This window comes from Corynebacterium sp. LaCa78, assembly GCF_046717505.1.
In the GTDB taxonomy this organism is placed as follows: domain Bacteria; phylum Actinomycetota; class Actinomycetes; order Mycobacteriales; family Mycobacteriaceae; genus Corynebacterium.
In genome coordinates this window covers 2173314-2230984 of sequence record NZ_CP177112.1, presented here as the reverse complement: position 1 = coordinate 2230984, position 57671 = coordinate 2173314, and the positions used below count along the sequence as shown (strand labels likewise).

General features: G+C 60.0%; 43 protein-coding genes (2 of these 43 cut by a window edge). 26 read left to right on the top strand and 17 right to left on the bottom strand.

What is annotated here, in order from left to right:
• Positions 1-562 carry the 3' portion of a nucleosidase gene (locus ACLI1O_RS10675; RefSeq protein ID WP_411706848.1) on the top strand. The gene continues 29 nt to the left of window position 1, outside the view, so only the last 562 of its 591 coding nucleotides appear in the window; the start codon falls outside the window, past its left edge; the stop codon is at positions 560-562.
• A gap of 67 nt (positions 563-629) precedes the next feature.
• Here the strand turns inward: ACLI1O_RS10675 and ACLI1O_RS10670 are convergent, their stop codons facing one another.
• The 6 genes from ACLI1O_RS10670 to ACLI1O_RS10645 form a co-directional block, all read right to left on the bottom strand.
• Positions 630-2090, bottom strand: a complete 1461-nt coding sequence (locus tag ACLI1O_RS10670) for an AI-2E family transporter (protein ID WP_284771661.1) — start codon at positions 2088-2090, stop codon at positions 630-632.
• A 143-nt stretch (positions 2091-2233) separates the two neighbouring features.
• Positions 2234-5674, bottom strand: coding sequence for a bifunctional proline dehydrogenase/L-glutamate gamma-semialdehyde dehydrogenase (locus ACLI1O_RS10665; RefSeq protein WP_284849533.1), 3441 nt, complete (start codon positions 5672-5674; stop codon positions 2234-2236).
• A 606-nt stretch (positions 5675-6280) separates the two neighbouring features.
• On the bottom strand, positions 6281-6955 hold the full coding sequence (locus ACLI1O_RS10660) for a response regulator transcription factor (RefSeq protein ID WP_284771663.1): 675 nt from the start codon (positions 6953-6955) through the stop codon (positions 6281-6283).
• Positions 6940-7095 (bottom strand): hypothetical protein, encoded by a 156-nt coding sequence (locus ACLI1O_RS10655; protein WP_411706847.1) that lies wholly within the window; start codon positions 7093-7095, stop codon positions 6940-6942. The genes ACLI1O_RS10660 and ACLI1O_RS10655 overlap by 16 nt, the downstream gene beginning before the upstream one ends.
• 91 nt (positions 7096-7186) lie before the next feature.
• Complete coding sequence (locus ACLI1O_RS10650; protein ID WP_284771665.1) at positions 7187-8365, bottom strand: sensor histidine kinase; 1179 nt, start codon at positions 8363-8365, stop codon at positions 7187-7189.
• Between the two features lie 205 nt (positions 8366-8570).
• Entirely contained in the window at positions 8571-8756 is a 186-nt protein-coding gene (locus ACLI1O_RS10645) for a hypothetical protein (protein ID WP_023024121.1), read from the bottom strand.
• A gap of 460 nt (positions 8757-9216) precedes the next feature.
• Here ACLI1O_RS10645 and dnaK point away from each other — a divergent pair, with 460 nt between their 5' ends.
• The 5 genes from dnaK to ACLI1O_RS10620 all read left to right on the top strand — a co-directional run bounded on the left by dnaK (position 9217) and on the right by ACLI1O_RS10620 (position 15517).
• The gene (gene dnaK, locus ACLI1O_RS10640) at positions 9217-11079 is read left to right on the top strand and encodes a molecular chaperone DnaK (RefSeq protein ID WP_284849532.1); all 1863 of its coding nucleotides are present in this window, start codon (positions 9217-9219) and stop codon (positions 11077-11079) included.
• Positions 11079-11801: a nucleotide exchange factor GrpE gene (gene grpE / locus ACLI1O_RS10635; protein WP_284849531.1), complete on the top strand. Its 723-nt coding sequence runs from the start codon at positions 11079-11081 to the stop codon at positions 11799-11801. Before dnaK ends, grpE begins: the two co-directional genes overlap by 1 nt.
• 99 nt (positions 11802-11900) lie before the next feature.
• A complete protein-coding gene (gene dnaJ, locus ACLI1O_RS10630) occupies positions 11901-13106 on the top strand; it encodes a molecular chaperone DnaJ (protein ID WP_411706846.1) in 1206 nt (401 codons plus the stop codon).
• Between the two features lie 20 nt (positions 13107-13126).
• Positions 13127-13663 carry a heat shock protein transcriptional repressor HspR gene (locus ACLI1O_RS10625; protein WP_284771669.1) on the top strand — a complete coding sequence of 179 codons (537 nt, stop codon included), beginning with the start codon at positions 13127-13129 and terminating at the stop codon, positions 13661-13663.
• Between the two features lie 333 nt (positions 13664-13996).
• Positions 13997-15517, top strand: a complete 1521-nt coding sequence (locus ACLI1O_RS10620) for an aldehyde dehydrogenase family protein (RefSeq protein ID WP_284771670.1) — start codon at positions 13997-13999, stop codon at positions 15515-15517.
• A 14-nt stretch (positions 15518-15531) separates the two neighbouring features.
• On the opposite strand, the gene ACLI1O_RS10615 is transcribed toward ACLI1O_RS10620, so the two are convergent.
• Together ACLI1O_RS10615 and ACLI1O_RS10610 are read right to left on the bottom strand one after the other, a co-directional pair.
• Positions 15532-16710, bottom strand: a complete 1179-nt coding sequence (locus ACLI1O_RS10615) for an alpha/beta hydrolase (protein ID WP_284771671.1) — start codon at positions 16708-16710, stop codon at positions 15532-15534.
• Positions 16707-16970, bottom strand: coding sequence for a hypothetical protein (locus ACLI1O_RS10610; RefSeq protein WP_284849529.1), 264 nt, complete (start codon positions 16968-16970; stop codon positions 16707-16709). The genes ACLI1O_RS10615 and ACLI1O_RS10610 overlap by 4 nt, the downstream gene beginning before the upstream one ends.
• A 92-nt stretch (positions 16971-17062) precedes the next feature.
• Here ACLI1O_RS10610 and ACLI1O_RS10605 point away from each other — a divergent pair, with 92 nt between their 5' ends.
• On the top strand, positions 17063-17878 hold the full coding sequence (locus ACLI1O_RS10605) for a carbon-nitrogen hydrolase family protein (RefSeq protein WP_284869404.1): 816 nt from the start codon (positions 17063-17065) through the stop codon (positions 17876-17878).
• Here the strand turns inward: ACLI1O_RS10605 and ACLI1O_RS10600 are convergent.
• Complete coding sequence (locus ACLI1O_RS10600; protein WP_284849527.1) at positions 17875-19107, bottom strand: FAD-binding oxidoreductase; 1233 nt, start codon at positions 19105-19107, stop codon at positions 17875-17877. The genes ACLI1O_RS10605 and ACLI1O_RS10600 overlap by 4 nt on opposite strands.
• A 57-nt stretch (positions 19108-19164) precedes the next feature.
• Positions 19165-20415, bottom strand: coding sequence for an NAD(P)-binding domain-containing protein (locus ACLI1O_RS10595; protein ID WP_284849526.1), 1251 nt, complete (start codon positions 20413-20415; stop codon positions 19165-19167).
• 132 nt (positions 20416-20547) lie between these two features.
• Between ACLI1O_RS10595 and ACLI1O_RS10590 the strand changes: the two genes are divergently transcribed.
• The 8 genes from ACLI1O_RS10590 to fbaA all read left to right on the top strand — a co-directional run bounded on the left by ACLI1O_RS10590 (position 20548) and on the right by fbaA (position 31408).
• Positions 20548-21924 carry a sodium/glutamate symporter gene (locus ACLI1O_RS10590; protein WP_239270000.1) on the top strand — a complete coding sequence of 459 codons (1377 nt, stop codon included), beginning with the start codon at positions 20548-20550 and terminating at the stop codon, positions 21922-21924.
• Between the two features lie 373 nt (positions 21925-22297).
• Positions 22298-24853 carry an ATP-dependent chaperone ClpB gene (clpB, locus tag ACLI1O_RS10585; RefSeq protein WP_023024094.1) on the top strand — a complete coding sequence of 852 codons (2556 nt, stop codon included), beginning with the start codon at positions 22298-22300 and terminating at the stop codon, positions 24851-24853.
• Between the two features lie 44 nt (positions 24854-24897).
• Positions 24898-25755, top strand: a complete 858-nt coding sequence (locus tag ACLI1O_RS10580; protein ID WP_239269999.1) for a sulfurtransferase — start codon at positions 24898-24900, stop codon at positions 25753-25755.
• Between the two features lie 70 nt (positions 25756-25825).
• Entirely contained in the window at positions 25826-27538 is a 1713-nt protein-coding gene (locus ACLI1O_RS10575; RefSeq protein WP_302519122.1) for a hypothetical protein, read from the top strand.
• Between the two features lie 86 nt (positions 27539-27624).
• Entirely contained in the window at positions 27625-28179 is a 555-nt protein-coding gene (gene pyrE, locus ACLI1O_RS10570; protein WP_239269997.1) for an orotate phosphoribosyltransferase, read from the top strand.
• A gap of 4 nt (positions 28180-28183) precedes the next feature.
• Positions 28184-28930, top strand: coding sequence for a TrmH family RNA methyltransferase (locus ACLI1O_RS10565; protein WP_239270013.1), 747 nt, complete (start codon positions 28184-28186; stop codon positions 28928-28930).
• 53 nt (positions 28931-28983) lie between these two features.
• On the top strand, positions 28984-30189 hold the full coding sequence (locus ACLI1O_RS10560; RefSeq protein WP_239269996.1) for a glycoside hydrolase family 76 protein: 1206 nt from the start codon (positions 28984-28986) through the stop codon (positions 30187-30189).
• A 184-nt stretch (positions 30190-30373) separates the two neighbouring features.
• On the top strand, positions 30374-31408 hold the full coding sequence (fbaA, locus tag ACLI1O_RS10555) for a class II fructose-bisphosphate aldolase (protein ID WP_239269995.1): 1035 nt from the start codon (positions 30374-30376) through the stop codon (positions 31406-31408).
• A gap of 348 nt (positions 31409-31756) precedes the next feature.
• Here fbaA and ACLI1O_RS10550 read toward each other — a convergent pair whose 3' ends face one another.
• Positions 31757-32815 carry an HNH endonuclease signature motif containing protein gene (locus tag ACLI1O_RS10550; RefSeq protein ID WP_239269994.1) on the bottom strand — a complete coding sequence of 353 codons (1059 nt, stop codon included), beginning with the start codon at positions 32813-32815 and terminating at the stop codon, positions 31757-31759.
• 178 nt (positions 32816-32993) lie between these two features.
• Between ACLI1O_RS10550 and ACLI1O_RS10545 the strand changes: the two genes are divergently transcribed.
• Positions 32994-34208, top strand: coding sequence for an FUSC family protein (locus ACLI1O_RS10545; RefSeq protein ID WP_239270012.1), 1215 nt, complete (start codon positions 32994-32996; stop codon positions 34206-34208).
• Positions 34209-34300: 92 nt separating this feature from the next.
• On the opposite strand, the gene ACLI1O_RS10540 is transcribed toward ACLI1O_RS10545, so the two are convergent.
• Entirely contained in the window at positions 34301-35116 is an 816-nt protein-coding gene (locus ACLI1O_RS10540) for a hypothetical protein (RefSeq protein WP_239269993.1), read from the bottom strand.
• An 88-nt stretch (positions 35117-35204) separates the two neighbouring features.
• Here ACLI1O_RS10540 and ACLI1O_RS10535 point away from each other — a divergent pair, with 88 nt between their 5' ends.
• The gene (locus tag ACLI1O_RS10535) at positions 35205-36497 is read left to right on the top strand and encodes an adenylosuccinate synthase (RefSeq protein WP_239269992.1); all 1293 of its coding nucleotides are present in this window, start codon (positions 35205-35207) and stop codon (positions 36495-36497) included.
• Between the two features lie 136 nt (positions 36498-36633).
• Here the strand turns inward: ACLI1O_RS10535 and ACLI1O_RS10530 are convergent, their stop codons facing one another.
• The gene (locus ACLI1O_RS10530; RefSeq protein WP_239269991.1) at positions 36634-37080 is read right to left on the bottom strand and encodes a hypothetical protein; all 447 of its coding nucleotides are present in this window, start codon (positions 37078-37080) and stop codon (positions 36634-36636) included.
• 1736 nt (positions 37081-38816) lie between these two features.
• Between ACLI1O_RS10530 and ACLI1O_RS10525 the strand changes: the two genes are divergently transcribed.
• From ACLI1O_RS10525 to purT, 3 genes are all read left to right on the top strand, one after another.
• Positions 38817-42677 carry a VaFE repeat-containing surface-anchored protein gene (locus ACLI1O_RS10525; protein ID WP_411706845.1) on the top strand — a complete coding sequence of 1287 codons (3861 nt, stop codon included), beginning with the start codon at positions 38817-38819 and terminating at the stop codon, positions 42675-42677.
• Positions 42678-42813: 136 nt separating this feature from the next.
• Positions 42814-43551, top strand: coding sequence for a class F sortase (locus ACLI1O_RS10520; protein WP_239268538.1), 738 nt, complete (start codon positions 42814-42816; stop codon positions 43549-43551).
• A gap of 165 nt (positions 43552-43716) precedes the next feature.
• A complete protein-coding gene (gene purT, locus ACLI1O_RS10515; protein WP_239268536.1) occupies positions 43717-45069 on the top strand; it encodes a formate-dependent phosphoribosylglycinamide formyltransferase in 1353 nt (450 codons plus the stop codon).
• Positions 45070-45146: 77 nt separating this feature from the next.
• Here the strand turns inward: purT and ACLI1O_RS10510 are convergent, their stop codons facing one another.
• Positions 45147-46508: an FAD-dependent oxidoreductase gene (locus ACLI1O_RS10510; protein WP_239268534.1), complete on the bottom strand. Its 1362-nt coding sequence runs from the start codon at positions 46506-46508 to the stop codon at positions 45147-45149.
• 235 nt (positions 46509-46743) lie between these two features.
• Between ACLI1O_RS10510 and pta the strand changes: the two genes are divergently transcribed.
• Positions 46744-48111, top strand: a complete 1368-nt coding sequence (gene pta / locus ACLI1O_RS10505; RefSeq protein ID WP_284849522.1) for a phosphate acetyltransferase — start codon at positions 46744-46746, stop codon at positions 48109-48111.
• Positions 48112-49335 carry an acetate kinase gene (locus ACLI1O_RS10500; RefSeq protein WP_284849521.1) on the top strand — a complete coding sequence of 408 codons (1224 nt, stop codon included), beginning with the start codon at positions 48112-48114 and terminating at the stop codon, positions 49333-49335. It abuts the gene before it with no gap.
• A 16-nt stretch (positions 49336-49351) separates the two neighbouring features.
• Here the strand turns inward: ACLI1O_RS10500 and ACLI1O_RS10495 are convergent, their stop codons facing one another.
• The 3 genes from ACLI1O_RS10495 to ACLI1O_RS10485 are packed head-to-tail and all read right to left on the bottom strand — an operon-like array spanning position 49352 to position 54731.
• Positions 49352-52270, bottom strand: a complete 2919-nt coding sequence (locus tag ACLI1O_RS10495) for a serine/threonine protein kinase (protein ID WP_239268528.1) — start codon at positions 52268-52270, stop codon at positions 49352-49354.
• The gene (locus tag ACLI1O_RS10490; protein WP_239268526.1) at positions 52267-53286 is read right to left on the bottom strand and encodes a glutamate ABC transporter substrate-binding protein; all 1020 of its coding nucleotides are present in this window, start codon (positions 53284-53286) and stop codon (positions 52267-52269) included. The genes ACLI1O_RS10495 and ACLI1O_RS10490 overlap by 4 nt, the downstream gene beginning before the upstream one ends.
• On the bottom strand, positions 53286-54731 hold the full coding sequence (locus ACLI1O_RS10485) for a hypothetical protein (RefSeq protein WP_239268523.1): 1446 nt from the start codon (positions 54729-54731) through the stop codon (positions 53286-53288). The genes ACLI1O_RS10490 and ACLI1O_RS10485 overlap by 1 nt, the downstream gene beginning before the upstream one ends.
• Positions 54732-54801: 70 nt before the next feature.
• On the opposite strand from ACLI1O_RS10485, the gene ACLI1O_RS10480 reads away from it, so the two are divergent.
• The 4 genes from ACLI1O_RS10480 to ACLI1O_RS10465 form a co-directional block, all read left to right on the top strand.
• Positions 54802-55296, top strand: coding sequence for an NUDIX domain-containing protein (locus ACLI1O_RS10480; protein ID WP_023024031.1), 495 nt, complete (start codon positions 54802-54804; stop codon positions 55294-55296).
• A 30-nt stretch (positions 55297-55326) separates the two neighbouring features.
• Positions 55327-56337 (top strand): ABC transporter ATP-binding protein, encoded by a 1011-nt coding sequence (locus tag ACLI1O_RS10475; RefSeq protein ID WP_239268520.1) that lies wholly within the window; start codon positions 55327-55329, stop codon positions 56335-56337.
• A gap of 6 nt (positions 56338-56343) precedes the next feature.
• On the top strand, positions 56344-57120 hold the full coding sequence (locus tag ACLI1O_RS10470; RefSeq protein WP_239268518.1) for an ABC transporter permease: 777 nt from the start codon (positions 56344-56346) through the stop codon (positions 57118-57120).
• Positions 57121-57434: 314 nt separating this feature from the next.
• Positions 57435-57671, top strand: the start of a protein-coding gene (locus ACLI1O_RS10465) for a CAP domain-containing protein (RefSeq protein WP_239268516.1). 291 nt of this gene lie beyond the right edge of the window; only the first 237 of its 528 coding nucleotides appear in the window; its start codon is at positions 57435-57437; the stop codon falls past the right edge of the window.

Here is a 57671-nt window from a genome sequence, read left to right as displayed (position 1 = left end):
CCTCGCCGCTGTGGACGCCGAAGCTGCGCACATTCCAGACGGTGAAGCGCTGCTCATTACAGGTATCGGCACGGTTCCAGCCGCGATTTCCCTGACCGAGGTACTGGCAGAGGCCCGCGCTAACGATGCATTGCCCGAGCGCGTGGTCAATATCGGTACAGCAGGCGCGCTTGTCGATGGCATGGATGGCGTCTTCGAGATCAATAAAGTAACCAAACACGATTTCAAGCTAGAAGTGCTTACCGATATCAGCCGTTACCTCCTGCCAGAATTCATTGAGCTGGAGACCTCCGGCGAGCTTCCGGCACGCGGGCTGGCCACCGGTGACATGTTTGTCTCTACTACCGCAATGCGCAATGAGCTGGTGAAAAAATCCCAGCTGTGCGATATGGAGGGCTATTCTATTGCCGCTACCTGCCAGCGCTTTGGTGTGCCTTGCACGCTATTGAAGCAGGTCTCTGATTCCGCTAATGAGGAATCGATGGGCACCTGGGCTGGCGTCTTGGACCGCAGCGCCCGCCAGTTGGCCGCCGCCGCAGCCGATTTAGGCTTCTTGCGCTAAAAGGTACCACCATTGCCTTCCTCGCCGTTTCGCACGGCGGAGGAAGGGCGGGGGAAGGGCGGATTCTTTAAGTCAGCGGGCTCATGGCTGCGAAAAGCTGTTTTACCTTTTTGCGAGGAGACTCTTCGAGGGGGCTCTCGCTGTCGCCTTCTTCGCCGGTGCGCTTGGTCTCAGGGTCTGTATTGTCCGCGTCCTCAGCTTCGTCGTCTTTGGACGTGGACTTGGAACCGGTGACGATGTCAATGTCATCGGGGGAGACCTCACCGGCGCGCAGGGCGGCCATCTCTGCGTGGTAGCGCAGGACAACGGTAATGGTGGCGGCGACTGGCACGGCGAGGAAAGCACCGACGATGCCGGCCAGGGTGGAGCCCACGGTGATGGAGAGCAAGACGATGGCCGCGTGCAGGCCCATGGCCTTGGATTGCAGGATGGGCTGGAGGACGTTGCTTTCTACCTGCTGGACAATGATGATGAGCGCCAGTGCGAGCAGCGCATTGGTCAGGCCGTTGGATACCAAGGCGATAATGACGGCTAAGGCGCCAGCGGTGACGGCACCGATGATGGGGATAAAGCCCGCGAAGAAGGTGATGACGGCGATGGCCAGTGCCAGTGGGACCTGGAGAACCCAGAGGCCGAGGCCGATAAAGACGGCATCGACAAGCGCGACTAGGGCTTGGGCCTGAATGAAGCCAGACAGCGTCTTCCACACGCGGGAGGTAAGTTCCGTGATGTGCCAGGCGGCGGAGTTACCGGTGTATTTGCGCAACCAGGGCAGGAACCTATCGCCGTCTTTAATGATGAAGAAGGTGATAAAGAGCATGATGACGGTGGCTACCGCAATGGAGCTGGCCATGGAGAAACCGGAAAGCACGCCGGTGGCGATGGTGGAGGCCTGGCCCTTGGCAAAGGACACGATGTCCTCGAGGACCGATTGCAGTTGGTCCACCTCAATATCCAGCGGGGAATCATTGACCATCTTGGTCAGCTGCATAATGCCGGCTTCGGCCTCATTAATAAGCACCTTGGACTGTGCGGTGACCATGGGCGCCATGGCAGCAAAGATGCCACCGAAAATAACCACCAAGCCCAAAAGCGTCGTGACCGCTGCCAGCGTGCGGGGAAAGCCCTTGGAGCGCAGCCAGGCGCTGACCGGATAAAGCACCGTCGAGACCAAGATGGCGAGGATAACCGGCAGCAGGCCCACCCAAATAAAGCGCAGCAGGAAACCCGCTAGCCCCAATCCTGCGACGATGAGGATAAAGCACACCGAAATCTTGGCCATGCTGCGGAAGTCCTTGGCCAGCACGGCGGACTTATTATCGCGATTGGCGGGATCGGCGGTGGCTACCTCCGCGCCTAACTGGGACTCATCGGGGGAGACTAGCGGCGCGGCATAGGGGTTCTTCGCATCGGCTTTGCGGTTGACGGAGTTTTGCTCGAGCGCCGACGGGTACTGCGCGCGCTGCGCCGCGTCCTGGCCCGGGTGCTGCCCGGCACCGTTAGGGGAGTGGTTATCTGGCGTAGTCATTCATCTACTATGCCACAGGAAACCACCTAGAGATAGCGCAGGAAAAGCAGAGAAAAAGATAGCGCCCCACCCAACTCCCAGCAAGAAAGCGGGAGAAGGTGGGGCGCTTACTCAATCTGCCGCGACGGGCAGCAATCGGCGTATTAGTCGCGCAGGTTGCCCACGTTGCGGATGATGCCGAAGCGGTGCATGGTCACGGAGACTGCCTGCTCGAGGAGGTAAGGCATGAGCTCACGGCGGCCATCGGCAAGCACGGGCTGGTCCAGTACCACGGAGTTGGAGCGCACCGCTGCCTCGTAGACGGAATCCGGTACGGTGCCCAGGGCACGCACGCGGGAGGACTCGTCATTGGCCACGGCGGCAGCGAAGGAACCATCAGAAATGGACTTCACGTCGAAGCCGCGCTCCTGCAGCTGGGCGGCAACCTCTGGGGCGGCGGAGATTTCCGTCTCGGTGCCGGTAATCCCGGAAGCCAGTACCTGGCGGGCAACATCGCGCAGCTTGTAGTCCTCGCCCACGCGGATGCGCAGCTTGGTGAGCAGCGGGCGGTAGCGGAAGCGGTTGGCTTCAGCGACCAGCGCGGTGCGGTCGTGGGTGCGGCCGAATTCCTCGAGCCACGCAATCCGGTCCAGCTCGGCGGCGCGCCAGAGCCATTCCAGATCGTCCTGGCTGAGCTCATCAGAAAGCTCATCGCGCAGGCGCTGCAGAATCTTTACGCTGGCTGGGGCGATATCCACGTCGCGCGGCTTGAGTTCGCCATCGGTCCAGGTGCCCATCTGGGCTACGTAGTTAGGGCCGCCGGCCTTCGCACCCGGTCCCATGACGGACTTCTTCCAGCCACCGAAGGACTGGCGCTGAACAATCGCGCCGGTAATGCCGCGGTTGACGTAGGCGTTGCCCACCTCAACGTTGTCGATCCAGTACTCGATTTCCTTGTCATCCAGGGAGTGGATGCCGCCGGTCAGGCCATAGCCGGTGCTGTTTTGCCAAGCGATGGCCTCTTCCAAGGTATCGGCGTACATGATGCCGAGGATGGGGCCGAAGCACTCATTCTTGTGGTACCAAGAGCCCGGCTGGACATTATCGCGAATACCCGGGGACCACAGGGTGCCTTCCTCGTTGAGTTTCTCTGGCTTCAGCAGCCACTTCTCGCCCGGCTCCAGCTGGGTCAGGCCGCGCAGCAGCTTCTCACTCGGCTTTTCAGCCAGGCCATTCATCGTGGTGGTGATGTCATAGCCCGGGCCAGGCTTCAAGGTCTTGACGGAATCCAGCAGCTGCTCGCGCAGGCGCTTGGACTTGCCCGCAGCGCCGACGAAAATCACCAGCGAGGCGGCCGAACACTTCTGGCCGGAGTGGCCGAAGGCGGAGTTGTACAGGTCCTGGATGGCCAGGTCTGGGTCGGCGGCCGGGGTGATGACCAGCGCGTTCTTACCGGAGGTCTCTGCCATCAGGTTCATCTTGGGCTTCCAGGAGCGGAAGAGCGCGCCGGTATCGGACGCACCGGTCAAAATGATGTTGTCCACGTCATCGTGGGAGAGCAGGGCCTTGCCGGCATCGCCTTCATCAGTAAGCACCAGCTGCACCAGATCCGGGTCCAGGCCTTCTGCTTCGAGTGCGGTGCGGAAGGCCTCAACCACCATCTTGCCGCAGTGGACCACCTGGGGAGCAGGCTTGACGATGACCGCCGAGCCCGCCGCCAAGGAGGCCGCAATGCCGCCGGTAGGAATGGCGATGGGGAAGTTCCACGGTGGGGTCACCACGGTGACGGTGTGCGGGTGGAACTCGGAGTGTGCCTCTTCCAAGAAGCGGGCGGACTGGCCGTAGTAGGTGCAGAAGTCAATGGCTTCCGAGACCTCCGGGTCGGTCTGGGTGACCGTCTTATTTGCCTCGTAGGCTGCCACTGAGATGAAGTCCCCGCGCTTGGCTGCCAGCTGATCCGCGACGGCGTCCAGGGCTGCGGCGCGCTCTGCGGCGGGGCGCTTGCCCCATTCGGTGCCCAATTCCTTGGCGCGGGCGACGTAGCTTTCAACAGCCGATGGGTCGGTGACCTCTTGGACGCCGTGCTCACCGGGGTCATTTGCAAGCGCACGCTTGGCCCAGGTGCGGTTCGGGGTAATTGCCGGGTCCGTATCAGGCTCGTTCCTGAAGCGCCCGGAATCCGGTGCCTGGCGCCCGGAATCCTCGAGGCGGTTCTGGGTGCGGCGCGATCCAGCGAAGGTATCCCAGCGCTTGGCAACTGCCTTGCGGAAGGTCTCTTCCTGGCTTGCCAGTGGCTCCTCGCCCGGGGCGAAGAGGGCGTAAAGGAAGTTCTGCGGCGCGGAGTTTTCCTCCAAGCGGCGCACCAGGTAGGATACGGCGACGTCGAAATCATCCGCGTGCACCACGGGGGTGTAGAGGATCTGGCGGCCCTCGTAGACCTTGCGCACCGCTGCCTGCTGTGCCGGGGACATGCCCTGCAGCATCTCAGAATCCAGCATGTGCAGCACGCCGCGCTTTACGCCCAGCTCGTAGGCCATGGCGGCGGTGTACAGGTTGTGGCTGGCCACGCCGATGCGGATGCAGTCCGCGAATTCCTCCTGCAGGATGTAATCCAGCAGGCGGTAGTAGTTAGCGTCTACGTCCAGCTTGTTGGTGTAGGTAGCCAACGGCCAGTCGTGGACCTCGCTTTCTGCGGTCTCCATAGATAGATTGGCGCCCTTTACAATGCGCACCTTGACCTTGGCGCCGCCCTCTGCCACGCGCTGCTTGGCAAATTCCGCGATGTCCTGGAGGGCATCGAAGGTATCGGGCAGGTAAGCCTGCAACACGATGCCGGATTCCAGGTTCTTGAACTCCGGCTCGCTCAAAAGACTCTTGAAAAGGCGCAGCGTCAGGTGGAGGTCGTGGTATTCCTCCATGTCCATGTTGATAAAGACCTGTGGGTTGCGGCGTGCGGCCTCCTGGTAGAGCGGGCGCAGGCGGTCCTTCAATCGCTCTACGGAACTGCCGATGTCCCAGTTGTTCAGCTGCGCCACCATCGAGGACGCCTTGACGGATACGTAGGTCACGCGCGGGTTTTTGATGAGGTCCAGCGTGCGGCGCGCGCGGGACTGTGCTTCCTCTTCACCAAGGACGGCCTCACCCAGGAGGTTGAGGTTCAATTGTTCGCCGGAAGCGGCGGCCTTTTCCAGGGTGTCATTGAGTGCATCCGATTCCGCGTCCAGCACCAAGTGGCCAACCATCTTGCGCATGTACAGGCGCGCTACCGGCATAACCAGGTTAGGCAGGATCGGGCCGAAGAAACCGCCGGCACCGACGAGCGCGCCATTGATGCTGCCCAAGAAGGAAGGATCGTACTGGGAAGAAATGTCCTTCAGCGCCTTGGCTGCAACCTTGTCATCCTTTGGGCGCATGACGCGGTCAACGAAGTCCATGGTGAACTTCACGCCATTGTCATCGCGCAACAGCTCCGCGAGCTGCTCGGTGGCCTTGTCCTTTTCATCCGCGGTCGAATCGAGCCAGCCTTGTGCGCGCTTAATGGCGGCAGGCAGTACGGCCTCAACATCATCAGATAGTGGCGTGCGGGTGTATGCGGGAGAAGTCATGTGAAATTCAACCTCTTTTTCGAAACGTGTACTTCCAGGTTGGTGGCCAACCCACACCGCGGTGTGGCCTTTGTTCTGTGACTTTTAGCGCCGGGGGCAGAAAGTGGCTGGTAAGTCTATGAAAGTTAGAAAGCATGCGGCGATTAGGTCTCCGCATACCTGGCAATGAGTGGAACACGCGGGTTGCGCGCGCCGCTGCTCGGTGGTTTAAACCAAGCGAATCAGCAAGCCATAGTGCTACCGGTAGTGAGGACCGGGGGCCTGTCGCTATGGCGGCGGACGCGTGCCAAGTTGGTGTTCAACACTCACCTGCTTTCTACACTATGGCGATGTGGAGCTAGGGGGGAGGCAGGAATGAAAGCCCAGTAGTGGTTTCCTATACCGGTCCTAGCAAGGGCATCACCGGCCGAATGACGCCGAATGATGCGCGGGAAATGCTATGTAGTTGTGTGTGAAATCAATTATAGGGTTGTCGATATAGTGATGCTAGTCTCGGTAGCAAAATCGGCAGTGGGGGTATAAAGGTAAAAAAGAAAACCCCAGCATGTGGGGTTTTAAGGGGGGTGGGGCCACGATTAGGGGTGAGAGCCATTCACGCCTATACAGCTATTTGCCGTACCCCGCTTTTAGTGCCTTGACCGCTAGTTCGAGACGAGACTTGGCGTGAAATTCGGTTAACAGGCTAGAAACATATTTCTTTACCGTTCCCGGAGCATAGTGAGTGCTTTTTGCGATCTCTTCGTTGGATTTTCCCTCGCATACTAAATCGAGAATCTGAGCTTGAGCAGGCGAAATATGGTGCTCAGAGGCGGAAACCGCAGACGTAGATTGAGTATCGTTTTCGCTCCAGCCAGGCATTTGTTGGAATAAGCGCGTTAAAGGTTGGGGAGCCACGACCGTGCCGCCGCGGACGGCCTCGCGCACCGTGTCCAAAATATAGGCCGGCTTCGAGCTTTTTAGGATATAGGCTGCCGCCTTATTGGACAGGACTTCCCTTAGGGTGTCGTCATTATCCATTGCGGTCATAGCAATGAATACCGGTGGATTAGGCAGCTCATTAAGCTCGCGCAGCAATGCTGTGCCGTCCATCTCCGGCATATGAATATCCGCGATGACGGCATCGACATCGTGTTGTTCTAGCTGCTGTAATGCGGCTTTCCCATTTTCTGCGACGGCGCTGATTTCCATATCTTCGGCCGCAGCGAAATAGTGGCCGAGTGCCTCGATGACTAGTGGATCATCATCGACTAGGAGCAGCGAAGTTTTTACTTGAAGCACCATGGGGCTGGGCAGCCGAAGACGAGCTCTGCCGAGGACTCGTACTTATTGTTTTGCGGAAGATCGCCGGGGGTGAGGTCTGCGCCAAAGAGAGAGGCGGACAGTATGAGGGGCGCGAGAAAGCTAGCGAGGGCAGCCTGCATTGCACGACTCCTTTATATAAAAACCGGATTTATAAGAAACATACGTAAGTGTAGTAAAGGAATGGTGGCGCTGCCAGCGAAGGTGGCTGAACTAACGTTCTTCATGCGCAGACGGGGGCAGCGCGAGCGTGAGCTCCCAGTATTCATCGACACGACCTGCCTCCAGCCGAGCATCGATAGTTGCCGCAAGGCGCGTCATCGAATTAATTCCTATGCCGGAGGAAGTCTCCGGCGTGGTGCTCGTTGGCTTGGCAATAGGGTTGCGGATAGTAAGAATCGTCCATCCCAAATGTGGTTGGGCCGATACGGTAATTTCCGCCCCAGGTGGCGAGTACTTGACGGCGTTGAGGCAAGCCTCCCTGGTGATGGCTACGACCGAGTCAAGAACAGAAGGAGAAAACTGGGGGCAAAAATCTTCTCCGCTTACCTTAATGATTGGCGTGCGGTTGAGCTTTGATAGCTGTTCTTCTTCCCAGGCCAGTACCTGTGCAAGGCTTGTAGGGCGTGGTGCTTGATTAAAACTGAATTCGTCGTTGATGCCGTCAATATTGGAACGCAAGACTTTGGTTAAAGTGCGTATTTCAGACATCGACGAGCGCATTGCATCGCTTAATTCATCGAGGCGGCGGCTGAGCCCCGGTGTGCTGGCATATTCCAAGCTGAGCGCTTCTAGCTGCATGGTATTGACGGTAAGGCTGGAAATTACTGAGTTATGCAGGGTTTCAGCTAGGTCGGACTGTCGGCGCTTGACATCGTTATTCCACTCCACCATGGCGGTTTTATAGCGCCGTGCGGAATGGGCGAGTGAGCTGCCGATGAAGGTGCTAATGACCAAGAAAATTCCCCAGACCAGTGCCGGTGTTGGATTGAGGACTGGCCGCAACGTACTAGGATCTACCAGTCCTACCAGCCAAAACACTACGCAGAGAAGAATCGACTGCCACTTGGTGCTGCGAAAAGCGAATACGGCAAGGAATACCGGGGCTAAGAAAACGGAACTGGCGTAGGGGATACCCACGGTAAGGATGGCAATAATCCAAATTGCCAGAAACCCCACTGCCATCGTCTTCGGGTATCGATAGGCAGATGTAGTGATGGCCGTCAAAATTAACCCGACGATTGCCGCTGAAAGTTGGTGTTTAGTTGGGGTGAGAAATGCGGCGAAAAGGGTAAGAGCCAAGCAAATGATGGCGATCAGCGCTGCGGTGCGCTGTAGGGTCATCGCCGCCCGAAGGCGGTGGCGAAATGGAAGTGGCGGGGTGAAAGTCACGGTGGAATGCGCCTCTTTGGGGCTCAGGCTGAATAGTTGTGAAAAAGCTTGTGGCGTCTCGCACCTAGCTTAAGGCCTGGAAGCGTGAAACCAGCAAATGAAAACAACTAAACCCCGCACCTTCCGGTGCGAGGTTTAAAACCTGCGTGGAAAAGTGCGGGGGTTTAGTCGGTCTTCATGAAGGAGTGTAAACGCGAAGGTTTACTTAAGCGTTAGCTGCGGTTTCGGTAGCAGCGTCAGCGTTGTCCTTGGAGGACAGGCCCTCGATTACGGAGGACAGGTCCACGGAGTCGGAGTTGGACTCGGAGGACAGCTCAGCAGCGCCCTTGATGGCCTTGAAGATTGCCTCGAAATCGAGGGAGGAGCTGAGGTTTACGAGGGTGTCGAGCATGGACGTTTCCTTTCGAATTGGCGGAGTGAAACTACAAATCAATCTCTCTCTGGGTAGCAACCAGTGGCTGCTGTGGTTTCCAGTATGTGCGAGTTAAATACGCCTGCCAAGCCTCTTTTGGATCCTTTGTGAGGTAACTTTTGGCCACCTTTTTACGGCCCTTTGGGGAGCTTTTGGGTGTGGAAGAGTTTGTTTTAAAAGGTAGTTCACTCCTGTTTGAAGCAGTAGGAGGGAGTGGAGTTTGAGGCTAAGAGCTGGGAAAATGGAACAATTTTTGAGGAGGGTTGAGCCGGCGGGAATAAGATTTGAGTGTGGGAGGTTATAAAGATTGAGTGACACAGGCTCAAGAATTTATGAACGAGTTTGCAACTTCTGTTAGAGTAGCGCTCGGACGCAACGAGAAGTTGAGTCACTCACAATCAACTTTATTAACTGCACTCGATAAAAAGGAGAATGAATCATGGGACGCGCAGTAGGTATTGACCTTGGTACGACGAACTCCGTCGTTTCCGTACTGGAAGGTGGCGAGTCCACCGTTATCGCTAACTCCGAAGGCTCCCGCACCACGCCTTCCGTTGTAGCGTTTGCTAAGAACGGCGAAATCCTGGTTGGTCAGTCCGCCAAGAACCAGGCCGTGACCAACGTGGACCGCACCATCCGCTCCGTCAAGCGCCACATTGGTACTGACTGGACCGTCAACATTGATGACAAGGACTACACCTCCCAGGAGATTTCCGCTCGCACGCTGATGAAGCTGAAGCGCGATGCAGAGTCCTACTTGGGAGAGGATGTTACGGACGCCGTTATTACCGTCCCTGCATACTTCGAGGACGCACAGCGCCAGGCCACCAAGGAAGCCGGCCAGATTGCCGGCCTGAACGTCCTGCGCATCGTCAACGAGCCCACCGCGGCTGCACTTGCATACGGCCTGGAAAAGGGCGAGCAAGAGCAGACCATCCTGGTCTTTGACCTGGGTGGCGGCACCTTCGACGTGTCCCTGCTGGAAATCGGCGATGGCGTCGTTGAGGTTATGGCTACTGCAGGTGACAACACCTTGGGTGGCGATGACTGGGACCAGCGCATCGTTGACTGGCTGGTGGACCGCTTCAAGAGCTCCCAGGGCGTTGACCTGACCAAGGATAAGCGCGCCGTGCAGCGTCTGCGCGAGGCTGCAGAGAAGGCCAAGATTGAGCTGTCCTCCTCCCAGCAGGCCAACATCAACCTGCCTTACATCACCGTTGACTCCGACAAGAACCCACTGTTCTTGGACGAGACCCTGACCCGTACCGAGTTCCAGAAGATCACCCAGGATCTGCTGGACCGCACCAAGGCTCCATTCAACCAGGTCATCAAGGATGCTGACCTTTCCGTCGGCGATATCGACCACGTTGTGCTGGTCGGCGGTTCCACCCGTATGCCGGCCGTATCTGACCTGGTCAAGGAGCTGACCAGCAAGGAACCGAACAAGGGCGTTAACCCGGACGAGGTCGTTGCAGTAGGTGCTGCCCTCCAGGCAGGCGTGCTGCGCGGCGAGGTTAAGGACGTGCTGCTTCTCGATGTCACCCCGCTTTCCCTCGGCATTGAGACCAAGGGCGGCGTGATGACCAAGCTTATCGAGCGCAACACCACCATCCCGACCAAGAAGTCCGAGACCTTCACCACCGCAGAAGACAACCAGCCTTCCGTGCAGATTCAGGTCTTCCAGGGCGAGCGCGAGATGGCTACCGCCAACAAACTGCTGGGTTCCTTCGAGCTCGGCGGCATCGCACCGGCACCTCGCGGCGTGCCCCAGATTGAGGTCACCTTCGATATCGACGCCAACGGCATCGTCCACGTGACCGCCAAGGACAAGGGCACCGGCAAGGAAAACACCATCAAGATCCAGGAAGGCTCCGGCCTTTCGCAGGAAGAGATCGACCGCATGGTTAAGGACGCCGAGCAGCACGCTGAGGAAGACAAGAAGCGTCGCGAGGAGCAGGAGCTGCGCAATAACGCAGAGTCCACCTCCTACCAGACCCGCAAGTTCTTGGAGGATAACGAGGACAAGGTCTCTGAGGACACCAAGACCAAGGTCACCGAGGCTGCTGACGCCGTGGACGAGGCACTGAAGGGCGATGATCTCGATGCCATCAAGTCCGCAGTAGAGAAGCTGTCCACCGAATCCCAGGAGATGGGCAAGCAGATCTACGAGGCACAGGCTGCAGAGGGCGGCGCCGAGGGTGCTGGCGATGCCGGCGCCGCACAGGGCGACCCAAACGTGGTCGACGCTGAAGTTGTGGACGAAGACGAGAACTCCGACGACAACAAGGACGGCGACAAGTAATGACTCAGGACAGCGGAATGCCGCAAAACCCAGGCGACCCGGAAAACACGGATCCGGAGGCTACCTCGGCTGACCGCGCTGAGGCTGCCGCCGAAAAGGCCGAGGAAGCACAGGCTGCCAACGACGCACAGGCTGATGCCTCCGAAGAAGCCAAATTGGATCCCACCCTTGATGCTGACCTCGAAGACGCGCTGGCTGATGTCAACGCCGATGAGGTCGAGGCCGAGGAGGAGGGCGATGAGCTCACCTCCACCGGCGCTGCCACCAATGATGTGGAGGCGCAGTTGGCAGAACGCACGGAAGACCTGCAGCGTCTGAATGCGGAATACACCAACTACCGCCGCCGCACCGAGCGTGACCGCCAATCCGTTATCGAAACCGCGAAGGCAAAGGTCATTAGTGACTTGCTGCCGGTGCTCGATGACCTCGATTTGGCCAAGCAGCACGGTGACCTGGAGGGCCCGCTCAAGGCGGTTGCGGATAAGCTCCGCAAGGGCCTAGAGCAGCACAACCTCACCGCCTTTGGTGAAGAGGGCGAACCCTTCGACCCAGAGATGCACGAGGCCGTGCAGGATTTGTCCTCCGGCGATGAGCAGGTGCTCGGCACCGTGCTGCGCCAGGGCTACCGCGTAGGCGAGAGGCTGGTGCGCAACGCGCTGGTCATCATCGCGGACCCCGGTGAGGATTCCGGCAGTTCGGAAGGCACCGAACAAGCCGATTAATCCGGGAAAAGGGCGCCTTGGGAACTGACTGATTCAACTTCCCCCGGCGCCCTTTTTTACTAATTACAACCGATTCTTCTTGAAAGGAGGAGATGCCCAGTGAGCGCTAAACCCGAATGGGCAGACAAAGATTATTATGCGGATCTGGGGGTCTCCTCGTCCGCAGACCAAAGCGAGATCAAGCGCGCGTACCGCAAGCTTGCCCGCGAAAACCACCCCGATACCCACCCCGATGACCCCGCGGCAGCGGACCGGTTCAAGCGGGTTGCGGAAGCATACGATGTGCTTTCCGATGCCTCCGAACGCAAAGAATACGACCAGTTCAAGGCCATGCTGCGCAATGGCGGTGGCTTCGGACGGAACGGAGGCGCCGGCTTTCCCGGCGGGTTTCGATCCACGAACATGGGTGGACAAGGTACGCAAGACTTCGACCTCTCGGACCTCTTCGGAGGTGCCACTGGAGGATCGTCTCAAGGCGGCGGTTTTGGGGATATCTTCGGTAGCGTTTTCAACCGCAGCGGTAGTGCTGGCCACTCAGCTAAACCGTCGCGGGGGGCCGACGTCGAAACGGAAATAACCCTCGATTTCCGCGAGGCCGCCAAGGGGACCACCATCCCGCTGGCCTTAAGCGGTAACGCGCCGTGCACCACGTGCCATGGCTCGGGTTCTTCCTCCGGCAAGACCTCAACGTGCGGGACCTGCAATGGCTCCGGATACACCTCGGAAAACCGCGGTGCCTTCGGCTTCTCCGCGCCGTGCAAGGATTGCGATGGCACGGGCCGCCGCATCACAGATCCGTGCCCAGACTGCAACGGCACCGGAACGGTGCACCGCACCCGGAACATCACGGTCCGCATCCCCGCCGGCGTCATCGACGGCCAAAAGGTCCGTATCGCCGGCCAAGGCGAGGCAGGCCCGAATGGCACCCCGGCCGGTGACCTCTTCGTTGCGGTCACCGTCAGGCCTGACAAGGTCTTTACCCGCGACGGCGACGATATCCACATCACCGTCCCCGTCTCGTTTGCCGAGCTCGCCCTTGGTGACACCATCACGGTTCCTACCTTGGATAGCCCGGTCCGCGTGAAGATCCCGGCTGGCACCCCGGATGGCCGCACCCTGCGCGTGCGTGGGCGCGGCATTGCCAAGCGCGCCGGCAAGGCTGGCGACCTCTTGGTGAGCGTGCAGGTCACCGTGCCTTCCAAGCTCGATGCCGCGGCCTCCAGCGCCCTGCGTACCTATGCACAAGCCGAAAAGGACTCTGGCTTTAATCCCCGCGCAGACTGGGCCGGCGCGGAGAGCAATTAAGGCAGGAGGTGCATTGCACAATGAGTACTGGAAAGGCAGAAGGCTCCGCCACTGCGGTCTACGTCATTTCCGTGGCCGCCGAGCTTTCCGGGATGCACGCCCAAACCCTGCGCACCTATGACCGCATGGGTTTGGTCTCCCCGGCCCGCACTCGCGGCGGTGGCCGCCGTTATTCGGATCGCGATATTGAATTGCTCCGCAAGATTCAGGCGCTGTCGCAAGACGATGGCGTCAACCTTGCCGGCATCAAATCCATCATCGAGTTAACCGAAGAGCGCGACCAGCTCGAGGCCGAACGCGATGCGCTTGCCGATGAGGTCCGCACCCTCCGCGACCAGCTCGCCGCCGGGCAGCGCCCGGGGGCACAGCACCCCCAAGCCCAGGGGCAGCACGCCCGCGGCGCACAAGGCCCACAAGGCTCGCGGACCCCGGTGCGTTCTCAACGCAGCGGTGAGCTCGTCCACGTTCCGCGGTCTACCTCCGTGGTGATGTGGAGCCCGCGCACCGCGCGCGATCGCAAACGCAATCGCCGAAACAACGGTAGCGAAACCGGATAAACCGCCTAACTCGTCCTGCGGACGAGAAACCTCAACTAAAACCCTCCATACCTTTTACGGCGTAGCGCCCGCACAGGAATGGAGGGTTTATCTCTGCCTAAAAGTCCCTCACCCCGGAAATGCCACACCCGCACAACCGGACTTTGGGCGGTGAAGAAATGTTAATTTCTCACCCCTATTTAGTGCGGAATGCGAAAAATTGCATTACTATGTCTGGAAAGCAGGTGAGGTACACCACAGTAGAACGCCTGCAGTGGTCCGAGCCATACACGGCAAGGACTATACCTGGCAAGAACCACAGTCGAGATTTCTGCACGAGAGGACACCACCATCATGACTTTGTACGCAGCACCCGGAACCGAAGGGGCCATCGTCAACTACCGCGACCGCTATGACAACTACATCGGTGGAAAGTGGGTGCCGCCAGTCGATGGCGAATACATGGACAACATCAGTCCCGTGACCGGCGAGGTATTTTGTCAGGTGGCCCGCGGCAAGGAAGCCGATATCAACGCAGCCATCGATGCCGCGGAAAAGGCGTTTGCAACCTTTGGCAAGACCACGCCGGCAGAGCGCGCACTCTTGCTGCACCGCATCGCGGACCGGATTGAAGAAAACCTCGAAAAGATCGCCGTCGCGGAGACCTGGGAAAACGGCAAGGCCGTCCGCGAGACCTTGGCTGCCGATATCCCGCTGGCCGTTGACCACTTCCGCTACTTCGCGGGCGCCATCCGTGCGCAGGAGGGCCGCCTGTCCCAAATCAGCGAAGACACCGTGGCCTACCACTACCACGAGCCACTCGGCGTTGTTGGCCAAATCATCCCGTGGAACTTCCCGCTGCTCATGGCCTCTTGGAAGATCGCACCGGCCCTGGCCGCTGGTAACTGCATCGTGCTGAAACCCGCGGAGCAAACGCCTGCATCCATCCTCTTGCTCATGGATATTATCGGCGACCTCCTCCCAGATGGCGTACTCAATATCGTCAACGGCGTGGGCGAGGAAGCCGGTGCGGCATTGTCGGGTTCGGATCGCATCGCCAAAATCGCGTTCACCGGCTCCACCCCAGTGGGCAAGCTCATCAATAAGGCCGCCGCGGACAAGGTCATCCCGGTCACCCTGGAGCTCGGCGGTAAGTCGCCGTCCATCTTTTTCAAAGACATCATGGATGAAGATGACTCCTACCTGGAAAAGTGCGTCGAGGGATTCGTCATGTTTGCACTCAACCAGGGCGAAGTCTGCACCTGCCCATCGCGCGCCCTGGTCCATGAGGATATTGCCGATAAGTTCTTGGAGCTCGCCATCGAACGCGTCAAGAAGATCAAGATCGGCCACCCGTTGGATACCGAAACCATGATGGGCGCCCAGGCCTCCCAGGAACAGATGGACAAGATTACCGAATACCTCAAGATCGGCCCAGAAGAAGGCGCGGAAACGCTCACCGGCGGCCACGTGAACAAGGTAGAAGGCCTCGAAAACGGCTACTACATCGAGCCCACGGTCTTTAAGGGCAGCAATGAGATGCGCATCTTCCAGGAGGAAATCTTCGGGCCAGTGCTGTCTGTGGCGACCTTCAAGGATTACGACGAGGCCATCGAGATCGCAAATACCACCAACTTCGGCCTCGGCGCCGGCGTGTGGTCGCGCCAGCAAAACATCTGCTACCGCGCCGGGCGCGATATTCAGGCCGGCCGCGTGTGGGTCAACCACTACCACGACTACCCAGCACACAGCGCCTTCGGCGGCTACAAGGAATCCGGCTTGGGCCGCGAGAATCACTTGATGATGCTCGGCCACTACCAGGAAACCAAGAACATGCTGGTCTCGTACTCCGACGCCCCCGCAGGACTCTTCTAAACCCACAGCCTGCTTTAATCCGCCCTCGATTCCCCGGAAGCCACCGTGCCCAAACCGCGCAGGAACTGCGGATCCTCCCAATAAGATCCGTGGTCCCCGGGCAGGCCATCCGCGCCGGGCAGGGGAGTGGCGCCAAAGGACTGGGTGGTGGGATCCGGACCATGGATTCCACTGAGTGGCCCCGTCGCGATAGCGATGGGGTCATTGTCATTGGTCGCCGCCCACACGGTGCCGTGCAGCTCGCGGGCATGCTGGGCGCTGGTGCCGGGGCTTCCCACGAGCACGATATCGGAGGCGATGTCCTCCTCGCGCGCCGCATATCCGGTCACGACGGAGCCATAGGAATAGCCCACCACCGTTCGCTTCGCGCCTGGATACCGCTTGCCGATGCCCCGCTGAAACCGCACCAGCTCCTGCCCCGCTGCCCGCGCGGGATCGGCATGCACGGCGCGCGGCAAACTCGACGGGGCCTGGTAGCCCAACCACACGGCGGCAGGACCACCGCTCGCCTTGGCGATATTGCGGCCACGGTCCACGGCGCGCTGCCAGGTAGTGGGGTCGGAGGAATGCACGCCTTCGACAAACGTGGTCACGGACGCAGGCTCCGTGCGAAAGCCCTCAGGATCCACCAGTGCCACCAGCCGGCCGGGGCTGGTCTCCACGATGCGCATATCGGGGTTATCCGCGGCCAGCTGCGCCACGCGGTCACTGGCCTGGACGAGGTTAATCTCGTGGATGGTATCGAGGGGAAGATCGGCAAAATCTTCCAGCCGCTGCGGCGGTTCCACCCCCGCGGGCGTGCAGAGGGCGTCGATTTCTTGGGAGCAGAGCCAATCGAGGGCATCGCCAAGCGCGCGCACCTCCCGCAGCAGCACGCCGCCAGCTAGCGCGGCGGGGCCAGAAAACTCATCAACCTTGCCTAGAAAAGAAATGATCCGCGCCTCCACCCCCTCGCGCCAGGCCTGCAGATCCGCGTGCCGGTCCAGCACCTCGATGACGTGCTCCATCTGCCCAAGCGGGCTACTCAGCCACTCGGTCGCCTCCGCCAAACCGGAGCGCGCCGCCACGCCCGCGGGCCCGCCCAGCGATAGAGACAGCCAATCGTGGTGCGAGTCCACATAGTGATTATGTAGACCAGCGCGGTCCGCGGCGAGCTGCGCGGCGCTGTGGCGCAGGGCGGTCGATAAATTCATCGCGTCCTCCCCAAGCTCGCGGCGAGCGAGGAATCGAGCGCGCCGCTGCGGTCCAGGAAGGAGTGGAGGCTGCGCAGGCGCTCGGAAACGGTGGCATCGCTAAGCTGCTGCGTCTCAGACCACTGCGCCACCGCGCGCTGGAGGGCGGCAGACGTCCGGGAGGCCACGCCTAAGCGTGCCCCCGGCATAGCCGCCGCCGGCCGCGCCCTCAAGGCGTCTACATGTGCGGGAAGGTGTTCAGGAATATCTACATAAGTCATGGCCTTAAGCGTGGCCGCTGCGGGCTGTAGCCGCGAGGGCAAAATCGCCAACCCTGTGGATAACTAGGTGACGCTGCACTAAGTTGGGGTTTATGAAAGTAGCAGCAGTGCAATTGACCTCCACCGGCAGCATCGAGGAAAACCAAGAACTCGCCCTGGATAAAATTCGTGAGACCGCGGCGGCGGGCGCGCGCCTTATCGTGCTGCCAGAGGCCGCCTCGCAGAACTTCCGCTCGGGCCGCCTAGACGAGCAGGCGCAGAACCTCGAAGGCCCGTTCGCCACCGCGATTCAGGAAGCGGCGGAGGAGTTGGAGGTCACCGTCGTCGTCGGCATGTTCTGCCCAGCCGATACCATCGAGCGCGAGGACAAGACCATCAACCGCGTATCCAATACCGCGCTCGTCGCGGGCCCTGGCGTGCTGGGCGGCTACGAGAAAATCCACACCTACGATGCCTTTGACTACCGCGAATCCGATACGGTGCAGCCTGGGGAATCCTTGGTGACCTTCGACGTCGATGACCTCACCGTCGGCGTCGTGGTCTGCTACGATATCCGTTTCCCAGAGCAGTTCAAGGACTTGGCGCGCGAGGGCGCGCAGCTCATCGTCGTGCCCACCAGCTGGGCGGATGGCCCCGGCAAGCTAGAGCAGTGGCGCCTGCTCACGGCCGCGCGGGCGCTGGATTCCACCAGCTATATCCTCGCCGCGGGCCAATCCCGGCCAGGCGGCAACGCGGAGGCCGGATCCCCCTCGGGCCCGACCGGCATCGGGCACTCCACCATCGTCGATCCCAACGGCGTGCGCGTGGCCGAGGCCGGCTACGAAGACGAGATCCTCTACGCCGATATCGATCCGCACGAAGTAGCGAAGACGCGCCGCTCCCTGCCGGTGCTAGAACTTAACGACTAAGACTGCGCCGCATAATCCTCCGGCAGCCACTCCCGGTCGCGGCCCCAGCTGTGGCTTAAGATCCACTGCTTGCCGATGCCCCTTTTCTCCAACCCCTTCCTCGCTTCCGCCACCTCCTCGGCGCTGCCGAAGAGGGCGAAGTGGGTGGGCGTGGTTGTGGATAACTCGACCTCGTTGACTACTACATCGGTCGGGTCGGGGGAGAGGGTGTGGGTGGCGGCATCGGCAAGCGGCCGTGCGCCCAGCAGCCACGGGTCGTTTTCCTGCCGGATGATGCGACGCAGGCTGAGATCGGGGTAGAGTGCCGCAAGGTTCTGCTGGAAATGCGTGTCATAGTGCGCGCCGGGGCTATCCGCAACGGCGAAAATCTGTAGGGACAAGTTCTTCGCGAGGCCCTCCTCGCCCGCATCCGCGGCCTGGCGCGCCGCCAGCGCCAAGCACCGCGCCGCCGCCCAGCCCGTGCCATAGGCCACGATGACCAGCCTGCCCCCGCGCAACGCGCGCAGGTCCTGCCAGATGGACCCGGTGGGCCGGCCCAAAGTCCACCAATCGCCCGGCTTGGTATGCGCAAGCGACCGCGAGGCCTCGCCCACCGCGGCGACGTGGAAGACCAGCTGGCCGGTGGCATCGCTGGGCTGGGCTGGGGTGAGCATGCGCCATTGGCCGGGAAGGTACTGGGTGGTGACGGGGAAATACTGCCCCGGCTCGAAGGCAGCGGGCATTCCCGCCTCGACGCGAATGACCGCGGTTTCGCGCGTCGGCCGCTCCACCGCAACCACCTGCCCCGAATACGCCGGCGCCTCCCCAGCCAGGTCCGCCTCGCGCGCCGCACTGGCCATTTCCTCGCAAACCTGGTGGATGACGGCACAAGCGAAGTCGTATTGGTACCGCGTCAGCGCCAAAACCCGCAGGCCCTTGATGAGCGCCTCCTCGAACCGCGCATACACCTCGGCCGGGAAGCCGTGCCTGCGGTGATCGCGGCCGAGCTGCGCGATCTTCTCACGGACGGCCTCGGGCAGCGTGGCCTCAACCCCCACCCCAGCACCGGCGCTGCTGGGCTCCGCATGTTCAATCACCCACGCCAATGCGTGCACCATGGACCGGTGGGTGTCCTGCATAGAAAGGGAAAAGACCTGCCGCGCTTCCGGCACCATGAGGAAAAACTGCTCATGCACCGCATCGCGGTAGTCGTCTGCATACTTCCGGAAGTGCTCGCCCAATTCCCACATGTTTTCCCATCCTAGTGTGCTTGCCTGCCTTTTAGCGTGCGCATTTTCGTCCCCGCGCTATAGGTCCAGCACCTTGATAACCTCGCGCGCCGCCATGCGACCCGCCCGCGTCGCTCCCACCGTCGAGGCGGTCGACCCATAGCCGGCGAGGAAAACCCGCGGGTTCGCGACAGGCGAGACCTCGTTGCGCATGACAATCCCGCCCTTGCGTGAGCGCAATCGCAACGGTGCCAGGTGGTCCAGCACCGGGCGGAAACCGGTATTCCAAAAGATGACGTCCACCGCCAAGTGCGTGCCCGCCGGATACGGCTGCCATGCCGCCACGCTTTCCGATGCCCCCGCCACCTCACTGCTCACATCAGTTCTGCCGCCGGCCGCCGTCTCGCCGTCTGTCACCGTCGAGTGGTCCGCCGCAGCGTCACCCCTCGCGGCGGCCCCGCCGCTCGCAGACCCGCTAAACCGCACGCCGGTCGCGTCAATGGCATTGAACATGCCGCGCGAGACCAGAACGCCGCGCTCGACCGCATCCAGGTATTCCTGCCAGGGCGGAATCCCGGTGGTCGAGACCACCGAGGCCGGCGGGCTGCCGCTAAAGACCCGCTCGCGGACCTTCTTTTCCACATCCAAGCCCCACTGCTTATCGAACTCCGTATTCGTAAAATCCGGCGCCCGCCGCGTGGCCCAGGTGGTCTGGGCGATGCCCTCAAGTTCCAATAGAAACTGCACCGCGGATAGCCCACCGCCGACGACCAACACGCGCTGGCCTGCAAAATCCTCCGCCGACGAATAGTCCTTGGTGTGCAATTGGCGCCCGCCGAAACTGCTAATACCCGGAATATAAGGAATATACGGCCTATCCCACGTGCCGGTGGCGTTAACGATGGTGTCCGCAGAAAACTGCTCGCCGGACTCCAGCGTCACGAGAAACGCGCCGCGTGCGCCGCGGGGATTGCGCGCGCCGCGCGCGCCGGGTTCTCCGGGCAGGGCACGGACGCTGCGGACGCGCGCCGGGCGGTAGGGCCGAAGTTGGAACTTGTCCTCGTAGGCGCCGTAGTAGGCGGCGACTACGTGGGAGGCGGGGGAGGAGGCATCGGCAAGCGGGGCGGGCATGCCCGGCAGATCCGCGATGTTATGGGCCTTTCCCAGCGTTAGGGAATCCCACCGGTGACGCCAGGCGCCGCCGGGGGCGGGGTTGGCATCGATAAGCAAAAAGTCTTGGGCGGGGATAAGGCCGCGGGAGGTGAGCTGCTGGGCCGTTGCCAAGCCTGCCTGGCCCCCGCCGATGATGATGCTGAGGTAGTGCTCCACCGTGCCATTGTAACGGGGGTGAAAAATCCGCCGTATGTTGTGGCTCACTACATGATAGGTAATGTACTTTTTATCTGCGCGCTCGCTACTCGTGAGCAGCCTGCCATAACTGCACAGCTAGAAAGGATTCCCATGGAAGATTTTTCCGCTTATACGCTCATGCTGGACGTGGGTTGGATTTCCTTACTCATGGTCATCGGCAATATTTTGCGCCACCAAGTGAAGTTTATCTTCCAGGACTTATTGCTGCCTGCCCCCATTACCGCCGGCCTGCTTGGCCTGCTGGTCGGGCCCAACGTGCTGGGCTGGATCAACTTCTCCGATAACCTCGGCGACTACACCTCCATCCTCATCGCCGTGGTCTTTGCCTCGATGGCGTATTCCATGGAGGTTGGCGGCAACATGGGCAAGGGCGCGCGCAATATGTGGGGCTATTCCACCATGATGTTTACCGGCCAGTGGGGCCTTTTCATCGTGCTGGGCCTGCTCTTCTTCGCCCCGGTCTTTGATACCCCGAACTGGTTCGGCATGATGCTGCCGGTTGGATTTACCGGTGGCTTCGGCACGGCCGCCGCTGTGGGTGGCGCGCTGGAGGGCGTTGGCGCCGAGGCGGCAGCGTCTCTGGGCTTTACCTCCGCGACCGTCGGCACGCTGGCCGCAATTATCGGCGGTGTCATCGCTGGTAACTGGGGCATCCGCAAGGGCAAGGTGTCCTACGTTCCCAAGGAGCTGCCGGAGGAGATTCGCCGCGGCTACATCAAGAACCTGGATGATCGCCCCTCCCTCGGCCGCGCGACCACCAACCCTTCTTCCATCGAGCCGCTCGCGCTGCACTTCGGCTTCATCATTCTCACGGTCATGACGGCGTACGGCGTCAATAAGGGCATCTCCAGCATTTGGGAAAATGTTTCCATCCCGCTCTTTGCGATGTCCATGGTTATCGGCCTCATCTTTCGCGCCATCATGAACTTCGCCGGCGCCGAGGACTACCTGGATAAGGATTCCGTATCCTCCATCTCCGGTGCCGCTACCGATTACCTCATCGCCTTCGGTGTGGCCGCCATTGTTCCTGCCGCTATCGCCTCCTACTGGCAGGCACTGCTCGTTCTGTTCATTCTGGGCACCATCTTCTGTACCTTCTTCTTGATGTGGTTCCCCGCCGAGTTCTTTGGCGAGCGCTGGATCGAGCGCGGCATCTTCGGCTGGGGCTGGGCGACGGCCACCGTGGCTACCGGCATCGCCGTGCTCAAGATCGTCGACCCGAAGCTGAAGTCCGGCACGCTGTCCGAATACGGCATGGCCTACATCGGCTTCGGCCCGTTCGAGATTTCGTGGACCATCATTGCACCAATGGCGGTGATGTACGGGTTTACCGGCGCGTTCGGTGCCGTTTCGCTGGCCATTTCCATCGGCGTGTACCTGACGTTCAAATTCATGGGCTTGCTCCCGCCGCGCGGCACGATTTTCAAAGAGGGCATCGGCCACGTGGGTCAGAAACAAGAAACCTAGCCCTCACATATCTACTCTGCGCAAGCCGGGCTCCCACATTTTTGGTGTGGCGGCCCGGCTTTGTTGTGCCGCCAATTCGCTTGCTTGCCGATGCCCCCTTAACCCCCACCTCGATTGCACCGTGCACCCCCACTCCTAGGCCGGCCGGACTTCGGTAGGGCTGTTGTGACAGCGCGGCGTGCTCACTCCTATGCCGACAGGACTTGGGTAGGGCTGTTGCGGCATTGCGGCAGAGCTGAGGAGCATAGCGTGGGAAGTTGAGCCAGGTGGACTCAAAAAATTTGAGTTGAGTGGAATAGGCTCAACTTTATGTGCGTTATACCTAGTGAATCCTTAAAATGGACGAATAAATCTTAGAAGGAGAAACGTACACATGAGTTCTTTTAACCCCACCACCAAAACACAAGAGGCTCTGCAGGAAGCCCTGCAGACCGCTTCCGCGAATGGCAACCCGGATATCCGCCCGGCGCACCTGCTGGCGGCCATCCTTGGGCAGGAAGGCGGCATTGCCGCGCCAGTGCTCAAGGCCACCGGCGTTGACCCGGATACCGTGCTGAAAGAAGCGCGCGAGCTGGTTAACTCTTATCCCAGCGCCGAGGGCGCCAATATGTCCAACCCGCAATTCAACCGGGATGGCCTGAATGTACTGACCAAGTCGCAGGAATTGGCGGGCGAGCTTGGCGATGAGTTCGTGTCCACCGAAGTCCTCCTCGCCGCCATCGCCGGTTCGAAGACCGACGCCGCCGAGTTGCTGACCGGTCGCGGCGCAACCTACGACGCCATCAAGGGCGCCTTCCCCTCCGTGCGCGGGGCCGCCAAGGTGACCTCGGAGAACCCGGAAGACCAATTCCAGGCCCTGGAAAAGTACGCCACCGACCTCACCGCGCGGGCGCGCGAGGGCAAGATCGACCCGGTCATCGGGCGCGATCAGGAAATCCGGCGCGTCGTCCAGGTGCTCTCGCGCAGGACGAAGAACAATCCGGTGCTGATTGGTGAACCGGGCGTCGGCAAGACTGCGATCGTTGAGGGCCTGGCCCGCCGCATCGTGGCTGGCGACGTCCCTGAGTCCCTGAAGGGCAAGACGCTTATCAGCCTAGATCTCGGTTCCATGGTCGCCGGCGCCAAGTTCCGCGGCGAGTTCGAAGAGCGCCTCAAGGCTGTGCTGGATGAAATCAAGCAATCTGAGGGCGAAATCATTACCTTCATCGATGAGTTGCACACCATCGTCGGCGCCGGCGCCACCGGCGAAGGCTCCATGGATGCCGGCAACATGATTAAGCCCATGCTGGCCCGCGGCGAGCTGCGCCTCGTCGGTGCAACCACGCTGGATGAGTACCGCAAGTACATCGAAAAGGACGCCGCCCTCGAGCGCCGTTTCCAGCAGGTCTATGCTGCAGAGCCGTCCGTGGAAGACACCATCGGTATCCTGCGCGGGCTCAAGGAGCGCTACGAGGTGCACCACGGCGTGCGCATCATGGACTCTGCCTTGGTGTCTGCGGCGGAGCTATCGAACCGTTACATCACCAACCGCTTCCTGCCGGACAAGGCCATCGACCTAGTCGATGAAGCCGGCTCCCGCCTGCGCATGGAAATCGACTCCTCGCCGCAGGAAATCGATGAGCTCGAGCGCATCGTTCGCCGCATGGAGATCGAGGAGCTCGCGCTGAAGAAGGAATCCGACGCCGCCTCCAAGGACCGCCTGGCCGCCCTGCAAGGCGAGCTCGCGGACCAGCGCGAAAAGCTCGGCGAGCTCAAGGCGCGCTGGGCCAACGAGAAGAAGGCCATCGATGACGTGCAGGATATTAAGGAAGAGCTCGACGATCTCCGCCGCCAAGCAGAAATTGCCGAGCGCGACGGCGACCTCGCCCTAGCCTCCGAGATCAACTACGGCAAGATCCCGCCGCTGGAAAAGGACCTGGCAGCAGCCGAGGAAAAGGCCGCCGCCCAGCGCAATACCATGCTGGATGAGGAGGTCAGCCCGGATACCATCGCGGAGGTCGTCTCCGCGTGGACCGGCATTCCCGCCGGCAAGATGCTGCAGGGCGAGACCGAGAAGCTGCTGAACATGGAATCGGTGTTGGGCAAGAGGGTTGTCGGCCAGCGCGAGGCCGTGACCGCTGTTTCCGATGCCGTGCGCCGCTCCCGCGCGGGCGTGGCTGACCCCAACCGCCCGACCGGATCCTTCCTCTTCCTCGGCCCCACCGGCGTGGGTAAGACGGAGCTGGCTAAGGCGCTGGCGGACTTCCTCTTCGACGATGAATCCGCCATGGTGCGCATCGATATGTCCGAGTACGGCGAGAAGCACTCCGTTTCCCGGCTCGTCGGTGCCCCTCCGGGATACGTCGGCCACGAAGCCGGCGGCCAGCTCACCGAGGCCGTGCGGCGTCGGCCTTATACGCTCGTGCTTTTCGACGAAGTGGAAAAGGCCCACCCCGACGTCTTCGACGTCCTCCTCCAGGTCCTGGATGAGGGGCGGCTTACCGATGGCCAGGGTCGCACCGTCGACTTCCGCAATACCGTCATCATCCTAACGTCCAACCTGGGCGCCGGCGGTACGAAGGACGAGACGATGGAGGCCGTGAAGAGGGCGTTTAAGCCGGAGTTCATCAACCGCCTCGATGACGTGGTGATGTTCGAGCCGCTGTCGGAGGAACTGCTGCGCGGCATCGTGGACATCCAACTGCGCGGTCTCACCGAACGCCTGGAGGCCCGCCGCCTGACGCTGCAGGTATCCGATTCCGCCAAGTCCTGGTTGGCCGACCGCGGCTATGACCCCGCCTACGGCGCCCGTCCGCTGCGCCGGACCATCCAGCAGGCTATCGGTGACAAGCTGGCGAAGAAGCTTTTGGCCGGTGATATTGCCGATGGCGATACCGTCCACGTCGACGTCGCCGATGGCGGCGCGGAGCTGGACATTTCCGCTCGCTAAATTACCGGGCGAAAAATAATGCTCATGCCTTTAGACTGGAAGGCATGAGCATTTTAGTTTCCCCGCAGGAACTCAAAGAATCCATCTACCACGGCGATCGTTTCACTCTTCTCGGCACCCACTGGCACCCCAAGACGGGCCAGAGCTTCATCGACTTTGCGTCCCAGCACATCCCCACCGCACTTTTCGGTGATACCGGTGCGGCCTTCGTCGGCCTTCCCGGCTCGCGCAATGGCCGCAACCCGCTTCCGGACGAAGACAAGCTGCAAGCCTGGATCCGTTCTTGGGGCCTGCAGGAAGACCGCCCCGTGGTGGTCTATGACGAGGGCCGCGGGCTTTTTGCCGGCCGCGCGTGGTGGACGCTGCGCTGGGCCGGCCTAACTGATGTGCGCATCCTCGATGGCGGCCTGGAAAACTGGCTCGCGAACGGTTACCAAACCCTCACGGGTCCGGGCAATATCGCGGTCGGCTCGAAATTCGAGGTCACTCCCGGCCAGCTGCCTACCGCCACGATTGAAGACGTCCGCGAGCACGATGGCGTGCTCATCGATACCCGCTCGAGTAACCGCTTCGCCGGCCGCCGCGAGAACCTAGATTTGAAGGCGGGCCACATCCCCGGTGCGGTCAATGTTCCCGAGCGCCTCTTCCACAACGATGGGGTGCGCACGTTGAAGTCGCCGGATGAAATCCGTGAAGTGCTGGCCGCTGCCGGATTGACTCAAGAAAACACCAAGGATGCAATCATCTATTCCGGTTCGGGCAACCACTCCGCTCTTGCACTCGCGGCGATGGAGAACGCAGGATTTACCGGCCTGCGCCACTACATCGGCGGCTGGTCGCAGTGGTCGGCAGACCCGACCAACCCGGTAGAACGCGGGGATAGGACTTCGGTTAACGATTAATTCCAATTAATCGCTCCGACTCCGACTGGTACCGGCACCGTGGGGTGCCGGTACCTATTATTATCAGGAGATGATGGCTTCTTTACTCCTGATTTTCGCACTCGTGCTCGGCATCGCCGGTGGCTTTTTGCTGTACTACGATCGCACGCAGCGCGCAGCCGATGCCCAGCGAGACACCGCATCCCAGCACGACCCGAAAGACTGGGACACCCGGGAAGACCAGGATGCGCCTTCCCACGCAAGCCCCGAAACTGAAGAGGGCGCGGAAGACACCACAGGCTCCGAAGCAGTGACAGATCCTGAGAGCGAAGGCGGTACTGAGGCCCACCCCGGTTTCGTGGCGAAATACTCGCCGTTTCCCGATGTTGAATCCGATTCTTCCTCCGCAGTCTCTTCAGGCCGTCACCATCGCACTGCAGACGATTCAGACCGCAGCGATGACGACAAGGGCAGCGGTGACGACAAGATAAGTAAAGACAAAGCCAACGCCGATAGAGGCAGAGCCGAAACCCGCGCCAGCGAGACTGAGGCTCTTTCTGACAATGACGTTGTAAAAGGTAGCGCCAACACTGCAGGCAACACTGAAAAGACGTCGGAAATTGGCGCAGATTCTGACGTTAACCAGGATGCGGACTCGGACGCAGAAACGGAATCGGGTGGGGATGACTCCCCCGAAGAGGCAGTCCAGGAGGGAGCTGAAGAGCAATCGGAAGGGCACGCTAAGTCCAAGCCGGTAGGGCGGCCGCGGCCGCTAATCCCTGGCACCATTCGTCGGGAGCGCAAGAACTGGGCGGAAACCCGGGGCTTTGAGTACATGAAGTCGGACCAGTATCTTGTCGATGAATGGACGAGGGGAGTGGCCTCCTCCGGCGCCGCGCCGAAAGATATCGTTGCCGGCAACGTGTACGGCCACGAAATGCTGCTGATGGATATTGACGGCGTCAATGTGATGGCGATGCGGACGGGAGCGGCATCGGATGTGGTCATTGATTTCCAGCGCTTCGGCAGCCAGGAGGCCGAGATGTCCGAGGACCTGTTGATGGCCATGAGCATCGAAGGGTTTGATGTATATTCCTCCGATCGCGGCGTGGCGGAGCGGATGGTGGACGAGCGCGTGCGAATTGCGTTGCAGCGCATGCCGGAGGTGGTGTCGGCGCTGTGGCTGGAAACCGAGTGGGTTTTGGCACAAACCACCAAGCATTCGCGCACCGCGGATTGGGAGGCAATGCTCCCGCCCTTGGCTTTACTTGCCGATGCTTCCCGCGTTCTCCCACCCCGGTCCTCCTCCGTGCATACCATCCACCTTGAGGACTTGGACCCGGCCAGGGAGATTCCCGCTGCGCCTGTGGTCGACGCGGTGGGTGGAACAGCGGCGGCGGGGCAGCCGGAGTTTTCCCGGCCGGTCATTCAACGGCCGGAGGAACCGTTGGATATGCCCTCGCGCACGTATTCTGAGACCCGCGGCCCAGTTGAGCACACGGCGATTGGGGCGGACGAAGTCGATGCCATTGCCGATGGCAATGAACGCCCCACCCCCGACTCGGGCACCGCCCGCCTGCCGCGCCAGCAATTCGGGGAGGCTTCCATCTTCGACGACGCTTCCGATGATGCTTTTGGTGACGGCCTCGGTGACGCGGACAAAAATGCGGCCAAAGACTCGTCCACCGGCTCAACCAGAAATTCTTCTCGAGGCAGCTCCCAAGACGCCAGTGGCACGGCCGCTGCACGGGAGAAAGAGGATACAGACCGTCATGACGATTCCGGGTCGCAGCAGGGAGAGTAGCCTAGAATGTTGCGTTGGCCCACATAGCCAGGACTTTCCTCATATGCTGAAAACTCTAAAGAAACTCTAGAAAAAGGAGCAATGCGATGACTGAAGTGCACCTGCAAGAAGACAAGAAGAAGCGTCTCGCGGAACTGGTCAAGGAGCTTGCCGTGGTGCATGGCAAGGTGACTTTGTCCTCGGGCAAAGAGGCTGATTACTACGTTGATTTGCGGCGTGCGACCTTGCACCACGAAGCCTCCCGCCTCATCGGATCCTTGCTCCGCGAGCTCACCGCCGATTGGGATTTCGCGGCCGTGGGAGGACTGACCCTTGGTGCGGATCCGGTAGCGACCTCCATCATGCATGCCGAGGGCCGCGATATCGACGCCTTCGTCGTGCGCAAGGAAGCTAAAAAGCACGGCATGCAGCGCCGCATCGAGGGCGCGGATGTGACCGGAAAGAAGGTGCTGGTGGTCGAGGACACCACCACGACCGGCAACTCGCCACTCACGGCAGTCGCCGCATTGCGCGAGGCTGGAGCAGAGGTGGTCGGTGTGGCTACCGTCGTTGACCGCGCTACCGGCGCCGAGGACGTCATCTCGGCCGAGGGCCTTGAGTACCGTTCTTTGCTTGGCTTGGGTGACCTTGGACTCGCGTAACGAGATGGACCAGGAAAGCCAGGAGGCGCCCGCCGGGCAGGCCGAGAGTTCTGCGCAACCAGAGCAGCAGGAGCAGCGAGAGCAGCAAGAACAGCCCGAGGAGGCGAAGGGTCCCACCGAATGGAACGAGGGCCGCCACGGCGTGGGGCCCTGGGAAGGTCCCTGGCCGGAAGGCACGGAGGCGGACAAATACGATCCGGAGCTGCTGCGCGAGGGCGACCGGCGCAATGTCGTCGACGCGTATCGGTATTGGCGGAGGGAGGCGATTAAGGGGGATATCGATAAGCGGCGGCACAGCCTGCATATCGCCATCGAGAACTTTGAAAATGACGCCAATATCGGCACCGTCGTGCGCACCGCCAACGCCTTTGCCGTCGATACCGTCCACATTGTGGGGCGGCGCCGGTGGAACCGCCGCGGTGCCATGGTGACAGATAGGTATCAGCATCTGCGGCATCATGAGAGCGTCGATAAGCTCATTGCCTGGGCAGCCGAGGAAGACCTGACGGTCGTGGCCATTGATAACACCCCCGGTTGCGTGCCCCTCGAAACCGCCGAACTGCCGGAACGCAGCTTGCTGCTATTCGGGCAAGAAGGCCCCGGCGTCAGCGCCGCCGCGCAAGATGCCGCCCTGATGACCTGCTCCATCGCGCAATTTGGCTCTACGCGGTCCATCAACGCGGGCGTGGCCGCGGGCATCGCCATGCATACTTGGATCCGGCAGCACGCCGATCTGAACAATTCCTGGTAAGAGATCGTTACACTAACTGTAATAAACCTTGCTACTGGAGTGATAAAGAAATCGTGGAAGAAAAGTGGGCCCACCGCGCCGAACTCGCGGAAACCGCCATTGATGAGCGCCATGCGCATTCCGTATGGGGCCTGCCGCGAACCAACCTCGCCATCGTCAGCTGGCCGCCCACCACGAAAGAAAAGCTCCTCGTGCACTGGCACTACTGGTGGCAGGCGCACTACCTCGATTGCCTCGTCGATGCGGCGGAGCGGAAGAATACTAAGGCCCGCCGCCAGCGCATCCTTGACACCATGCGCGGGATTCGCATGCGGAATCTTGCGCAGCTGACCAAGAATAAGTACTTCGATGACAAAGCCTGGCTCGCCCTCGCTTTCGGGCGCGTGGGCGAGGTAAAGAAGATGAAATCGCCCAAGGCGTTGGCGTCTTTGCAGGGCAATATCACCGAAGGCCTCGATGACTCGCTGGGGATATTGCCGTGGCGGGACGGAGAGAACTTCATGAATGTGCCGGCCAATGGGCCCGGTGCCATCATGCTCGCGCGGATGGGCGATATCACCGCGGCCCGCCGCATCGTTGACTGGGTCTACGACAACTTGGTCAATGAAGATGGCTTCATTATGGACGGCGTGCGCATGCGCATGGACGGCCCCGAAATTGTCAAACAAGTCCACCCGTACTGCCAAGGCGTGATGTTGGGGGCATGCCTGGAGATTGTGTTGGCGATGCGGGAGGAGTCGAGCATCGGCAAGCTGGAGCAGATCGACAGCGTCTACGAGGCCGAACTGGCATCCGAGATGATGAGCTACATCATTAAGATTCGGGGCTTGGTGCAGGCTATTGCTTCCGGGATGGCGACTCCCTCCGGCGTCGTGGATTGGGAGACCGGTGATGGTGATGGCGGCCTGTTTAAGGGCATTCTGATGCGCTATCTTGCCGATGTTGCCGTGCGGTTGCCCGGGGACTCGCCCGCGAACCGGGCCACCAAGAAGCTGGCGACCCGGATGGTTGTGGCGTCTGCCGAATCCGTGTGGGAGCACCGGCTTGAGGTTGATGGCCTGCCAATTTTTGGCTCTGACTGGACTGCCGATGCCCGCCTTCCACACAACTACGGCTTCGGGCACACGACCGTGAGTGAAAAGATGGGAATCATTCGCGTGGATGAGCGCGACCTTTCCGTGCAGCTATCTGGTTGGATGCTTCTGGAGGCGTGTGCTCGGGTGGCTCGTGACCTGCATAAAACATCGGGTCGCGATTAACCGCGTTTAACCGTGCTGTTAAACACCTTGCGCGGGGTTTGTCGTGTGGGGGCGCGTCATTTTTGAGAGTTGGGTAGTAAACACAGGAAATGTCACACCAATTTTGCGGCGGGATTCCGGAAATGTGGGCATAATTGGGTGTTGGAACGTGTTTGACCGCAATCCCACTTAAGGATGGAATTTCATGCCAATTGCAACCCCCGAGGCGTATAACCAGATGCTGGACACCGCGAAGCAGAACGGCTTCGCATTTCCAGCCATCAACTGCACCTCGTCTGAAACGATCAACGCAGCACTGAAGGGCTTTGCCGAGGCAGAGTCTGACGGCATCATCCAATTCTCCACCGGTGGCGCAGAGTTCGGCTCTGGCCTCGCGGTCAAGAACAAGGTTAAAGGTGCTCAGGCCCTAGCCGCTTTCGCGCACGAGGCAGCGAAGCACTACGGCGTCAATATCGCCCTGCACACCGACCACTGCCAGAAGGAAGTTCTGGACGATTACGTTCGTCCGCTGATGGCCATCTCCCAGGAGCGCGTCGACCGCGGCGAGAACCCGCTTTTCCAGTCCCACATGTGGGATGGCTCTGCTATTCCGATCGATGAAAACTTGGTCATCGCCCAGGAGCTTCTGGAAAAGGCGAAGAAGGCACACATCATTCTCGAGGCAGAGATTGGTGTTGTCGGCGGTGAAGAAGACGGTGTCGAGGCCAAGGCCGGCGATAACCTGTACACGACTCCGGAAGACTTTGAAAAGACCATCGATGCCCTGGGCACCGGCGAGAAGGGCCGCTACCTGTTGGCCGCTACCTTCGGTAACGTGCACGGCGTCTACAAGCCGGGCAACGTGAAGCTGCGCCCCGAGGTCCTGCTGGAGGGCCAGAAGGTTGCGCAGAAGAAGCTCGGCCTGAGCGAGGGCGAACACGCCTTTGACTTCGTCTTCCACGGCGGTTCCGGTTCCGAGAAGAAAAAGATCGAAGAGGCGCTGCGCTACGGCGTCATCAAGATGAACGTGGACACCGATACCCAGTACGCGTTTACCAACCCAGTGGCTCGCCACATGATGGAAAACTACGACGGCGTGTTCAAAATTGACGGCGAGGTAGGCAACAAGAAGGTCTACGACCCACGCTCCTACCTGAAGAAGGCAGAGCAGGGGATGTCCGAGCGCGTCATCGAGGCATGTCAGGACCTCCACTCCGTGGGTAAGACCACGGCCAAGTAGGACGAGTCCCAATTAGCTTCATGTTGAGCTGAAGCCTAAGGCGCGACCGCACTGTAGGCACGACGAAGTAGCCGCTTCCCCCTGTGTGGGAGGCGGCTTTTCCTATTTCTGGTCCGATCTCTGGACCTAACGCTGGGCCCATCTGTGGGGCGCGGGGATGCGGCGGGGCTTTGCCGGACATGAGACAGAGCAGGCAAGTATGCCAGATTAGCCAGACAAGCTATGCCGGCCCGACCAGCTATGCCAGCGAGATTGGGCAGAAATATAGGCTGGCAAAGCCAGGTGGAGACGGCAGGCCCAGCGACCCGAGTGGACTAGACGGACCAGACGGACTGGGTGGGGTGAGGATTAGCCGTAACTCCTTGTTGGTCGTGGTGAATGGGCGGGTGAGGGGATGAACCGCGGGTTACCGCTCCACGGCGGGATCCAAGCGATGCGGCCCTTGATGCGAACCATGCGCCCGCGTGCGGTGGGTCGGGAATCATCATCTTGGTTCACCGCATTGTGATGGGCACAGAGCGTTACGAGGTTTTCTTGGTTCGTGGGGCCGCCGGCGGCCCAGGCGGTGAGGTGGTGGACTTGGGCGTCATCGGCAGGCGTGGAGCAGCCGGGCCAAGCGCAAATAGGATGTTCCGCGCGGGCTAGCATGCGCTGCTTCCAGCTGGCCATGCGTTCGGTGCGATACAGGTTTACCGCGCCGTGCTCGGGGTGAACCAAGCTGACGTAACCACGTTGGGCGAGGGTGCGGGCAACGAGCTGGGCGCCGGACATGCGCGCGCCGTTGGAAAGCTGAAGCATGATGTCATCGCCCTGGCCAGCAGTGATGTGATCTAGTTGGTCGAGGGTAATGATCACGTTGGTATGGACCGCGGGGAGCGCGCCGGGATTGCCCTCGAGGATGACCTGCTTGGCTGCCGCAAGCGGGTTTTCCTTATCCACGGAAGCGAGAACGCCCTTGATATCTGCGATATCCGTGGGGTCCGCGGTGATGGAGATGGTGTGGGGGCCATTGGGGCGTCGGGTGTAGCGGACGCCGTGGGAGGGCCGCTTGGCGGGGTTGAGCTGCTTGAGGCGCTTTTTCGCGATCGCCGGAATCAGGTGGGCTTCCGCGCGGCAGAGCTCCAGGCGGAGATCCCAACTGCGGTTGGTGTCTTTCACGCGGTGGGCGAAAGACTCGATGCTTTCAAGCACAGCGAGGTCGTGGCCGCGTGAACGAGCTGCCTCGCAGGCGAGGCGCTGCTTGCGGCTATTGGAGGTGCGGCCGAAATAGGTGTGTTGCAGGCGGGCGAGTTGCGCGGCGAGGAGCTGGCTGGCGCCGGCCTCGATGAGCTGCTGTTCGGAGCATCCCTGAAACTCGGCGACGAGGTCCACACCGCGACGGCAAAGTTGCAAAAATTCTGTGTTCACGGCTCCTGACCGTAAAAGCGGCACGGGTACGCGGCAATGGGGGAACAAAGCGAAACGGCGAATCTGTGGAATTCTTGCGCTGCGGGGGTCGCTGTCGCGCAGATATAGCGGGGTTATCCACAACCTGGCGCGGGCCGGGATGCGGGTATTCGGGGGCGGTGGTATGGAGCGGTCTTCTATGCTGGAGGTCATGTCGGAAGCGAAACAAAGAGTCTCAACGAGGCAAATGCTGCGGGTGGTGGACCGCTCAGTATTATCGCGTCTGCAACGCATCCGCTCGCGCTTCGTTTATATAATCCAGGCCACCGTCGGTGCCGCATTGGCGTATTGGGTGGCTAGCTCTCTCTTTGGGCATCCGCAGCCGTTCTTCGCGCCCATCTCGGCAGTCATCATTCTGGGGCTTTCGGGCGGGGACAGGATGAAAAAGGCAGTGGAGATGTCGCTGGGCGGCATCGTCGGTGTAGCCGTGGGCGATTTGCTCTTCCAAGTGGTGGGGCAGGGCCCGTTCCAGATCCTGTTCATCGTGGGAGCCGGCCTGGTGGTGGGGTCCTTTATTACGAAATCGCCGCTGGTGTCCAACCAGATTGTTTTTGGTTCCATCCTTATCGCCACGATTTTTCCGCCGACCGAGGGGCCAGGTGGCCTGCACCGGGCCATCGACGCGATGATTGGTTCCGGCATTGGGCTTATCACGATTGCACTGATCCCGAATTCGCCGTTGAAGGAAGCAAGGCGCGAGGTGTCGAAGGTGCTGCGGATTGCATCGAGCATTCTCAATGACGTCACGCATGGCATCCGCGATACCAATCCTGAGATTATTCGCGATGCCCGCGATGCGGTGCGCGGCACGCAAAATGACGTGAATACGCTGTTGAGTGCGGCGCAATCGGGGAGGGAGGCATCGGAAGTATCGCCGCTTTTGTGGACCTCGCGCAGGAGCATTCGGTCCCTAGAGCGCATCTTGTTGCCGGTAGATAATGCGGTGCGTGGGGTGCGGGTCTTATCGCGCCGCGCGCTCGTGCTTACTGAAGACGGCGATACCGTGTCCGAGAAGCAGTTAGAGCTCTTGGAAGAACTATCAGAAATTATCCTCGCGGTGGGAGAGCTCTACGGCAGGCAAAAGCGGGACCACGATGAGGCGATAGAGATACCCGAGCTGGTGCAGCGGCTGCGCTACGTGGGCGGTCAAGCAGGCATGGATCTTATCGAAGAAGACGCGACGCTTTCTGCGTATACGATTCTCGCGCAGACGAGATCCATTGTTGTGGACATGCTGATGGTGTGCGGACTCTCGCGCGAGTCTGCCGTCGCGCACCTAGTTCCTACCTCTACGCACCCGGCGTTCCCGCCAGAGGTGTGGGAACGCAAAGATAAGCAGAAGGGGCAGAATTAGCAGGACCCCGCCCGCATATCCGCCGAGCGGGGCGCCGGTGCGGGGGCAGCGCTAAGAGCCAAGGGAAGTCGGCGTTAGCTGTGAAGAGTGGACTAGGGGCGTGCGATTTGGAGGTCGCGCAGGTGGCGGTAGAAGGTGACGCGGGTGAGGGGGCGTTTGTGGGGGATGGCATCGACAAGCACGCGCAGCTGGGGGCCGCCTGCCTGGACCGCGCGGCCGGTGTGGACGGAATCCGGGTCGAGGCGGCCGGGTTTGCGCAGCAAGGAACGCAGGCGACCTTCGGGCTCGACGGGCGATGTCGCGCGGGCCGCTAGGATGCCCGGAGCATCGGTCATGGGGACCAGCCGCGCGCCAAAAGTGCCGCGACCGGAGGCGGCGAGGGTGTCATCATCGATGATGATTCCACCGGTAAACGGGCCATTGGACCAATCCGAGATGGTCGCGGAGCCGGCGACGGCCTGGCCGGAATCGTTGCGGATGAGCGGCACCGGGCGAACCGGGGCGGTGCGGGCGAGCTCAAGGGCCTCCTGCGGCGCGGCGGGAAGGCCCCAATTGGCGGCGGCGGCCGACTCGCCCGTGGGGATGAACGCGACCTCGGCCCACAGGTTATCGGCGCGCATGAGCCGGGTGATGACGGCGTTCAGCGCCGAGTCCGAGCCCGCGACGACGATGCGCAGGCGGTCCTCCAAGTACGGCTCCTGCGGGGCGGCGGCAGGGGCGCCGAGGTGGCGGACATCGGGCTGCGCGGCGATCTCGTCCAGCGAAGGCGTGGGATCGTGGGGGAGGAGATCGGTGGCGGCGGCATCGATAAGCGCGAGCTCCTTGCGGGAAGGAACGGCCGAAAGGTCAAAAGCCTCTGCGGGCAAGTCAATGTCCGAGGCACCGCAGCGGAGGAACAAAAAACGCATGTACATCATGCTACGTGGGCTAATCCGGCCAGAAAAGTGTAAGGTAAATGCGTATTTTGGCTTCAATAATGAGGAAGTGACTTAAAAGATGGCAGCGATCGTCATTGTCGGCGCCCAATGGGGCGACGAAGGCAAGGGCAAGGCTACCGATATACTTGGCGGGAAAGTTGACTACGTAGTCAAGCCGAACGGCGGCAATAACGCCGGGCACACCGTCGTGGTCGGCGGTGAAAAATACGAGCTGAAGCTCCTGCCCGCCGGGATTCTTTCTGAAAACGCCACCCCGGTGCTGGGCAACGGCGTGGTGATTAACCTTGAGGCGCTCTTTGATGAGATTGATGGCCTCGAGGCACGAGGGGCGAATGCCTCCCGCCTGAAGATTTCCGCGAACGCGCACCTCGTGGCGCCGTACCACCAGACCCTCGACCGCGTGCAGGAACGCTTTTTGGGCAAGCGCGCCATCGGTACCACCGGCCGCGGCATTGGGCCGACCTACGCTGATAAGGTCGCGCGCATTGGTATTCGCGTGCAAGATATCTTCGACGAATCCATCCTGCGGCAGAAGGTGGAGTCCGCGCTGGAGATCAAGAACCAGATGCTGGTGAAGATGTACAATCGTAAGGCCATCGAGGCAGAGCAGATTGTGGAGTACTTCCTGAGCTATCGCGAGCGCCTGCGCCCCATGGTTATTGACGCGGAGCTTGAGCTTAACCAAGCGCTTGCCAATGGTCAGAACGTGCTCATGGAGGGCGGCCAGGCCACCATGTTGGACGTCGACCACGGTACCTATCCGTTTGTGACTTCCTCGAATCCGACTGCGGGTGGGGCATCGGTTGGCTCTGGCATTGGGCCGACGAGGATTAAGACCTCGCTGGGCATTATCAAGGCCTATACCACCCGCGTGGGCGCCGGACCGTTCCCTACCGAGCTGTTTGATAAGTGGGGCGAGTACCTGCAGACCACCGGCGGCGAGGTCGGCGTGAACACCGGCCGCACACGCCGCTGCGGTTGGTACGATTCCGTGATTGCTCGTTACGCTACGCGCGTAAACGGGTTTACGGATTACTTCTTGACCAAGCTCGATGTGCTGACCGGTATTGGGGAAATCCCTATCTGCGTGGCTTATGACGTCGACGGCAAGCGTTATGACGAGATGCCGGTTACCCAGTCTGAGTTCCACCACGCCGAGCCGATTTTTGAAACCATGCCGGCGTGGGACGAGGACATATCCGAGTGCGCCACCTTCGAGGAGCTTCCGCAGAAGGCACAGGATTATGTGCTGCGCCTTGAAGAGCTGTCCGGCTGCCGCATCTCTTATATCGGTGTCGGACCTGGCCGCGACCAAACCATCGTGCGCCACGATGTCATGGAAGACCAGTAATGGACGTATTTGCGGTGATGAGCTCGGCCTAGCCGCGAGCTCATAAAAGTAAGAAGGGGCGAGGTACCTTGCTGAGGTACCTCGCCCCTTCTTTAGGATTCCGCGGGGCGCTCCCCGAGGCTATGACCGTTCAGCTTTAGTAAGCGGCGGTCAGGTTGTCGTAGCCGTTGATCTTGAGTGCTTCCAGCACGCGGTCCACGGCTGCCTGGTCAGTATCCGGGTTATAGGTGTCTGGGAAGGTCAGGTGTGCGCTGTGGCTGTCCTTGAAGTCGATGTTCATGAACTCGTGGCCCAGCTCGTCAGTAGCGAGCGCGAGTTCGCGCTGCACAGCCAACTTACCGCTCTGCAGGATAGGTGCAGAATAGTCCTGGTCTCCGTTGATTACATCTTCCTTGTCACCGGTGATATGGCCCTTTTCGGCGTGAGCGCCGGGCTCATCGGACTGGTCGGTGGACTGCTCAACGTCAGCGGTCTGGGTTACCTCTGGCTCAGCAAGCTGGTCCTGGGCGTCAACTGGGCCGGTGCTGCCAGTTAGCGGTAGTACAGCAGCGATGGCGCTAGCAATAAAAGAAGGAATAGACATTTCCGATCCTTTCTGGGTTAGTGTCTGAAACCGATAAAAATACTAGCACCGTAAAAGGCGAGTAACTATATGGAATTCAACTTGTTGATTCGTTCATTAAAATTTGTTTTAGAAGCTATTGACGGAAAAAATGCTTTAGTCCAATATGTGGCATTAGACCCGCATTATTCGTCTTGAAGTGTGACATTCGCTATTAAGTTTAACCGGAGTGCAATATAATACAACGCCGGTGGGTGCGAGGGGTGCACTGGAGGTTGACGCTAATAAAAGCTGACATTTGATGGGATTTAGCTCATTAAAGTGGCTTAAGCCAAAGTAGCGTCCATTTCCTGTCAAACTTTAGAAAAGCAGACTGTAACTTTGGTTTATCCCCCATTTTAGTGGACGCTTCAATTACTGCACGACTTCTATTTACAGTGCAATTTTGCGCGAAGTATGCACGTTTTCCTGTGACGTTTGACACTTCTTGAAAGCATTTCCTTAAATGCAAATAATTTTCCTAATCAGTGCCTACAGGGGAGTTATACATAACTGAATAATGTCTGAAGGTAAGTTGAATCGAACATGTGGTCGCCATTGTTTGCGGTCTTTCATTTTGGGAGTTCAGGTGATTGAAGGCTCGTATTGCGTAAAACCAATGTTTGTGACTGTTTAAAAAGTGTACCGACATTTAGTGGGGTGCAAGACTGAGTTCAGAAAATGCTGGTAACAGCGTCAATAGAAATGGTAAATCTACTAAAAGCTGTAAGTTATCTATTAACCTATAGTATTCTGGAGTGAAGTTCACCTTCGTATAAAGGTTTATTTATGACGGTTTTAATTGCCAGCTTCCGTTTATCGGTAAACCGGAATTGGCATAGTAAATTCGTTGACGTATCACTTGGATAAGTTTGAAATAATTCCCTTTGAACGCATGGACTGGTACTCTCCTAAAGGCACAAACGGTGGCGATCGTAGCGGTTAGTGAACAGGGATCGTCTATCGTGTGTTCAAGTTTCACATTTAGGTTCTACACAGCTGAAGTTCGAGTTGTGTAGATGCGAATTGTAAGAAGATGTCCTTTTAAAGGGGAGAAGATGAGCGGAGTGCGCGATTTATCCCGGAGAAAGTGGACTGTATTAACCGCAATCTTTGCTGCATTTGCGGTTATTGCTGCTATGGTCACTGTTCCCTGGAATCAAGCAAATGCTGAGGAAAGTAATCCTACAGATTTTGAGCCAAATGTAAGTTTGGGAGATGTAAACAAGATTATGCCCAAAGGAGTAGATACTTCTTGGGGGCCACTTGTTTGGGCAGGAACGCCGCCAGAGGGTGCTGGTAAAGGAAACCCGAACAACAACGTGGGATGGGGCTGGTGTATCGAACCATTCGCCCAAATCCCACTGCAAACAAATCGGGTATATGCGAAGGAAAACGCAGAAAGGCTTGAAATCTCACCCGAATACAGGGATGGTGTGATCAATCTTGCACGGAAATTGAAGGATGCAGCGAAGCGGAAGGATAGTAAGGCTGCTGCAAACTACTCCGTGTATTTAGCAGCTTTAATTGCTGAGAAGGACACATCACGGGCTATAGCTGCCGCTACTATTACTGGCCGAGACCCATCTTACGGTGCGCTTGATCCAGGTCAGCCTACATACCCTAGCTTTACGGGAAGCCACGAGGAATTTACGGAACTGACTGGGTATCGAATTGTAGACGACTATGACCCGCCAAAATTCGAAAAAGATCCATCCGTGCAGATTCCGGAACAGCCTGAAGATGCTTATATCACGATTGTTCGTCCTCACGATGATAAAGGTAGGGTCGATAAAACACGCAGGGACCAGCCTGTGATGCCGCCGGATCAGCCTGGTCTACCTGATACCGAGGGGGACGAGCCGGAGGAATCCACGACTCCCGAGCAGCCTTCCGAGGAAGAAACCACGGAAGATGAGCCTACGGAGGAAGAGAGCACTCCGAACTCCACGGAAGAGCAGCCTTCCGATGAGGAGACCTCGACAGAGGAGACCACTTCCTCTGAGGAACCTTCGACGGAGCAAACCACTACTCAGCCAAGCACTGAGCCTAGCGAATCGACTCCAACTACTAGTGCATCCGAGAAGAAGTTGCAGCCCAAGATTCGCACCAAGGCAGAGTTTGCCGACGATGCTGACCAGGTTGTTGCTGGTGCCAAGGTGAAGGATACGGTTCACTATGAGGACCTGGTCCCGAACAAGAAATACACCCTTGAGGCTGAGCTGAAGGATAAGGCTGGAGACCACCAGGTCGTCGGCAAGGGCAAGAAGACCTTTACTCCAGAAAAGTCCTCCGGCGACGTGGACGTGGAGATCACTGTTGACAGCGGTCTTAAGAAGCCCATTGACGCGGCAGTTGCTTTTGAAACCTTGACCTCTACTGAGGTTGATGCGGAAGGAAAGTCCAACTCTGACTCTGACAAGAAGAATGTCATCGCAGAGCACAAGGACCTGAGCGACGAGGCGCAGACTGTAAATACCACCTGGAACCCAGAGATTTCCACCAAGGCGAAGCTTGCCAAGGGTGAATCGGTTGAGTCCGGCGCTAAGGTAACCGATACCGTTAAGTACAAGGATTTGGTCCCAGGGAAGCAATACACCCTGAATGCGGAATTGGTTAATAAGGCAGACGAGTCTGTAATTGGTAAGGGTGAGACGACCTTTACTCCGGAGAAGTCTGCTGGCAACGTTGACGTGGAAATCACTGTTGATAGTGATGTGACGGAGCCGGTTGAGGCTGCGGTTGCCTTTGAGGAATTGACCTCTACTGAGGTTGACGCCGAGGGCGAGGGCACTCCGGATGCTGAGAAGCCAAATAAGGTTGCTGAGCACAAGGACATTAACGACGAAGACCAGACCGTAAACACTAAGAAGGACAACCAGCCTTCGGAGTCGTCTTCGTCGGAGACTTCAACGACTAGCTCGAAGCCAAGCGCCTCGGAGTCCAAGAGCTCTGAACCATCGACGGAGAGCAGTTCGGAATCTGAAACCTCGGAGCCGTCGGACTCGGAGACGTCCACTTCGAAGACTACGACCAGCACTGAGCCTTCGAGCACGACTTCTTCGGAAAAGCCGGAAGAGCCTGCTGATACTTCGGCAAAGCCGGAGATTTCGACGAATGCTGATTTTGCTCAGGGTTCGCATGAGGTTGTTGCTGGTGCTGAGATTGTTGATGAGGTCAGCTATGAGGGCTTGGTTCCTGGTAAGGAATACACGCTGCAGGCTGAGTTGATTAGCAAGGCCGATAAAGAGACTGTTTTGGGTAAGGGTGAGACGACCTTTACTCCGGAGAAGTCTGCTGGCAAGGTTGATGTGAAGATCACTGTTGATAGTGATGTGACGGAGCCGGTTGAGGCTGCGGTTGCCTTTGAGGAGTTGACTTCTACTGAGGTTGACGCTGAGGGTGAGGACACTCCGGATGCTGAGAAGCCGAATAAGGTTGCTGAGCACAAGGACATCAATGATGAGGATCAGACGGTAATCTCTGAGGATTCTAAGAAGGTTCTGAAGCCGGAGATTTCGACGAATGCTGATTTTGCTCAGGGTTCGCATGAGGTTGTTGCTGGTGCTGAGATTGTTGATGAGGTCAGCTATGAGGGCTTGGTTCCTGGTAAGGAATACACGCTGCAGGCTGAGTTGATTAGCAAGGCCGATAAAGAGACTGTTTTGGGTAAGGGTGAGACGACCTTTACTCCGGAGAAGTCTGCTGGCAAGGTTGATGTGAAGATCACTGTTGATAGTGATGTGACGGAGCCGGTTGAGGCTGCGGTTGCCTTTGAGGAGTTGACTTCTACTGAGGTTGACGCTGAGGGTGAGGACACTCCGGATGCTGAGAAGCCGAATAAGGTTGCTGAGCACAAGGACATCAATGATGAGGATCAGACGGTAATCTCTGAGGATTCTAAGAAGGTTCTGAAGCCGGAGATTTCGACGAATGCTGATTTTGCTCAGGGTTCGCATGAGGTTGTTGCTGGTGCTGAGATTGTTGATGAGGTCAGCTATGAGGGCTTGGTTCCTGGTAAGGAATACACGCTGCAGGCTGAGTTGATTAGCAAGGCCGATAAAGAGACTGTTTTGGGTAAGGGTGAGACGACCTTTACTCCGGAGAAGTCTGCTGGCAAGGTTGATGTGAAGATCACTGTTGATAGTGATGTGACGGAGCCGGTTGAGGCTGCGGTTGCCTTTGAGGAGTTGACTTCTACTGAGGTTGACGCTGAGGGTGAGGACACTCCGGATGCTGAGAAGCCGAATAAGGTTGCTGAGCACAAGGACATCAATGATGAGGATCAGACGGTAATCTCTGAGGATTCTAAGAAGGTTCTGAAGCCGGAGATTTCGACGAATGCTGATTTTGCTCAGGGTTCGCATGAGGTTGTTGCTGGTGCTGAGATTGTTGATGAGGTCAGCTATGAGGGCTTGGTTCCTGGTAAGGAATACACGCTGCAGGCTGAGTTGATTAGCAAGGCCGATAAAGAGACTGTTTTGGGTAAGGGTGAGACGACCTTTACTCCGGAGAAGTCTGCTGGCAAGGTTGATGTGAAGATCACTGTTGATAGTGATGTGACGGAGCCGGTTGAGGCTGCGGTTGCCTTTGAGGAGTTGACTTCTACTGAGGTTGACGCTGAGGGTGAGGACACTCCGGATGCTGAGAAGCCGAATAAGGTTGCTGAGCACAAGGACATCAATGATGAGGATCAGACGGTAATCTCTGAGGATTCTAAGAAGGTTCTGAAGCCGGAGATTTCGACGAATGCTGATTTTGCTCAGGGTTCGCATGAGGTTGTTGCTGGTGCTGAGATTGTTGATGAGGTCAGCTATGAGGGCTTGGTTCCTGGTAAGGAATACACGCTGCAGGCTGAGTTGATTAGCAAGGCCGATAAAGAGACTGTTTTGGGTAAGGGTGAGACGACCTTTACTCCGGAGAAGTCTGCTGGCAAGGTTGATGTGAAGATCACTGTTGATAGTGATGTGACGGAGCCGGTTGAGGCTGCGGTTGCCTTTGAGGAGTTGACTTCTACTGAGGTTGACGCTGAGGGTGAGGACACTCCGGATGCTGAGAAGCCGAATAAGGTTGCTGAGCACAAGGACATCAATGATGAGGATCAGACCGTAACCTCTGATGACTCCGATGTCCCAGGCAAGCCGTCCAAGGGCAAGATTCCTAAGTGGGCCATCCTGATTCCGGGCATTGGCTTGGGAATCGGCTTGGGCAAGATTATCTTCGGCCACCACGATCACGACCACGGCCACCATGATCACGACAAGCCGAAGGATCGTCCTGAGAAGGACACCGAGGGCCACGGTGAGCACCCAAGCACCGAGGTGAAGGGCCAGGATACGCCGGATAAGGTTGACCAGAACTCCAGCGAAGAGCCTCGCCCCACCGAGGTGAAGGGTCAGGATACGCCGGATAAGGTTGACCAGGGTACCGACAAGGACGATCGTCCGGTCGAGGTTATGGGCCAGGAGCCTGGAAAGACTGGTAAACCGCTACCGTCCGACGCAGGACGTACGAAGATCAAGTCCGTACCGTCCGGTGCGACCGAGCTTGACCCAGGTATGCAGGACTACATTAAGTAGTGTGAGCGTACTGGTCAGGTAACAGGCGATAGCGCCTGGGCACAACATGTCCCCCTTCAGGGTGTCACCGCACACGCTGGAGGGGGGCAACCCATCTGATAAACCATCGAGAAGACCACAATGAGGAGATTGGGCAATGTCTGAGGAGACAGGCCGCGAGGAACCCGTAAGCCGGGGTAAGAAGATCGGCTTTATCGTGCTGGTAGTGGCCGTAATTCTGATGTTGATCCAGCTGGCTCTCTACCTCACCACCGGTGGGGAAGATGATGAGGCTAGTGAGGGGGCATCGGAAAGCGTCTCGGCCGTTGACCCCCCGGACGATAAGGGCGATGCCTACGTCGATGATTCCGGTGCGCAGGAGCACGAATTCGAGCCGGCCCCGGGCCAATTCGAAGGCTTCGAAGGCATGTCCGTGGGCATCGACGGCGAGTACGCCGCCGTGGACCCAGTGCAGGTAACTGACCAGGGCGTGTTGCTGCCGCCACACGATGTCTCCCGCTTGGGCTGGTATTCCGCCTCGGCCGTGCCTGGCGATGCCGGCAATGTTGGCTCCAGCGTGATCACCGGCCACGTGAATTACCAGGGCCAGGGCACCGGCTATGCGGAGAAATTCACCCGGCTGCAGGAAAACCAGGAATTCACCGTGGTCATCGATGGTGAGGAGCGCACCTTCCGTGTGACGGAAAAGCCGTACCGCCTGCCCAAGGGCGGGGATTTCCCGGACGTGGTTAATGACACGGACGGTACCAACCGCCTGGTCCTTATCACCTGCGGCGGCAAGTTCGTCGGCGGTGCGCTGGGGTATGAGGACAACATTATTACCGTGGCAGAGCCAGTCGATGCCCCGGTTCCACCAGAGGCACCCCAGGCCTAGTAGCACGCTCTAGAGTCCAACGAGCGCCCGGTTCGAGGATGAAAATCCTTGGCCGGGCGCTTGCGTTTATGCACTTCACGCATGTGCGCCCGGGGTGCGCCGGGCATCTATGAAATAATTTGGGGAAGTATCTGCTGCTCGGAGCGGAATCAAAGGAGCAAAGTCATGGATATTCCAGGCAAAATCGCCGGTCATATCGGCACGCCGCTGACGGGCAATGCCACGAAGGTATTGCTGCTCGGCGCGGGCGAGTTGGGAAAGCAGCTGGCTATTTCCTTCCAGTCCCTGGGCCTTGAGGTCCACGCGGTGGATAAGTACCAGGGGGCGCCGGCGCATCAAGTGGCGCACTATAGCTATATCGCGGATATTACTGACTCCGCGCAGGTATCAGAATTGGTGCAGCAGATTCAGCCGCACTACGTGGTGCCGGAGGTGGAAATCGTTGCGGTGGAGGCCCTGGAGCAGGTTGAGCAGTCCACCGATGCCGTCGTCGTGCCCACGGCGCGTGCTTGCGCCCTTACCCAAGACCGCGAACGGGTGCGCGCGGTGGCAGAAGATATTGGGCTGCCGACCTCGGCCTACCGCTTTGCCTCTTCGGTGGAGGAGCTGGAGGAAGCGGCGACGGAGCTGGGGTTTCCGTGCATTGTGAAGCCGGACGTGTCCACCTCGGGCAAGGGCCACATGCTGGCACGGGACGTAGAAGACGTGCGCGAGGCGTGGGAGACGGTGCGCCGCGTTTCTTCGGATTCGCAGCGCGTGGTGGCGGAGCGCTTCGTGGACTTTGACCTTGAGGTCACGCTGCTGGCCATCCGGTCCATCGATCCGGCCACGGGCAAGCTGGCCACGTGGTTTAGCGAGCCCATTGGTCACCGCCACGAGAAGGGCGATCTGATTGAGGAGTGGCAGCCTACCGGCATGAGCGAGATTGCGCTGGAGAACGCGCGATCGGTTGCGGCGCGCATCTCCAATGAGCTAGGCGGGCGCGGCGTGTACGGCGTGGAGCTTTTCGTCGCCGGCGATGATGTTTACTTTTCTTCGGTCTCCCCGCGGCCTTCGGATACGGCGATGCTTACCGCCTATACGCAGCGCTTTTCCCAGTTTGATCTGCACGCCCGCGCCATTTTGGGCTATCCCATCGACGCCACGTTGATAACCCCGGGCGCCAGCATGTTCTTGCACGCGCAGGAGCCGCTTGCCGATGTCGCCTTTACCGGCATTGCCTCCGCCCTCCACTACGCCGAGACGGACGTGAAGCTCTTTGGCAAGCCCGATGCCTATAAGGGCCGGCGCATGGGGCTTGTGACCACGACGGCGGAAACGGTAGAAGAGGCCCGCGATCGCGCCGCACTGGCGGCGCATAAGGTGAGCGTGACCTCGACTCCTGGCCTGCTCGCGCAGGGCGGTGCGCGCGGCATCGACCCGCAAGCGGACAATGTGCCCGATATCGAGGTTGTTGAATACGAGGGTGGGGTCGAGCTCGACCCCAAGCTGACCTCAGGGGTGGACGATACCGACTAGCGCAGCGCTGGTTAGCGCTGCGGGGCACTGCCGACCGTGCCAGTCGGTGCCTAGTCAGGCCCGCAGTGCAGCGCTGGTTAGCGCTGTGGGCCGGCGTGCTTGACCATCTCGTCCCACTCGACGATCTTGATGCGCTCGCGGCCGTGCGGCTCGCCGGCGGCCTGCTCGGCGGAGTTGAGGCGGTGCCAGCCGTCCCAGGTGGTGACGGCGATATCGCGGCTGCTGAGCAGATCGAGGATATCCTGCGGATCGCGCTTGGTGGCGGACTCGAGCTCGCCTGCCTTGTAATCCTCTAGCAGCATGCCGGTGGTGTCCTTGGCGTCGGATTTAGTATTGCCAATCAAGCCCACCGGGCCGCGCTTGATCCAGCCGGTGGTGTAGAGGCCGGGAAGCTTTTCGCCGTCCACATCGGTCAGGACGTGGCCGCCGTCGTTGGGCATGGTGGCCGTGTCGTCATTGAAAGGAATGCCCTCGACGGACTGCGGGTGGTAGCCCACAGCGCGGTAGACCGATTGCACGGGCCACTCGGTGAACTTGCCGGTGCCGCTTACGGAACCATCGCCATTGAGCTCGGTGCGCTCGGTTTTGATGGCGGTGACGTGGCCGGCATCGCCAAGCACTTCTACTGGGGATTCAAAGAAGTGGATGTAGAGCTTGTGCGGGGCATCGCCAGGCTCGCGCATGGCGTAGGACTCTAGGGTCTGGCAGACCAAGTCGGTGGACTTGGCGGCGCGGCGGGCCTCCTCGGAAGCCTCGTCGTAGATGATGTCTTCTGGGTCCACGATGACCTCGATGGTGGGGGACTCATCGAGCTCCTTGAGCTCCTTCGGCGTGTACTTAGCCTGCGCCGGGCCGCGGCGACCAAAGACGTGGACCTCCTTGGCGCGGTTTTCCTTCAGGGAAGCGTAGACATTATCCGGGATCTCCGTCACCAGCAGCTCGTCTGCGGTCTTGGCCAAGATGCGGGATACGTCGAGCGAAACGTTGCCCACGCCCACGACGGCGACGGACTCCGCGGATAGGTCCCAATCGCGCTCGAAGTTGGGGTTGCCGTCATAAAAGCCCACGAATTCGCCGGCGCCGTAGTTGCCCTCGAGGTCCTCGCCGGGGATGCCCATTTCCTTATCGGCGGTGGCGCCGGTGGCGAAGATGATGGCGTCGTAGTACTCGCGCATCTCTTCGACGGTGATGTCCTTGCCCACTTCGATATTGCCCAGGAAGCGGATGTCTTCCTTCTCCATGATGTTGTGCAGCGACTGCACGATGCCCTTAATGCGTGGGTGATCCGGGGCGACGCCGTAGCGAATCAAGCCAAAGGGCGCAGGCATCTTTTCAAAGAGATCGATCTGCACGTCCACATCGGACTTTACGAGGAGGTCAGAGGCGTAAATGCCGGCCGGTCCGGAGCCGACCACGGCGACACGCATGGGGCTAGTCATCTGTTTAGGGTGTCCTTTCTTTAGGTTTTTCTCACATTCTACGCGGTGGCAGTGCGATAAATGCCACACTGCTCTGAGTTATCTACCCCCAGTTTAGGAGGTTGCGGAAGGGCGGGGGAGGGGGTGATTCACGTACAGTGGAGTCGTCACCACGTGCTAGTAACTGTGATGTACGGCATAATGTTACGGCGCGTGTTCCAAGTGTTCCCGTGACGGCAAAGGAAAGGTAATCCGCATGTCTGCATCCCAGTCCACAGTGTTAAGCTCCATCGGCCGCGGCTTCGACGGCCTCGATATTCCCGCCTTGGCGGATAGCCTTGGCGCTGAACTGCTCCGCTTAGAAGATTTCGACCCCACCGTGGCGGATGTATTGGCCAACGCGCCCACCGCCACTGCCGATGCCCTCCTGGTCCAAGGCACCGGCGAAATCTCCTTCGATGCGGAGGTCGCCGCCGCGCTGGGCCTGCCGCTGGTTATCATCTCCGGCGCCCCAGAGCGCGCGGCGGAGCTGGCACAGCGCAAGGCAGAATCCCTCGGCGCCACCGTGGCAGGCGTCTTCACCGACCTGGAGGCCGTGCCAGGTGCGTTAAGCGCGGCAGAGGAGACCGCGCCCGTCATGTCCGCAGACCTCTTCCAGAAGCAGCTCATTGACCAAGCCAAGACGACTGGATCTCACATCGTCTTGCCGGAGGGCGATGATGACCGCATCCTTGAAGCCGCCGATGCCCTGCTCCGCGATGAGGTCGCCCGGCTGACCATCCTGGGCAAGGAATCCGATATTAAGGCCCGCGCCAAGGATCTGGGGCTGGATATTTCGGGAGCCGATATCATCGACCACCTGGAATCGCCGCTTGCGGAGGAATTCGCCGCCGATTTCGCGGAACTGCGTAAGAAGAAGGGCGTGACCCTGGAGCAGGCCCGCGAGACCATGCAGGACATCTCCTACTTTGGCACCATGATGGTGCACAAGGGGCTTGCCGATGGCATGGTTTCCGGCGCCGCCCACACCACCGCCCACACCATTAAGCCGTCCTTCCAGATCATCAAGACCAAGCCGAATGCTTCGGTGGTCTCCTCCATCTTCTTGATGGTTATGCGCGGGCGCCTGTGGGCCTTCGGCGACTGCGCCGTGAACCCGAACCCAACTGCGGAACAGCTGGGCGAAATCGCCGTGGTGTCCGCGCAGACCGCGTCCCAGTTCGGCATCGACCCGCGCGTGGCCATGCTGTCCTACTCCACCGGCGCTTCCGGCACCGGCCCGGACGTCGAGCGCGCCATCGAGGCCGTCGAGGCCGCCAAGAAGCTGGACTCCTCGGTGAAGGTGGATGGCCCGCTGCAGTTCGACGCCGCCTGCGATCCCGGCGTTGCCGCGAAGAAGATGCCGGATTCTGATGTCGCGGGTAAGGCCAATGTCTTCGTCTTCCCCGATCTGGACGCCGGCAATATTGGCTATAAGACCGCACAGCGCACCGGCGGCGCCTTGGCCGTGGGCCCCATCCTGCAGGGCCTGAACAAGCCGGTCAATGACCTATCCCGCGGCGCTACCGTTCCAGACATCATCAATACCGTTGCCATTACCGCTATCCAGGCTGGAGAGAAATAAATGTCATACGTACTGGTCCTTAACTCGGGATCCTCGTCCATCAAGTTTCAGCTGGTGGACCCAACCGCTACTGCCACCGATGATCCACTCGTCTCCGGCCTGGTGGAACAGGTTGGCGAGCCGAGCGGTGCCATTACCATCAAGGTTGGCGGGGGAAAGGTCACCGAGGAACTGGAAGTTCCCGATCACTCCTTTGGCCTAAAACGCGCCTTTGACCTCATGGATGATCATCAGGTGGGCCCGAAGGACGTCGATATCATCGCCGTGGGACACCGCGTCGTACACGGCGGCCGCCTCTTCTCGGAACCGCAGCTCATCGAGGATCAAATTGAATCGATGATCGAGGACCTCATCCCGCTGGCCCCACTTCACAATCCCGCCAACCTGGACGGCATCCGCGTGGCGCGCAAGATCCTGCCGGATATTCCGCACGTGGCGGTCTTCGATACCGCGTTCTTCAATACCCTGCCGCCGGCCGCAGCGCTCTATGCCATCAATAGCGAGGTTGCTTCCAAGTACGATATCCGCCGCTACGGCTTCCACGGCACCTCCCACGAGTTCGTCTCCCAGCAGGTGCCGAAGATTTTGGACCGCGATCCGGAGCACACCCACCAGATCACGCTGCACCTGGGCAATGGTGCCTCCGCGGCCGCCATCCGCAATGGACGTGCCATCGATACCTCGATGGGCCTGACCCCGCTGGCCGGCCTCGCCATGGGTACGCGTACCGGCGATATCGATCCAGGCATCATCTTCCACCTGGTGCGCCAGGCGGGCATGAGCATCGACGAGATCGATAAGCTGCTCAATAAGCAATCCGGTGTCAAGGGCATTGCGGGCGTCAATGACTTCCGTACGCTGCGCGAGCACATCGATAACGGCGATGAAGACGCATGGCTGGCGTATAACATCTACATCCACCAGCTGCGCCGCTTCATCGGCTCCTACATGATTGCTCTGGGCCGCGTGGACGCCATTACCTTCACCGCCGGCGTGGGTGAAAACGACACCGAGGTGCGCCAGGACGCGCTGTACAACCTGGATATGTACGGCATCGACTTTGATAAGGAGCGCAACCTCGTCCGCTCCGATGAGCCGCGGGTCATCTCCACCGACGATTCCCCGGTCAAGGTCCTAGTGGTTCCCACCAATGAGGAGCTGGCTATTGCGCAGAAGTCTGCAGACGTTGCCGCCAAGGCGCGCGAGGAAGGCCTATTTAAGTAGGCCATGTAAGTAGGCCCTAGAAGGTGGTGATGGGCCGGACCTGGTTGGCCAAGTCCACCAGCGCGTAGCGGTGGCGGCTAAACGGGGCCTGGCGGGCAAGGGCCCGCAGGGTCTCGGCCAGGCCGGTGCGCAGGCCGCGCTGGGTAAAGGCGTACTCAAAGAGATCATTCGGCGAGGACGCCCGCGCGAGATCGGCGTTGCGCAGGAAGTTCAGGCCCGCGGAGATGACGGCGATCTTGATTTGGAGAAAGCGCGGCTCGTTGGTGGGGACTTCTTCGAGGCGTCGGGCAGCGCGACGAATGCGCGATTCCGATAGATCGTGCACGATGAGCTGCAGCACGGTGGTCAGCAGCGCCATGCGGAAGTGGCGCGAGGCATTGGGGACCTTATCCAAGGTGGCTACGGATAGCTCCACTTGGCCCTCCGCGCGCAATTGGCGTGCGAGCCCAAAGGCGGAGGACACCGTCGTGGGGTTGGTGGCCCAGACGATGCCGTATAGGCGCATGGAATTAAAGCGTAGCGCGCCCGGGTCTTGGGTGACGTGGGACCAGATTTCCGGCTGGCCCTCAAAGGCAGAAGAGGGGAGATCCGCCAAGGTGGTGTAGAGGTTGGAGCAGGCGCGGGCAACGGTGGCATCAATAAGCGATGTTTCACTGTAATCAATCTGCTGCAGGATGAGCTCATTGATGGCCGCGATGGCGAGCTTCGGGGCGGCCTCGCCGGGCAATAAATCGAGGACGGTGGCGAAGTACTCCTGGGCATCGACGTAATCATCGTGCAAGAGCTCCGTAATGCCGGCATACCACTGGTAACGCCAGTCGCGGCCGAGGCGGTCCTCGATGGAGCCTAGCCACTGGCGGGCCTCGTCGGTATAGCCCAAGTCGATCATGGAACGCACCACGCCGAGGGGAATCTCGGCGGAATGTTCGTATTCAGGGGTGCGCATGGCCTGGCGCAGGGTCTCGAGGGCTTCCTGCGGCTCGGCGTAGGATGTACCTTGCAGCAGGCTGGCGCCGACGTCATCGCGGTCTACCAGGGGCGTCGGCAAGGCGGAGACCACCTCGGGGGCGGTGATTTGGATGGTGCGGTCGATGCCATCGATAAGCTGATCCGTGCGAAAGACCAGGTGTTTGGTGCCAAAGGTGGTACGTTGCGGCGAGAAGAGCGAGTGCTGGGAGGGGTACTGGCGGCCGTCGCGGATGGCGAGCACCTCGCGCAGCACGCCGTAGAGCTGGGTGCGCAGCTCCTTGATGGAGCTAAACCGGCGCTGCGGGTCGCGGTGGGTCGCGCGCAGCAGCAGGCGGTAGAGGGAGAGGAAGCGGCGCAGCTCCGGCTCCTTGGAGGGGTTGGGGATGCCGGGAAGGAAGACGCCGTCCTCGCTGGGCAGCTTGAGGCACAGCGCCGCCAGGGTGCGGCCGATGGTATAGATATCGCTGGCGATGGACGGCCCCTTGGAGGCAACCTCCGGGGCCTGAAAGCCTTGGGTGCCGTAGATAAACCCGAAGGCTCCGATGCCGGAGACCGCGCCCAAGTCAATGAGCTTGACCTGGTCCTCGGTGACGATGATGTTATCGGGCTTCAGGTCGTTATAGACCACGCCGCGCGAGTGCAGGTACTCCAGCGCCGGCAGGATTTCCAGGATATAGCCAATGGCAATGTCAACGGGAAGCAGCTCGTTGGGCTGCTTGTTCCGCCTGCTTCTTAGCGATGGCCCGCCCACGTACTCCATGACGATGAATCCACCCGGCACGCGGTCATCGTCGATGAAGTTAAAAATCTTGACGATGCCCGGGTGGGTAATGTCTGCCAGAAACTCGCGCTCGGCTTCGGCAGCGGCCGTCTCATCGGCTGACTTTTGGGCCTGCATGCCCTTGAGCACGACCACGCGCCCGGAGACGTAATGGTCATTGGCCAGGTAAATCCAGCCCATGCCGCCGTGGGCGATGACGCCGAGGATTTCGTATTGCTCCGCGACCATATCGCCCGGTTCTAGCTGCGGCGGCGGGACCTTCTTGCCCTTGATCTTCTCTGAGGGATCGATGAGGGCAGCGGTGGGATTGGCCGGGGTGATAAACGGCAGGCGCACCATGCCATCAGCAACCGGCCGCTCGGTGCGCTGCGTGCCGCGGCGCTCGCGGAAGGTATCGATCGCCTGCCGGCGCGAACGCTCCGAGGATTTTTCCTGGGCCGTTTTTTCATCGCGTTCGCTCTCGCGCTGGGCGCGGATATTCTCTAGGTCCGCGAGCAGGCTGGAGAGGTGATCCGGGTCGATGGATCCATCGTCGTCTTCATCGTCATCGGCGAAGGGATCGAAGGCCACCGCCGAGGTTCCCGGATCCTCCCGGTGCTCGATGGGCTCGCTGGCGAACGGGTCATACGCCACGGCCGCCGTGCCCACTCCGCCGGTTTCGCTGGCATCGTCGCTCTCATCGGCGTCGTTGCCATTTCGTACGCCCTGAGCCGCGGTGCCCTGGCCCTCTGCGCCCGGGCCAGTCGTGCGCTGGCCAGCAGCGTTTTGGCCAGCCGTGCTGCCGCCCGCTGTGCGCCTACCCGTGGCCTCCGTATCCGGGAAGGCAGCCGCGGGAGCCGTGCCGGAAACCTGCGCCGCGGCGGTATCAACATCAGCTTCGCTAGCGCCTTTATTGCTAGTGCCAGCGTTATGAGTGGTGGCCGCCGTATCGGCGCCGACGTTGCTGTTTGCAGAGTTGGGGCGAGCAGCGGCGGTATCCGGACCAGCGGGGTCGGCGGCGTCACCTGTGTTGGCTGCGTCAGGGGAGTCGGCAGCGCCGAGGTTGCGGTCTTGGTCAGGGTCTTGGCCGTGGTCAGCGTCGCGGTAGGAAGCCTTGGTAGGCTTTCGGAATTGGCGCTGGGTATCGAGGTTTTCGGGCTCTAGGTATTCGAGCTCGTCTTCGCTGAAATTCGGGTTATGCTTCATGACTTATCTTCCTCGATGTATGTACCCGACGGCAGGGTGGGCTCGTCCAGGTAAGCACCTAGCCACCTGTCAAAGATGTCGGACCACGTCCCGTCGCGGCGGATGCGCTCCAAGGTGGAATTGACCTGGCGCAGCAGCGGGCGGGAGTCATGATCCTTGCTAGGGCGGCGCGCGGCAACGCCGTAGTTCTCGGTCTTTAGGGGCTCGCCCACGATGGAGGTATAGGAATCCTGCGCGGCCATGCCGGAAAGCAGGGCATCATCAACCACCACGCCATCGGCCTGGTTGAGCTGCAGCGCCATGAGGCAATCGCCCCAGGAGCGAGTGATGAGGATATCGGACTTGGGGGCGCGCTCGCGGATGGTATCCAGCGCGGTGGATCCGCGCACCCCGCACAGTCTTTTGTCTTCCGCATCATCGATGGAATTCATCCCGGAGCTGGTGAGCACCAGCATGCGGGTCTGCGTGGTCATATAGGGGATGGAAAAGGCCACTTCCTTCTCGCGTTCGGGGCTAATGGTCATGGTGCGCACGATGATATCGACGGTGCCATTATCCAGCGCGGCGGTGCGGTCAGAGGATTCAACGAAGCGGAAATCCACCTTATTGGGATCGCCGAAGATATCGCGGGCAATCTCGTGAGCGATATCGACCTCGAAGCCGCGGACATCGCCGGAGGCGGCATCGCGGTAGCTCAGCAGGTTATTGGAGCGGTCCACGCCCACGATAAGGCGCCCGCGCTTGACGATGTCCGGCACCCGCTCCTTCGCCGTTTTGCCATCCGGCCGGTAGGTGCCTCTGAGTTCGGTATCGTCTTCCTTCTTGGGCGCGGTGCTACCGGCTTCTTCTATGGTGGAGCCCTCCGGCAGCGGCGGGCCGGGGCTGGCATCGAGCGCCTGCTGTTCGGGCGATTCCAGCGGCGGGGCGGAGCGAATATCGCAGCCGGCCAGCGCGAGGACACTGCAGGTGGCAACGATGGCGGTCAGCGGTGCGGTAAGCCGTGCTCGGTAGCGCATTAGAGGTACTCCTGCAGTCGGGGACGAATGCCCAGCCACACCGCGAAGATGGCGCACAGGGTGAGCAGGAAGACGGCGGAGGAGACCGCGGTCATGGCGGTCAGCCCGCGCTCTAGGTAGGTGCGCATGGCGATGCGCGCCTGGCCAATGAGCTCCGAAAGCTCGCTATCGAGCTCGTTGAAGGACTGCGCGGCGGTGGTCTCGCCATTCTCGGGATCGGTGATGGTGGCCTGGTAGACCGCCTCATCGTAGTCGCCCTCGCTCAGCGCCTCCATGAGCTTTTCGTGCGAGTCTTGCCACTTTTCGGTGGCGGCGCGGGCGCTGTGGATGAGCTCGGGATCGTTGACCTCGACGTCATCATCATGCAGCGCGCTTTCATAGTCCCCCAGCGCCTTTTCAATGGAATCTACCGAGCCGGAAAAGCGCTCGAGCGTATCTTCCTCAGACGAGCGCAGCACCAGCGCGAGGGTTTCTGAGGTGCGCGCCTGCTGCGCCTCAATGCGCGAGGCCGTTAGCGAATCCCACGGGCGCGAGGCGGTTTCAAAGCCCTGATGGCCGGTGGACCAGGTGGCCAAGTTAGACAGGGCCACCCAAAAAATGGCCAAGAAGAGCAGCACCGTTGCGGTTAAAAAGCCGCGGTTAAACCGGCGGCGCGTCTGGCGCCACAGCCACCATTGCGCGACGATGAGGAAGAAGACCGCGGCCAAAAGGCCAGAGAGCGGCACCCACTGAGGCGAGGTGAGCTTTTGCTGTTGCTGGTTGACCTTTGCGGTGGTCAGCTGGAAGAGCTCGGAGGCCGCCGGCAGGATGTGCTCGCGCATGAGCGAGGAGGCATTGGACATATAGGAGTTAGCCACGGCATTGCCGGCGCGGTGGTTCGAGCGCGCCTTTTCAATCATCGCGGTATAAATGGGCAGCTCGCGCTGGATGAAGGTGACGAGATCGCGCACGCGGGCATCGTCAGGCGTGGTGCCCAGCACGGATTCGGTCGCGGCGATGGAGGCGGCATCGATGGCATCGTTATAGCGCTCGCGATTGCCCTCTGATTCCACGCCGGCCTGCACGAACCCGGTGGTGGCGATGGTATCGGCCACCGATAGCGAGCTATAGAGGTGGTGGGCCGCATTGGACATCGGCTCGGTGGTATTAAGCAGCTCGTCGAGGTCGGAGTGGCGGGCGGCGGAAGACTGGGACATCGATAAGCCGGCGGCTCCTAATGCCACCGTGAGGATCAGGGTGACGGTAAAAAGCTTGCCCGGGGTGGTGGAAGCGAAGTAATAAAATCGCCGCAGCAGGCGCGCCGGGCCCGCAAACCATTCCATGGCCCGGTGGGTCAGCCCGCTTAGGGCCGGGCGAGAGGGCGCGGTAACCTCATCCAGCCAGTGATCGCTGGGGTGAGCGTCCTCATCGCGCTCTGACTCTACCCGCACTGCCTGCTCAGTCATTTACTTAGAATAACGCCCGCAGTGTGCTGGGCGCCACCATTTACCCGCGTGTGTGGCTAGGATAGGAAATATGCATAACCCTCACAGTGGAGACGGCTGGGCGGCGGGCCCCAGTGGCATTCGCGTATGGGGAAAATTCGGTGCCGCCGGCCTCTTCCTCGTTGCCGGGCGCGAGGTGCTGCTGCAACACCGCGCTGCGTGGACCAATAATGGCAATACCTGGGGGATTCCCGGCGGCGCGCGGGACCTACAAGAAAGCCCCACTCAGGCCGCGCTGAGGGAAACGCACGAGGAATGCGCCATCGCGCCTGCCGATGTCGAGGTGCTCGACACCCAAGTAACGGCCGGGCCCTATCCTCCGGCGGGGGATTTGCCGGGGGAGTGGACCTATACCACCGTGTTAGCGCGCACCCGCAGCGGCCTGCGCCTGCCCACCACCGCTAACGAGGAATCTCACGAGCTGCGCTGGGTGGGGCTGGATGAAGTGGAAAACCTGCCGCTTATCGCGCCATTTCGCCACGCCTTTCCCGCCCTGCGGCAGCGGGTGGAAAAACTGTACCGGTAAAGTATTCAAAATTATGGCACTGTAGTGCTCATGATTGAAGTACAGGGACTGACTAAGGATTACGGGTCTGTCCGCGCCGTTGAGGATCTCACCTTTCAGGTAAAGCCCGGTGTGGTCACCGGCTTCTTGGGGCCCAATGGTGCCGGCAAATCCACTACCATGCGGATGATCGTGGGCTTGGACGAGCCCACGGCGGGTGAGATTCGCGTTAACGGCAAGCACTACCGCGACTTGGAGCACCCGCTGCGTGAGGTGGGCGCGCTTTTGGATGCGAAGGCGGTACACCCCAACCGCACGGCCGCGAATCACTTGAAGTGGATGGCGGCGTCCAATGGTATTCCCGCCTCCCGCGTGGATGAGGTGCTAGGGCTGGTGGGGCTTTCCGATGTCGCCGGTAAGAAAGCCGGCGGCTTTTCCCTCGGTATGGGCCAGCGCTTGGGCCTTGCTGGTGCTCTATTGGGTGATCCCGGAATCCTCATCCTGGATGAGCCGGTCAATGGCCTGGATCCAGAGGGCATCCGCTGGGTGCGTCAGCTCGTGCGCGCGCTGGCTGCAGAAGGCCGCACCATTTTGATTTCTTCCCACCTCTTGTCCGAGATGGCCCAGACCGCAGACCACCTCGTGGTCATTGGCAAGGGGAAGATGGTTGCGGATAAGCCCACCCACGAGTTCGTCCGCGGCCACTCGCAGTCCTTGGTGTATGTGCGCTCGAACCACCTCCCGGAATTCGGTGAGGCCCTAAAGAAGGAGGGCGTTTCCTTTACCGAATCCAAGGATGAGGAGGGCCGCCCGCGGCTAGAGGTCATCAACCAGACCACCGAGTTCGTAGGCGAGCTGGCCTATTCTACCGGGGTGCCGCTGCACGAGCTCACCCTGAAAAGCGCTTCGCTGGAGGATGCCTTCATGGATCTCACTGGCGATGCCGTGCAGTATCACGCAGGCACGCCTGGCGTGTCGGGTGCGCAGGTAGGTCAGTCAGGCCAATCCGGCCAGCCAGGCCAATCCGGTGGGTTCGCCCGCCCCAACGAGCAGGAGGTTTAATCCGCCATGTTGAATATCTTGAAATCCGAGTGGATTAAGCTGCGCACCACCCGCTCCTTCTGGTGGACCACCGCGCTATTCCTTCTATTTTCGTGGGGGTGGGCCGGTGTCACCGCTGCGTTTACTGAGCCGCTCGATCCGGAAGCCGTTGATATGGGCTTTCAGCCTATTGGAGCCGAGTTCACCGTCGTATTCCTGGTATCCCTGGGCCTGCCGGTGCTGATGATTCAGGCCATCATGCTGGTGACCACGGAATACCGCTTCGGCACCCAAGCCATTACCTTCATGGCCTCCCCGCGGCGTTGGAGCGTGGCCGTGGCCAAGCTGGTCTTATATGCGGTCATCGCGGCCGTACTGACCTTCATCGGTGTGGTGGGCGCGTACCTGCTTACGGAACTGCTTGCCGATAGCTCCATTTCCGCCACCTTTGACCCCTGGAACGATGAAGTCGGCCGCGAGCAGCTGTGGAAGTACCCACTGGCCGCGGTCCTCGTGGTGGCCTTTGCCCAAGGCATCGGCATGCTCATTCGCCAGACTGCGGGCTCTGTGGCGCTAGGCCTTATTTTGTACTTGGGCGTGGATCAAATCGTCAGCATGATGCCCGTGGTAGGCGATAAGATCGGTAGCTTTATGCCCTTTACCGCTTTCCAGAACTGGCTATTCAATGTCCCAGTGGATAACGCACTGTGGACGGAATCCGCAGGCAGCGGCATCGTATTCTTCATCTGGGCCGCAGTGCTGTGGGCCCTTGGCGTGCTGGTGCTGCACAAGCGCGATGCTTAGGCGAGGGTAGGTCTATTGTTTGAGACATGACTGGTAACCGGCTGATTGTGATCAGCCGGTTATTTTTATTGGTGGTTAATGGCTGCCTCAGCAAACAGCCTTTCCAGATGGGAGAATATTTGAGAGCCCTATGGATGCGCGCATATCGTAAGTTAAACTCTAAACGCCTTTAAATATAATTATATTTTATCGGAAATGCAGTTTAAATATTATTTATGTACTGACAATATTTTTCTTTTGCGTTAGGGTTGGGGGTGAAGAAAAAGAAATTGTGTAGAGTAATGTAGTCAAGTTTATCCGAGGGGGTGGTAAGTGTGTCCAATGAAATGCTTCCAGATTCTGTTGAAAAGTTTGTAGCCCCGACTATCGCGGGTGCCGCATTAGTGGGAGGTGGGGTAGCCGCAACTACCCCTCCAGCTAAGGCACAAGGACCTATCGGTAACGCTGCTGAAGTAGTTAGCCACATGAAGCCCGATGGGGCCCGTGCGCACTCTATTGTTAACGAAGTCAATGCAGCAAGGGCGGATCATGGTTTAAATCCCGTGACAGAA

Excerpts from the sequence above, each read along its gene's own strand:
- ACLI1O_RS10540 (WP_239269993.1), bottom strand. The coding sequence starts at position 35,116 with ATGCGTTTTTTGTTCCTCCGCTGCGGTGCCTCGGACATTGACTTGCCC.
- ACLI1O_RS10475 (WP_239268520.1), top strand. The coding sequence starts at position 55,327 with ATGATTGAAGTACAGGGACTGACTAAGGATTACGGGTCTGTCCGCGCC.
- ACLI1O_RS10575 (WP_302519122.1), top strand. The coding sequence starts at position 25,826 with ATGATGGCTTCTTTACTCCTGATTTTCGCACTCGTGCTCGGCATCGCC.
- ACLI1O_RS10480 (WP_023024031.1), top strand. The coding sequence starts at position 54,802 with ATGCATAACCCTCACAGTGGAGACGGCTGGGCGGCGGGCCCCAGTGGC.
- ACLI1O_RS10535 (WP_239269992.1), top strand. The coding sequence starts at position 35,205 with ATGGCAGCGATCGTCATTGTCGGCGCCCAATGGGGCGACGAAGGCAAG.
- ACLI1O_RS10520 (WP_239268538.1), top strand. The coding sequence starts at position 42,814 with ATGTCTGAGGAGACAGGCCGCGAGGAACCCGTAAGCCGGGGTAAGAAG.
- ACLI1O_RS10565 (WP_239270013.1), top strand. The coding sequence starts at position 28,184 with ATGGACCAGGAAAGCCAGGAGGCGCCCGCCGGGCAGGCCGAGAGTTCT.
- ACLI1O_RS10665 (WP_284849533.1), bottom strand. The coding sequence starts at position 5,674 with ATGACTTCTCCCGCATACACCCGCACGCCACTATCTGATGATGTTGAG.
- ACLI1O_RS10545 (WP_239270012.1), top strand. The coding sequence starts at position 32,994 with ATGCTGGAGGTCATGTCGGAAGCGAAACAAAGAGTCTCAACGAGGCAA.
- ACLI1O_RS10500 (WP_284849521.1), top strand. The coding sequence starts at position 48,112 with ATGTCATACGTACTGGTCCTTAACTCGGGATCCTCGTCCATCAAGTTT.
- pyrE (WP_239269997.1), top strand. The coding sequence starts at position 27,625 with ATGACTGAAGTGCACCTGCAAGAAGACAAGAAGAAGCGTCTCGCGGAA.
- ACLI1O_RS10605 (WP_284869404.1), top strand. The coding sequence starts at position 17,063 with ATGAAAGTAGCAGCAGTGCAATTGACCTCCACCGGCAGCATCGAGGAA.
- ACLI1O_RS10620 (WP_284771670.1), top strand. The coding sequence starts at position 13,997 with ATGACTTTGTACGCAGCACCCGGAACCGAAGGGGCCATCGTCAACTAC.
- ACLI1O_RS10510 (WP_239268534.1), bottom strand. The coding sequence starts at position 46,508 with ATGACTAGCCCCATGCGTGTCGCCGTGGTCGGCTCCGGACCGGCCGGC.
- ACLI1O_RS10660 (WP_284771663.1), bottom strand. The coding sequence starts at position 6,955 with ATGGTGCTTCAAGTAAAAACTTCGCTGCTCCTAGTCGATGATGATCCA.
- dnaK (WP_284849532.1), top strand. The coding sequence starts at position 9,217 with ATGGGACGCGCAGTAGGTATTGACCTTGGTACGACGAACTCCGTCGTT.
- clpB (WP_023024094.1), top strand. The coding sequence starts at position 22,298 with ATGAGTTCTTTTAACCCCACCACCAAAACACAAGAGGCTCTGCAGGAA.
- ACLI1O_RS10495 (WP_239268528.1), bottom strand. The coding sequence starts at position 52,270 with ATGAAGCATAACCCGAATTTCAGCGAAGACGAGCTCGAATACCTAGAG.
- ACLI1O_RS10645 (WP_023024121.1), bottom strand. The coding sequence starts at position 8,756 with ATGCTCGACACCCTCGTAAACCTCAGCTCCTCCCTCGATTTCGAGGCA.
- ACLI1O_RS10485 (WP_239268523.1), bottom strand. The coding sequence starts at position 54,731 with ATGACTGAGCAGGCAGTGCGGGTAGAGTCAGAGCGCGATGAGGACGCT.
- ACLI1O_RS10670 (WP_284771661.1), bottom strand. The coding sequence starts at position 2,090 with ATGACTACGCCAGATAACCACTCCCCTAACGGTGCCGGGCAGCACCCG.
- ACLI1O_RS10580 (WP_239269999.1), top strand. The coding sequence starts at position 24,898 with ATGAGCATTTTAGTTTCCCCGCAGGAACTCAAAGAATCCATCTACCAC.
- ACLI1O_RS10625 (WP_284771669.1), top strand. The coding sequence starts at position 13,127 with ATGAGTACTGGAAAGGCAGAAGGCTCCGCCACTGCGGTCTACGTCATT.
- ACLI1O_RS10590 (WP_239270000.1), top strand. The coding sequence starts at position 20,548 with ATGGAAGATTTTTCCGCTTATACGCTCATGCTGGACGTGGGTTGGATT.
- ACLI1O_RS10615 (WP_284771671.1), bottom strand. The coding sequence starts at position 16,710 with ATGAATTTATCGACCGCCCTGCGCCACAGCGCCGCGCAGCTCGCCGCG.
- purT (WP_239268536.1), top strand. The coding sequence starts at position 43,717 with ATGGATATTCCAGGCAAAATCGCCGGTCATATCGGCACGCCGCTGACG.
- ACLI1O_RS10470 (WP_239268518.1), top strand. The coding sequence starts at position 56,344 with ATGTTGAATATCTTGAAATCCGAGTGGATTAAGCTGCGCACCACCCGC.
- ACLI1O_RS10655 (WP_411706847.1), bottom strand. The coding sequence starts at position 7,095 with ATGCAGGCTGCCCTCGCTAGCTTTCTCGCGCCCCTCATACTGTCCGCC.
- ACLI1O_RS10490 (WP_239268526.1), bottom strand. The coding sequence starts at position 53,286 with ATGCGCTACCGAGCACGGCTTACCGCACCGCTGACCGCCATCGTTGCC.
- ACLI1O_RS10530 (WP_239269991.1), bottom strand. The coding sequence starts at position 37,080 with ATGTCTATTCCTTCTTTTATTGCTAGCGCCATCGCTGCTGTACTACCG.
- ACLI1O_RS10600 (WP_284849527.1), bottom strand. The coding sequence starts at position 19,107 with ATGTGGGAATTGGGCGAGCACTTCCGGAAGTATGCAGACGACTACCGC.
- pta (WP_284849522.1), top strand. The coding sequence starts at position 46,744 with ATGTCTGCATCCCAGTCCACAGTGTTAAGCTCCATCGGCCGCGGCTTC.
- fbaA (WP_239269995.1), top strand. The coding sequence starts at position 30,374 with ATGCCAATTGCAACCCCCGAGGCGTATAACCAGATGCTGGACACCGCG.
- grpE (WP_284849531.1), top strand. The coding sequence starts at position 11,079 with ATGACTCAGGACAGCGGAATGCCGCAAAACCCAGGCGACCCGGAAAAC.
- ACLI1O_RS10610 (WP_284849529.1), bottom strand. The coding sequence starts at position 16,970 with ATGACTTATGTAGATATTCCTGAACACCTTCCCGCACATGTAGACGCC.